This window comes from Streptomyces sp. A2-16 (assembly GCF_018128905.1).
Taxonomy (GTDB): Bacteria; Actinomycetota; Actinomycetes; order Streptomycetales; family Streptomycetaceae; genus Streptomyces.
In genome coordinates this window covers 8,317,575-8,374,613 of the sequence record NZ_CP063808.1, presented here as the reverse complement: position 1 = coordinate 8,374,613, position 57,039 = coordinate 8,317,575, and the positions used below count along the sequence as shown (strand labels likewise).

Sequence of the window (57,039 nt, the reverse complement as noted above, 5' to 3'; positions counted from 1 at the left end):
TGCGTGAAGCCGTGCTGGAGAAGGGCGCGTTGATCGACCGGGACGCGGTGTGGGAGCTGAAGCGGGAGGCGCTCGAACTCGTCCGCGAGGTCCCCCTCGGACCCGGCCGTCGCGCCGCCTACGCCGACTATCTCGCCGAGGGCGGCCAGGCGCTGGAGGACCACGCGACCTGGTGCGCGCTGGCCGAGGTGCACGGCTCCGACTGGCGCGGCTGGCCGGCCGGCCTGCGCGACCCGCGATCCGCCGAAACGGCCCGCGCCCGCCGCGAGCTGATGGACCGCGTCGACTTCCACTGCCGTCTCGCCTGGCTCACCGAGAGCCAGCTCGGTGCCGCCCAGCGGGCCGCGCGGGAGGCGGGGATGCCGGTGGGCGTCGTCCACGACCTCGCGGTGGGCGTGCACCCCGAGGGCGCGGACGCGTGGGCCCAGCAGGCGTACTTCGCGGCCGGGATGTCCGTGGGAGCGCCTCCGGACGCCTTCAACGCCCGCGGCCAGGACTGGGGCCTGCCGCCGTGGCGCCCGGACCGGCTGGCGGAGTCCGGCTACGCGCCGTACCGGCAGCTGCTGCGCGCCCTCTTCCGGTACGCCGGCGCGCTGCGCATCGACCACGTCATGGGCCTGTTCCGGCTGTGGTGGGTCCCGCAGGGGCATCCGCCGACGGAGGGCACCTACGTCCGCTACGACGCGGAGGCGATGCTCGCCGTGCTCGTCCTGGAGGCCTCGCGGGCCGGGGCGGTGGTGATCGGCGAGGACCTCGGCACCGTCGAACCCGGTGTGCGGGAGGCGCTGCGCGAGCGCGGTGTGCTCGGCACCTCGGTGCTGTGGTTCGAGCGGGACTGGGAGGGCGACGGGCGTCCGCTCGCGCCGGAGCGGTGGCGGGCGGACTGCCTGGCGACCGCGACCACGCACGACCTGCCGCCGACCGCTTCCCGGCTCACCGGCGAACACGTCGAACTGAGGGACAGCCTGGGCCTGTTGACCCGGCCGCTGTCCGAGGAGCGGGCGGAGGCCGCCGCGGACACGGGGGAGTGGCTGGAGCTCCTGGCCCGCCTGGGTCTGCTGCACGGCACGGCAGGCGGCGACCCGTCCTCGCAGGAGGCGCAGATCCAGGCCGTCCACCGGTTCCTGCTGCACACTCCGGCGCGGATGGTGGGCGTCTGGCTGCCGGACGCGGTGGGCGACCGCCGGCCGCAGAACCTGCCGGGGACGTGGGACCAGTACCCGAACTGGCGGCTGCCGATCGCGGACGGGGAGGGGCGGGCGGTGACCCTGGAGGACCTGGCTGCGTCGGCCCGGCTGCACGCGCTGGTGGAGGTGCTGCGGGCGCCGTAGGGGGTGGTGCCCGCAGGATCCCGCGTGTGCGCGCGGGTGCCGTACGGGCGGGTGCCCCGACACCCGGGCGCCTCATACGGCACCCCGGACGCGCGGCCCGAACCACGGTTGGATACTTTGACTCCGTGGACAAGAAGAACGCCCTGCGCGCCGGCGCCCTGGTGGCCGGTACGACGCTGATGATGCTGCTCATGTCGTCCCCCGCCTCCGCGCTGACCCGTGACGACGGCGACGACCCCGGCACGGGCCTGAGCGTCATCGAGACGCTGGGCCTCTTCGTCGTGGCCCCGCTCGTGCTGTTCGGGGTCATCGCCGGCCTGGTGATGGTCCTGGACAAGTCCAAGGAAGAGCACCGGGTGACCAGCCGCAACATCAAGACCAAGCCCGCCGAGGCCGAGGCCAAGGCCGGCTCGAAGGCCTGACCCCACCTTTCCGGGGCGCCGACCCCGCCCTCCGTACGCGCACCGGCCGTACGGGGGCGAGGCCGGCGCCCTCGTGCGTTCTCAGGGGCCCCGCCGCGCGTCCTCAGGGGCTCGGTGCGGTGAGATACCGCTGCACCGTGGGCGCCAGCCACGCCACGATCTCCTCGCGCGTCAGCGCCACGGTCGGCGCGAACCGCAGCACGTAACGGGTCAGCGCGAGCCCCAGCAACTGCGTGGCGGTCAGCGCGGCCCGCGCGGGGGCCTGTTCCGGGTCCGGACACACCCGTAGGGCGACCGGCATCACCTGCTCCCGGAAGATGTCCTGCATCCGCTCCGCCCCCGCCTGATTGGTCGCGCCGACCCGCAGCAGGGCGGTGAGCACCTCGTTCTCCTCCCACAGGTCGAGGAAGCGCGTCACGAGCGCCCGGCCGATGTCCTCCCGGGGCAGCGCGGCGGCCTCGAACAGTCCCAGTTCGACCGAGACGGCCGCCGCGAAGAGGCCCTCCTTGTTGCCGTAGTAGCGCATCACCATGGACGGATCGATGCGCGCGTCCTTGGCGATGGCGCGGATGGTGGCCCGCTCGTAGCCGTCGGCGGCGAAACGCTCGCGGGCGGCGGTGAGGATCGCGGTACGGGTGACGTCGGAGCGGCGGCGGGGGTTCTCGTCCATGCCTGCAAGCGTATGCCAACGCTTGTAGGCCAACAACTGTTGACTCGCCTCCTGGCCGCCGCTACCTTCGTCAACAAGCGTTGGCAAACAAGTGTTGGCCACAGGAGGTCCTCATGAACGGCACCCCCGTGATCGTCGTCGGCTCAGGCCCCACCGGCCTCCTTCTGGCCGGTGACCTGGCCACCGCGGGCGTCCCCGTGACGGTCGTGGAGAAGCGCCCGCACGGGATCAGCAACCTCTCCCGCGCCTTCGTCCTGCACGCCCGCACCCTCGAACAGCTCGACTCCCGCGGTCTCGCCGACGGACTGGAGGCGCTCGGGCAGCGCCTCGACAAACTGCGCCTGTTCGGCAGCCTGACCATCGACCTCGCGGACCTCCCCTCCCGGTTCAACCACCTCCTCGTCCTCCCGCAGTACGAGGTCGAGAAAGCACTGGAGCGACGGGCGGTGGAGGCGGGCGTCGCCTTCCGGTACGAGACCGAGGTGACGGGCCTCTCCCAGGACGAGGACGGCGTGACGGTCGAGGTCAGGGACCCCGACGGAGGCACTCGGTCCCTGCGGGCCGCGTACGTCGTGGGTGCCGACGGCATGCGCAGCGCCGTGCGCGACGCGATCGGCCTGCCCTTCCCCGGCCGCTCGGTCATCCGCTCCGTGGTGCTGGCGGACGTCCGCCTGGCCGAGCAGCCCGAGACCCTGCTCACCGTCAACACCGTGGGTGACGCCTTCGCCTTCATCGCGCCCTTCGGCGACGGCTACCACCGTGTGATCGCCTGGAACCGCGCCCACGACGTCCCCGACAGCGCGCCCCTCGACCTCGACGAGATCAGGGAGGTCACCCGGCTCGCGCTAGGCCGCGACTTCGGGATGCACGACGCCCGCTGGATGTCCCGCTTCCACAGCGACGAACGCCAGGCCCCCGCCTACCGGGTGGGCCGCGTCTTCCTGGCCGGCGACGCCGCCCATGTCCACACCCCGGCGGGCGGCCAGGGCATGAACACCGGCCTCCAGGACGCGGCGAACCTGAGCTGGAAGCTGGCCCAGGTGGTGGGCGGCCACGCGGCGCCGGGACTCCTCGACACCTACGAGGCCGAACGCCACCCGGTCGGCAGGGCGGTCCTGCGCAGCAGCGGGGGCATCGTCCGCCTCGCGATGGCCGAGCGCCCCTGGGAACTGGCCCTGCGCGCGGCCCTGACGGCGGTCCTCGGCCGAGTCGCCCCGGCCCGCCGCAGGATGCTCGGCCGGCTCACCGGAATCGGCTACCGGTACCCCGTCCCCCGCGGCGCCCACCCCTTGACCGGCACCCGCGTCCCGGACGTGGCCCTCGCCGGCGGCGGTCGCCTTCACGAGTCCCTGCGCGGCGGCAGGTTCGTCCTGATCACCCCCGAGCCCCACGACGACCACGCCACCCGCAAGGACCGCCTCGCCGTGGAGCGCTGGGCGAGCGAACGGCGTACGACCGTGCTGGTGCGGCCCGACGGCTATGCGGCGTGGGCGGCGGAGGGAGCGACCGGGCGGGAGATCGAGGCGGCGCTCGCGAGGCATGTCGGGTGAAGCCCGGGGACGGCTCTCGGTAAGGGGCCGCGGAAGGCCCGGTTCACGGGTTCACTCCGGTGAGTTCTGGGTCCCCTCGAGCAACTCCCTGAGCAGGGAGGCCAGTTGGTCGGCCTTCTCCTCGTCGAGGGCGGAGAGGGCCTCCGTCTGGGCTGCCAGGCCCGCTTCCACTGCCTCGTCGATCAGGGCCAACCCCTTCTCCGTCAGGGTCACTTGGAGGCCCCGGCGGTCGTGGGGGTCAGGGGAGCGGCGGAGGAGGGCGGCGCGTTCCAGTCTGTCCAGGCGGCCCGTCATGCCGCCCGTCGTGAGCATCAGCGTCGAGGAGAGCCGACGGGGGGAGAGGGTGTACGGCTCGCCGGCCCGCCGCAGAGTGGCGAGGACGTCGAACTCGCCGCGGGAGATGCCGTAGGGGGCGTACGCCTTCTCCGTGCGGTCGCCCATGATGCGGGCCAGGCGGTAGATCCGCCCGAAGACCTCCATGGGCCCGGTGTCGAGGTCGGGTCGCGCGGCCGCCCACTGGTCGATGATCGCGTCGACGGCGTCCTTGCGCTGTGCACTCATGGGTCGAGTATCCGTGGGTGCAGGGTTGCCCGCAAGAAAGTGGCTTGCGGGAAAGTAGCTTAGGAGTAAGCTACTTTCTGTCGAGCTAATCATGAAGGGCCCGCCATGAACCGCCCCGCCGTCATCCTCCTCACCGCCCTCGCCCCCGTCTCCTGGGGCACCACCTACGCCGTCACCACCGAGTTCCTCCCGCCCGACCGGCCCCTGTTCACCGGAATGATGCGGGCGCTGCCCGCCGGGCTGGTGCTGCTGGCCCTGGCCCGGGTGCTGCCGCGCGGGGTCTGGTGGGGGAAGGCGACGGTGCTCGGGGCGCTGAACATCGGGGCGTTCTTCCCCTTGCTGTTCCTGTCGGCGTACCGGCTGCCGGGCGGGATGGCCGCCGTGGTCGGATCGGTGGGGCCGCTGATCGTCGTCGGGCTGTCGGCGGTGCTGCTGGGGCAGCGGCCCACCGCGCGGAGCGTGCTCACCGGTGTGGTGGCCGCGTTCGGTGTCAGCCTGGTCGTGCTCAAGGCGGCCGGGGCCCTCGACGCCGTCGGCGTGGCGGCGGCGTTCACCTCCGCCGCCTCGATGTCCGCCGGGACCGTGCTGACCAAGCGCTGGGGCCGCCCCGAGGGTGTTGGCCCGCTCGCCCTCACCGCCTGGCAGCTCACCGCCGGCGGCCTGCTCATCGCGCCGCTCGCCCTCCTCGTCGAGGGCGCCCCGCCCGCCCTGGACGGCCGCGCGGTCGGCGGTTACCTCTACCTCGCGCTGGCGAACACGGCGGTGGCGTACTGGCTCTGGTTCCGCGGCATCGGCCGCCTCACCGCCACCCAGGTCACCTTCCTCGGCCCCCTGTCCCCGCTGACCGCCGCGGTCGTCGGCTGGGCGGCGCTCGACCAGACCCTGACCCCGGTCCAGCTGGCCGGCATGGCGCTCGCCTTCGGGGCGACGGTGGCGGGGCAGTCGGGGGTGCGGCCGCCCGTCCGGCAGTCCTTCGGTTCCTCCGGGCGGGGCCACCGGAAGAGCCCGACGGACCTGGCCCTGCCCTCGCCGCGCCGGTAGGAGGGCGCGCCGAGGCCGCGAGGCGTTGTAGCGTCACTGCGGCAGCGCGTTACGAAACTCCCGGAGGCGCACATGGTCGCAGGCGGATGCCCGGTGTGCGGGAAGGCGCTCGCCGCGCGGGCCGGGCGTACCGGTCGTGGTTCCGTGTACTGCTCTGCCGCCTGCCGGCAGAAGGCGTACCGGGAACGGCGGCAACCGCAGGGGCTGACCGTGCAGGGGCTCATCGACGACATCGGGCGCAAGGCGGGGCGGCTGGCGCCCAGGCCGGCGGCGGCGCTCTACGCGACCGTCACCGAACTGTCGGAGTCGGTCGCGCGGTTGAGGCGGGTGGCGCGCACGGCACGCGACACCGCCCAGGACACCGGGGATTCCGTCACGGCCACCCCCGTGACAGCCGGAGCCGTAACGGCCACCCCCGTTACGCAACTCACCGAGACCGACTTCGCCACCCTCACCGAGCAGTACCGCCGTGAGATCCAGGTGCACTGCTACCGCATGACGGGGTCGTACGACGAGGCCGAGGACCTCGTTCAGGAGACCTTCCTGCGGGCCTGGCGGGCGCGGGACGGTTTCCAGGGGCGGGCGAGCGCGCGGACCTGGCTGTACCGGATCGCCACCAACGCCTGTCTCGATCTTCTACGGCGGACCGCGCGCCGCCCGCAGCGCTACGAACCGGTGCCGGGGATGAACCACGGCGACGGGGAACCGCCCGTCCGCGTCACCTGGTTGCAGCCCTACCCCGACGACGAGATGCCCCTGACCGAGGAGCACGAGCAGCCCGAGTCCGCCGCCGTCTCCCGGGAGACCCTGGAACTCGTCCTCCTCGCCGCGATCCAGCACCTGCCCCCGCGCCAACGGGCCGCACTGGTCCTGCGCGACGCCCTCGGGCTGACCGCCGCCGAGACCGCCGAGGCCCTGGAGACCAGCGTGGCCTCCGTCAACAGCGCACTTCAGCGGGCCCGGCCCACCCTGCGCGAGCACCTGCCCCGGGAGCGTGCCGACTGGCGGCCCACCGTGCCCACGGACGGTCAACAGGCCGTGCTCGACCGGTACATGGCCGCCGTCGGACGCCTCGACTTCGACGCGATGGGCGCGCTGCTCACCGAGGACATCACCCTCACCATGCCGCCGAACCCGTTCTGGTTCGTGGGCCGGGACGCGGTAGTCGACTTCGTGCGGGTCAGCCTCGATCCCGCCTCCCCGATGTTCTTCGGGCACTGGCGCAGCCTGCCCACCCGTGCCAACGGCCAGCTAGCCACGGCGCACTACGTCCGCAGGCCCGGCACCGGCGTCCACCGCGCCCAGGTCCTGGACGTCCTGCGCTTCGGGGACGACGGCCACGGCGACCGCATCGCGGAGATCACCTCCTTCGAGCCGCACCTCTTCCCCGCGTTCGGGCTGCCCCTGCGCCTGTGACCCCCGACCGATGAGCATCCGCGGGGTCGTACGTCTGCATGGAGGTCACGTACGCACCTCTTCCAAGGAGCTCAGCATGCTGCTCACCGACAAGACCGCGATCGTCTACGGCGCCGGCGGATCCATCGGCGGGGCCGTCGCCCGCGCCTTCGCCGAGCAGGGCGCGAGGGTCCACCTCGTCGGCCGCACCCGCAAGACCCTGGAGGCGGTGGCCGCCGACATCGACAACGCCGAGGTCGCCGTCGTGGACGCGCTGGACGAGGCGGCCGTGGAGGCGCACGCCGAGCGGGTCGGGGACATCGACATCTCCGTCAACCTGGTCACGCGCGGCGATGTGCAGGGCGCGCCCCTGACCGACATGGCGGTCGACGACTTCATGAGGCCGGTCGTCGACGGTCTGCGCGCGAACCTCATCACCGCCCGCGCCGCCGGACGCCGGATGGCCGCACGCGGCTCGGGTGTGATCATCGCCCTCAACAGCGGTTCCGCGCACGGCAGTCCGATGATGGGCGGCACCGGCCCCGCGGACGGGGCGATCGACACGCTGGTGCGCAACCTGGCGATCGAGCTGGGGCCGCGCGGGGTGCGTGCGGTGGGGCTGTGGGTGGCGGGGGTGCCGGAGACGTTCACGGTCGAGAAGCTCTCCGCGGTCAACCCCGCCATCGACGAGAGCGCCGTCCGGGGCATCGTCGACCAGCTCGCCGGGATGCGCCTGACCCGCCGCAACCCGACCCTCGCGGAGGTCGCCGCCACCGCGGTGTTCCTCGCCGGCGACCACGCGGGCGGCATCACCGGGACGTTCGTCAACGCGACGGGCGGGATGGTGTCCGTCTGAGCCGGCGCCCCCGCCACCAGGTGCGCAGCCACAGGGCGTGCAGTGCGCCGAGCACGACGACCACGGCGATCCCGTCGAGCCGGTCCCAGGCCGAGTCCCCGGTGACCGACTCGGCCGCCGCGCGGGCGAGGAGCACGGCGTCCGCGGGCAGGGTGACGGCGGCGAAGAACGCGAGACACAGCGTGGTGCCGACGACCAGCACCACGCTGTACACGCGGACCGCCCGCCGTTCGTGCGCGGGCAGGTGGCGACTGGGGTCCGGCTCGCCCGTACGGCGGCCCCGGCGCCGCAGCAGCCGCCGGGCCCGGTACCTCGTGTACGCCACCCCGTCCCCGAACAGGTCGCGGCAGCGCGTGAGGTCCTGGAGGACGAAGTACAGGTCCGTGCGCATGAAGACCAGGAACTGGAAGGGGAGGGGAAGCAGGGCGAGCAGGGTCACGGCGGCCAGGACGCGGCGGGGCGTGCCGGTCGTGGCACCCGCGGCGAGGGCGGCGAGGGACGCGGCCGTCAGGTTGGTCGCGATACCGGCGAGGTAGGCGGTCAACCGGTGGCGACGCGGGGCGAGTTCGATGCCGCTGATGTCCGTCTGCATCACCAGGAACTGCAGCCGCGTGCCGAGCCGTATCCGCCCCGCCACCCCGGTCGCGCGGGCGGTCAGCAGATGGGCGCACTCGTGGAGCAGCAGCAGGCTCCAGCCGACACCCGCGCCGAGGGCGACGACCGCGCTGCCGTGCGGACTCCACAGCAGGGTCCGGTGGTCGAGCGGCACGGGCGGGCGGCTGAGCAGCGTGACCGCGATGAGCAGGGCGAGGGCCACGGGAACGGCGGGGCTGAGCAGCAGGCGCACATGGCGGGGCCGTATCCACGCCAGCGTCGGTGTCGGCGGGGGTTCCTGGTCGATCTCCCGGCCGTCGACCTCGGCCACGAACCCGAGTCCGAGCAGCGCTTCCACGAAGTCCGCCACGTCGATGTCGTCGCCGGTCCGGGCCCGGAGCCGTTCGCCGACCTCGGCCGGGGTCAGGCCCTGGCCGAGCAGATCGAGGGCCTGCTTGCCCACCTCGGGCAGGGCGACGAAGCGGCCGGTCGCCCTGCGGCCCACGATCCACTCGTCGCCGTCGGGGCGGGAGTCCAGCGGGTGCAGGCGTACCCGGTTCACCCGCGCTCCCCGCACGCCGGGCAGTCCGGCCGACGGGGCGTGCGCTGGTGGACGGGGTCGCCGGGGAGCATGAGGTTCACGCCGAAGCGGAACCCCGGCTCCATCGCGGGGGCCCCGGTCAGCAGGGCGAGGGCGGCATGCGCGAGCAGTGCTCCCGAGAGCCCGGCGGTGACGGCACTCGCCGGGTTCCACGGCATCCGCGGCGAGGCGACCTCCGGGTCCTGTCCCGGCCCGAGCCGCAGATCCCGCCGGGCCATCTCCCCGTCCCGCAGACACTCCCAGCAGGCCCCCCGCCCGGGCACGTACACACCGGCGGTCACGAGCGGCCCCCTGTATCCCGCGTCCACCCACGGCAGACCGGCCGCCAGACAGACCCGATTGACCCACCGCCGGATCGCCTCGGGCCGATCGGCGGCGAGGACGAGGAGGTCGTAGGGGGAGGAAGGGGACGGCGGGGGAGCGGGCGCGTGCGGGGACGAGGAGGCCGCGCGCCCGGGGCCGCCGAGGGATCCCACCGGTCCGCGCCGGTCCGAAGGGGCGCTGCCGACAGGCGCCGAGCCCGTCCGCCCGCCCGGGCCCTTCGTCCGCCCCGCGGGGTCCTCAACCCGTCCCGCCGCGCACGGTGTGCGCACCGGCTCCCCTGCGCCGGCCACCGGCTCCCCTGCGCCGGCCACCGGCTTCCCTGCGCCGGCCACCAGCTCCGTCAGATCCTCCGGCCCCCGCACCTCCCGCCGCTCCCCGGTCACCCTCACGTCCGAGTTCAGTGACCGCAGGGTCGTCACCGCCGTGTCCGCCTTCGGGTGGCCGAGGTCGGGTTCGCGGTACAGGGGCTGGCGGTTGAGGTTGGAGAGCTCGACCACGTCCGGGTCCACGCAGTGCAGGTGGCCCACTCCGGAGGCGACCAGGGCCTGGGCCGCGTGGCCGCCCGTGCCGCCGACGCCGATCAGCAGGACGCGGGCCTCGCGCAGGCGGAGCTGGGCGTCCCAGGGGCTGGTGCGCGGGGCGAGGTCCATCCAGCGCAGCAGGGGGACGCCGCGGCTGTAGCGGTCCTCCTCGCGGGGCGGCAAGGGGGCGGTCGCCGCAGCGTCGTCCACGAAACCGGCGGCCAGCAGGTCCGCCATCGCCTCGCGGGCGTCCTCGCCGGTCAGGTCCGGGTGCGTGCGCAGCACCTCCTCGACCACCTGGGACGGCCCCCGCGTCCCGTCCATCGCCTCGACCAGCGTCCACACCCAGCCCTGCGGATCCGCGATCTCCGCTCCGATGCCGTGGATCACGCTGCCGACGCGGACGTTGCCGTCGACCGTGCGGTAGGCGCGGTGCTCGGGCTTGATCCGGGGCCGCCCGAACGCCTCGACCGTCACCGCAGCCGCCTCCGTCATCAGGCCCCCCTGCCCGTCACACGCACACCTCCTTGACACTCTGACCCCCTCGGCACAGCCTTGACAAGAGCGGTCAGCGATCGCTTCGAAAAGGTCAAATCCCGTACTGAAACGAGGAGTTGAGATGCCGACGAAGATCGTGATCCGCCCCTTGGACAAGAAGGAGACCACGGGGGACAGCGGTGGCAACGGCGGCAGCTGAGAGGAGCTCACATGACCGTCAAGATCGTGATTCGCCCGCTGGACAAGAAGGAGACCACTGGGGACAGTAATTCCCAGGGTGCTTGATCGGACCACCAGCGTTCGGAGGACCGGCGTGCGGACTTCGCTCTATCCGGCAGTCGACGAACTGGAGCGAAGGGCCCGCACGCTGGCCCGCGCCGCCCCCGGTCTGCTGCGGCTGAGCCGGGTCGGGGAGAGCCGGGCGGGGCGCCCGCTGTGGCTGCTGTCCGCCGGACACGGCGACCGCCACGTCCTCTCCGTCGCCGGCGCCCACGCCAACGAACCGGTGGGCGGGGCCTCGGCGCTGCGGCTCGCCGCACTCTTCGCCCGCCGGCCCGGCGTCCTCGAACCCCTCGGCTGCACCTGGCACTTCCTGCTCTGCCTCGACCCCGACGGAGCACACCTCGCGCACGGCTGGCAGCCGGAGGAGCCGGAGCCGTCCCTGACCGAATGTCACCGGTACTTCTACCGGCCCGCGTTCGCCCGTCAGCCGGAGTCCCTGCCCGTGCCCCCGGGGAAGCCGCTGCCCGAGTCCACCGCGCTCGTCCGGCTCCTCGACGAACTGCGCCCGGCCGCCCAGTTCACCCTGCACGGCATCGAGTTCGGCGGTGCCTTCGTGATGATGACGCGGGAGGTGCCCGGCGCCGCCGAGGCCTTCCGCCGCACGGCGGCGCAGCTGCGCGTCCCCGTCGACCGGCACCCCGTCGACGGCCCCGACTGGCGCCTCGACGCGCCCGGCGTCCTGGTGCTGCCCGACGGCCACGGCGAGGGGGAACGAGACCCGAGCGGGTTCGTCGCCGAGAGCACCTGGTTCCATCCGCGCCGCCACGGAACCCTGACCACCCTGATCGAGACGCCCGCCTGGGCCGTGCCCTCGGTGAGCGACGCCCGACCCGTCACCGACCCGGACCGCGAGGCCGCGCGGCTCGGCGAGGTGCTGCTGGGACGGATCGAGGAGCTCGCCACGGTCCTCGGGACACGGCTCGACGACGGGGCCGTACCGGCGGAGCTCGCACCGCTGCGGGATGCCGCGCGGGAGCTCCTCGACGTGTCGCCGTCGATCGTGGAGTGCTGGGCCGCGGAGGAACCCGGCGGGTTCCACGGGCACTTCGCGACCCGGGGCATCTCCGCCCGCCGCATCCCGCTCAGGGTGGCGGCCATGGCGAGCCGCGCACTGGCCCGCACCGAGCCCCGGACCGTCGAGATCCTCGACGACCTGGTGCGCGAGTGGAGCCAGGAGCTGGAGAAGACGTACGACCTGCGCTGGGTCCCGGTGGCCACGCAGACCGCGCTGCACGTCCGGACGATGCTCGACACCGCCCGGCTGGTGTGCGCGGGAGGCGGATGACCGAAGCCACCCGCCTCCCGCCCGGTCCGTGCGACCGCGTCCGCCCTACTCCCCGGCCGCCGCGTCCGCCGCCTGGGCCTTCAGCGCCCGCTCCACGCCCGCGCGGGACTCGGAGACGAGCCGACGCAGGGCGGCGTTCGGCTCGGCCGCGGCCAGCCAGGCGTCCGTCCTGTCCAGGGTCTCCTGGGAGACCTGGAGCGAGGGGTAGAGACCGACCGCGATCTGCTGGGCGATCTCGTGCGAGCGGGACTCCCAGATGTCCTTGACCACCTCGAAGTACCGGTCCGTGTACGGCGCGAGCAGCTCACGCTGGTCGGTCTGGACGAAGCCGCCGATCACGGCCTCCTGGACGGCGTTGGGCAGCTTGTCGGACTCGACGACCTGCGCCCAGGCCTCCGCCTTCGCCTCCTCGGTGGGCCGCGAGGCACGGGCGGTCGCCGCGTGCCGTTCACCCGCCGCCGTCCTGTCCCGCTCGTACTCGGCGGCGATCTCCGACTCGTCGTAGCGGCCCACGGCGGCCAGCCGCTGCACGAACGCCCAGCGCAGCTCCGTGTCGACGGCCAGTCCCTCGACGGCCTGGGACCCGTCGAGCAGCCCCTCCAGGAGGTCCAGCTGCTCCGGCGTCCGGGCGGTCGCCGCGAACGCCCGCGCCCACGCCAGCTGGTGGTCGCTGCCCGCCGCGGCGGAGCGCAGATGGGCCAGCGTGGCGTCGGTCCAGCGGGTCAGCAGGGTCTCGCGCGCGGTGGGGGCGGCGTACAGCTCGATCGCCAGTTTCACCTGCCGGTGCAGCGACTGCACGACACCGATGTCGGACTCCTTGCCGATGCCCGACAGCACCAGGGACAGGTAGTCGCGGGTGGCCAGTTCGGCGTCACGCGTCATGTCCCACGCCGACGCCCAGCACAGCGCGCGCGGCAGCGACGACTCGAAGTCGCCGAGGTGCTCGGTGACGAAGGCCAGCGACTGCTCGTCGAGGCGGACCTTGGCGTAGGAGAGGTCGTCGTCGTTGAGGAGCACGACCGCCGGACGGCGCTTGCCGACCAGCTGCGGCACGGCCGTCAGCTCGCCGTCGACGTCCAGTTCGACGCGCTCGTCGCGGACCAGCTTGCCGCTCTCGTCGTCGAGTTCGTACAGGCCGACCGCGATGCGGTGCGGCCGCAGGGTCGGCTCGCCCTTGGCGCCGGCGGGCAGCGCGGGCGCCTCCTGGCGGATGGCGAAGGAGGTGATCACGCCCTCCGCGTCCGTCTCGATCTCCGGGCGCAGGACGTTGATGCCGGCCGTCTGCAGCCACTTCTGGGACCAGGTGCCGAGGTCGCGGCCGGAGGTCTCCTCCAGCGCGCCCAGCAGGTCGGACAGGCGGGTGTTGCCGAACGCGTGGCGCTTGAAGTACGCCTGCACACCACCGAAGAACTCGTCCATGCCGACGTAGGCGACGAGCTGCTTGAGCACGGAGGCGCCCTTGGCGTACGTGATGCCGTCGAAGTTGACCAGCACGTCGTCCAGGTCGCGGATCTCGGCCATGATCGGGTGCGTGGACGGCAGCTGGTCCTGCCGGTACGCCCACGTCTTCATGGAGTTGGCGAACGTGGTCCAGGAGTGCGGCCACCGGCTGTCCGGGGCGTAGGCCTGGCAGGCGATGGAGGTGTAGGTGGCGAACGACTCGTTCAGCCACAGGTCGTTCCACCACTCCATGGTCACGAGGTCGCCGAACCACATGTGGGCCAGCTCGTGCAGGATGGTCTCGGCACGCATCTCGTACGCGGCGTCGGTCACCTTGGACCGGAACACGTACTGGTCCCGGATGGTCACCGCGCCCGCGTTCTCCATGGCGCCCGCGTTGAACTCCGGCACGAACAGCTGGTCGTACTTCTTGAACGGGTACGCGTAGTCGAACTTCTCCTGGAACCACTCGAAGCCCTGCCGGGTCACCTCGAAGATGGCGTCCGAGTCGAGGTGCTCGGCCAGCGAGGGACGGCAGTAGATGCCGAGCGGCACGGACTGGCCGTCCTTCTCGTACACGCTGTGCACGGAGTGGTACGGGCCGACGATCAGCGCGGTGATGTACGACGAGATGCGTGGGGTCGGCTCGAAGACCCAGACGTCGTCCTTCGGCTCCGGTGTCGGGGAGTTGGAGATGACCGTCCAGCCGGTCGGCGCCTTCACGGTGAACTGGAAGGTGGCCTTCAGGTCCGGCTGCTCGAAGGAGGCGAAGACGCGGCGGGCGTCCGGCACCTCGAACTGCGTGTACAGATACGCCTGCTGGTCGACCGGGTCGACGAAGCGGTGCAGGCCCTCACCGGTGTTGGTGTATGCGGCGTCCGCGACGACCCGCAGGATGTTGCGGCCCTCCAGCAGACCCGGCAGGGCGATACGGGAGTCCTCGAAGACCTCCGCCGGGTCGAGCGGGTCCCCGTTGAGAGTGACCTCGTGGACGGTGGGGGCCACGAGGTCGATGAAGGACTCGGCGCCGTTCTCGGCCACGTCGAAGCGCACCGTGGTCACGGACCGGTAGGTACCGCCCTCCTGCGCGCCGGAGAGGTCGAGATCGATCTCGTAGGACTCGACGCTGAGCAGCTTCGCCCGCTGCTGTGCCTCTTCGCGAGTCAGGTTTGTGCCAGGCACGCGGTCATCTCCTCGTCATGTGTCAGTTCGGCGGTTCGGTCATCCTTCCACGAACTGTCTCCGACGGTTCGAGGGAATACCCTGCGGTTTCGTTGGGGCTGGGAGGGTCACGTCCGATTTCCGCCGGTCCATCCGGCCGGGCCGCGCCAGCCTGGACCCCATGACGACCTACACCGCACTGCCCGTCGAACCCCTGGTCCTCAAGGAACTCCGCGTCGCCGACGACGCGGGCCGCGCACCGTCCCCGTTCACGGACGAGGAGGGCGGGGCGCCCCTGAGGTGCTGTCTGCGCCGCAGCGGGGCCGGTGAGCGGATCGCGCTCGTCTCCTACGCCCCCCTGCGCCGCTGGGCGGCCGAGACGGGCGCGCGCCCGGGGGCGTACGACGAACAGGGCCCCGTCTTCGTCCACGCCGAGGAGTGCGCGGGGCCGTCCGGGGACGGCCACCCCTTCACGGGCGCCCACCGGACCGTGCGCCGCTACTCGGCCGACGGGCACATCCTGGGCGGACAACTGGTCGACGCCGTCGACGACGAGGTCCTGCGCAACGCGTTCGACGACCCGTCCGTGGCGCTCGTCCACGTCCGGGCCGTCGAGTACGGCTGTTTCCTCTACGAGGTGCGCAGGCCATAGGACCGGCCGGATCAGGCGAGCGCCAGGCGGGCCGGCGTGCCTGGCCGGCGTCGGCTGGGCGGTGGTCGGCCGTCGCCGCCCTGATCCGCCGCGTGCCCCGGGGCTCCGGCCGGCTGGATCAGGCGGTCACCGCGCGGACCGGCGGGCCTTCCCGGCGCCGGGCCTCGCCGGTGCTGCGCCGTTGCCGACGTGCGGCCGGTCTCAGTCCTTGAGCTCCGCCGCCACCAGCTCCGCGATCTGGACCGCGTTCAGCGCGGCGCCCTTGCGGAGGTTGTCGTTGGAGATGAACAGGGCGAGGCCGTTGTCGACCGTCTCGTCGCGGCGGATGCGGCCGACGAAGGAGGCGTCCTGGCCCGCGGCCTGGAGGGGGGTCGGGATGTCCGAGAGGGTCACGCCGGGGGCGCCCGCCAGGATCTCCGTCGCGCGCTCCGGGGAGATCGGGCGGGCGAAGCGGGCGTTGACCTGGAGGGAGTGGCCGGAGAAGACCGGGACGCGCACACAGGTGCCGGAGACCTTCAGCTCGGGGAGCTCCAGGATCTTGCGGGACTCGTTGCGGAGCTTCTGCTCCTCGTCGGTCTCGTTCAGGCCGTCCTCGACGAGGTTGCCCGCGAACGGCAGGACGTTGAAGGCGATGGGGCGCTTGTAGACCTGCGGCTCGGGGAAGTCGACCGCGCCGCCGTCGTGGGTGAGCTTGTCCGCGTCGGCGGCGACCTTCTGCACCTGGCCGTGCAGTTCCGCCACGCCCGCGAGGCCGGAGCCGGACACCGCCTGGTAGGTGGTGGCGATCAGCGTCTCGAGGCCCGCCTCGGTGTCCAGCACCTTCAGGACCGGCATCGCGGCCATGGTGGTGCAGTTCGGGTTGGCGATGATGCCCTTGGGGCGGTCCGCGATGGCGTGCGGGTTGACCTCGGAGACGACCAGCGGGACCTCGGGGTCCTTGCGCCAGGCGGAGGAGTTGTCGATCACGACCGCGCCCTGCGAGGCGACCTTCTCGGCCAGCGCCTTGGACGTGGCCCCGCCCGCGGAGAACAGCACGATGTCCAGGCCGGTGTAGTCCGCCGTCGCCGCGTCCTCCACCGTCACACCGTCGAGGACCGAGCCCGCCGAACGCGCCGAGGCGAACAGGCGCAGCTCCGTGACCGGGAAGTTGCGCTCCTTGAGGATCCCGCGCATGACCGTGCCGACCTGACCGGTGGCTCCGACGATTCCGACCCTCACGGTGACTCCCTCTGCGTGTCCTGGATGTGTCTGCGGCTTTTCCATCATGCGGCCGACCCGGGTCAGCCTGTCCAATTCTTTGTGCTCCATGCCCGAGGACTGGGACGCCCGCAGTCCGTCACCCCTTGCGGAACTCGCGTCGCACCCCGGCTGAGCTGGAGAAATTCGCTCCCGTACGGCCCCGGGCCGCAAGCCGTGCGGCGCCGCCCGCCCGGTGTGACGTACACCTCGGAAAATTTCCCTGGGTCCCGCCGAACGTTTCCCGCCCCACCGGCGTCGTAGGAGAAACGCGGCGAGGGGAGGGGTGTCCGTGCTGCGCAGAATCGCCCGCCGAACCCAGGGGGACGACCCCCTGGACACGGCGCAGGAACGCCGGGTGCGGGCCGTGCTCGCCCTGGGCGGGGTGCCGCAGGCGGACCTGCCGGACGGGGTGCAGCAGGTCCGCCTGCGGTTGCTGGAGCGGGCGGCCAAGGGGTACGAGGCGCCACGGGACGTGTCCGCGTGGGCCGCGGTCGTGGCCTCCAACCTCGCCATGGACTGGCACCGGGCCAAGAAGCGCCAGGAGCGGCTGGGGGAGCGGCTGGCCTCGCTGCGCCAGCACGAGCACCCCTCGGGGGAGGACACCAGCGTGCTCTCCCTCGCCGTCGCCCAGGGCCTGGACGAGCTGCCCGACCAGCAGCGCCAGGTCCTCGTGCTGCGGTTCTTCGCCGATCTGCCGGTGCGCTCGATCGCTCAGGAGCTGGGCGTCCCCGAGGGCACGGTCAAGAGCCGCCTGCACACGGCGGTCCGGGCCCTGCGCGCCCGCCTGCACGAGGACGAGGTGGTGTGACATGAGCGCCGAGAACGAGACGTACGACGGCGACGCGCTCATGGCCGCGATCACCGGCGAGGAACTCGGCGACGAGGCCCGCGCGGACTCTGCCTTCCTGGCCGAATACCGGGCGGCCGAGGCAGACATCGCGCTGCTGAGGGAGCAGCTCGGGATCCTGGGCGAGACGCTCGCCGCGCCGCCGCCCGCCCCGAAACCCGTTCCCGCGCGACTGCGACCGCCCTCCCCGGCCCGCCGCCGCGTCCGCGCCCTGGCCTTCGGCACCCTCGCCGTGGCCGCCGCCGCGAGTGTGGTCACCGGGCTCGGCTGGCTCCTCGGTCACAGTGGCGCGAGTGACCTGTCCTCGGGCGGGAGCGCCGACTCGGCCTCCAAGGCGGAGGCGGGGGTCCGCTTCGGCGGGCCGGCCTACCTGGCCTGCGCCACCACGGTCGCCGAGGGCGAGGTCACCGCCGTCAAGGAGCTGCCCGCCTCCGGACAGATCCAGGTCACCGTGCGGGTGAGCCACTACTACAAGCCGACGCGCGGGGAGAAGGACCTCACCTATGTGGTCGACGAGTACGACCAGCCCGAACCCCTCCTCCAGGGCGCCGCGGTGCTGTTCGGCGTGAGCCAGGGCTCGCCGAACCCCGACCAGTGGGTCGTCGGGGAGGAGGCGATCGCCCGGGAACGGGCCTGGATCACCGCCTCGCTGCCCGAGTCGCGCACGCTGCCCTGCTGAGCCGCGGCACGGGAAAGGGCGGGCGCCCTCACGGACGCCCGCCCCTTTGATCGCCGTACGGAGAAGTGTTACGGCGTGACCTTCTCGATCTTCACGTTGCCGCTGCCGGCGACGGTGCCGCGCGCGTTGACGAGGCTGACCTGGCCGAAGAACTCACGGCCCTCCGGGGCGGGCGCCAGGGCGGTGACGCTGCCGGAGACGGTCGTCGAGGCACCGGTGGCGAGCTTGACCGGGGTGTCGGCGACGGTGACGGTGCCCAGGGCGCTGGAGAAGAACACGTCCTGGTAGTCGTACGCCGTGGAGCCGGCCGGGACCGCGTAGCCGGCGACCTCGATGGTGTAGGTACCGGCGGCGGGCGAGGCGACCGAGACGGCCTCCTCGCTGTCACCGTCGGCGGACTGGCCGACCACGGCGCCCGAGGCGTCGTAGACCGTCAGGTCCAGGTCGGCGGAGACGTCGGAGACGTTGCCGATGGCGACGTCGAGCGACTTCGCGCCGGCCGGCACCTCGACCGTGGTGGTCTGGGTGGCGCCCTCGGCGATGGTCGGGCGGGCCGTCTTGGACGAGCCGAGCGGGCCGCCGGCCAGCTTGCCGTCGATCGCGGCGAGGGTGTTGGTCACCTTCCAGGAGGCGGTGGCCGGGGTGCCGACCTTGGCCTCGGGGACGGTCACGGTCTCCGGGTCGAAGACCGCGCCGTAGACGGCGACGTCGATCTTGTACGGGTTGTCGAGCAGCGGCGAGGTGCGGCGCGACTCGACCTCGATCTCCCAGACACCGGCCTGCGGGTCGGCGTAGGAACGGGCGTCGGGCTTGCAGCCGTTGCCGTCGAGGTAGTTGTTGTAGCAGTACGGGGTGCCGGTGTTGTCGACCGGGACGCCGTAGGGGTGGATGGCGATGAAGCGGGTCTGGCTCTTGTCCTTGAGCCCGCCGATCGCGACCTCCAGCGACTTGGCGCCCGCGGGCACGGTCACGAAGTACGACTGGGTGCTGTTGCGCTGCACGGTGTTCGACGCGGTGTAGGTGTACTTCACCGGCGCCGAGACCACGACCGTGGTGAGGATCTGCTGGTCGAGGCCCTCGGTCTTCGGGTCGTCGACGACCAGGATCGCGCTCTTGAGACCCGCGGACTTCGGCTGCGCCTGGACCTTGACGGTCACCGGCTGGTTCAGCGGGAGGCTGATGTCGTCCTTGCCGAGGATCCGGAAGGTGCCACCGGCGTTGTTGTGGAAGTGCAGCTCGTGGCGGAGCGCCTTGGCCGAGCCGGACGTACGGGTGATGGTGACGTCGTACGTCTTCTTCTGACCGGCCTTCAGGCCGCCCTCGCGGTCGTAGAGACCGGTGCCGTAGCCCGGGGTCTTCAGCAGCTGGTCGATCGCGGTGTCGACCGGGGCCTTCACGGTGTAGTCGTGGGCGGTGGCGCCGTCCTTGATGGCGTCCCAGGCGTCCACGATGTCGATGAGGCCCGCGCCCTCCTCGTACGCCTGCACACCCTTGATGTGCTCGGCGGTCGAGGTCAGGGCGGTGCGCAGGGTGGCCGGCGTCAGCGCGATGTGCTTCTGCTTGGCGGCCGAGATGAGCAGCGCGGAGGCGCCCGCGGCCTGCGGGGAGGCCATCGAGGTGCCCTGGAGCATCGAGTAGCCGGCCGGCAGCGTGTAGCCCGACTCGGCGACCGGGGAGCCCGGCAGCCAGGTCTGGGTGGTGTTGATGGCCGCACCGGGGGCGGACAGGGTCGGCGTGAAGCCGCCGTCCTCACGCGGGCCGCGCGAGGAGAACGGCATCATCGCGTACGACTTGCTCACCTGCGAGCCGTAGTTGGCGGCCCAGGTCGCCTTGGAGATGGTCGCGCCCACCGAGATGACCTTGTCGGCCAGGCCCGGGTCGCCGATGGTGTTCGCGCCGGGGCCGGAGTTGCCCGCGGAGATCACCAGCTGGACGCCGTAGGTGTCGATGAGGCGCGTGTAGAGCTCGGCGCGCGCGTTGTTGCCGTCGTTGAGCGCCGGCAGGCCGCCGATCGACATGTTGACGATGTCGACGCCGCGGTTGACGACGAGGTCGATCATGCCCTCGGTCAGCGCCACGTTGGTGCAGCCGCCGGTCCAGGTGCAGGCGCGGGAGGAGACGAGCTTCGCACCCGGGGCCGCGCCGTTCATCCGGCCGCCGAACAGGCCCTTGGCGGCGGTGATGCCGGCCACGTGGGTGCCGTGCTCGGACTCGATGACACCGATGTTGACGTAGTCGGCCTTGTTGCCCGCGGCGTCGAAGACGACGTCCTTGCGGATCTCGACGACGAACGGCTGGCGCTCGACGACGTCGGTCGACGGGTTGTCGGTGCCGAAGTACCCGACCTGGTAGCCGTCCTTGTACGGCTTCATCGGGGTGTCGTCGGCGAAGTTCTGGTTGTTGTTCAGGTCGACCCGGACGGTCCCGGCGGCCTTGTCGTACAGCACGCCCCAGGTGTCGGTGGTGTCCCCGTCGCGGTTCGCGTCGCCCTTGGCGTCGCCGCCCGCGGTCGCGGCCTCACGGAACAGGTTGACCTGGTACGACCCGGCGGGCGCCGTCCAGGTGCGGCCGTCGAAGGTGAAGCTCGGGCCGGAGACCGCGGTGGTCATGCGCCGCCAGGTGGCGTCGCCGTCGGAGACCGGGTCGGTCGCGGTCACCCAGTCGACGATCTTGCGCTCACCGGTGGTGGTCTTCTGCAGCGCCGGGTGGCCGAGGTCCACGCCGGAGTCCAGGATGCCGATCGTGACACCGCGGCCGTCCGCCTTCGGGTGGTCCTCCACGAAGTCGACGGCGCCCGTCTCGAAGGACGGGTTGTACGGGTTCTCGGCGGGGGTCTTCGCGCTCGGCGCCGGGTAGGTCTTCGCGGCCTTGTGCGCGGCGCCCTTGGCGGTGTCGGCGCTCGGCGTCGGGTCGTCCAGCGGGATGTCCTGCTTGACGTCGATGCCGTGCACGGAGGAGAGCTTCGCGGCGGCGGCGATGGCCGAGTCCGCCTTCGCGGTGGGGACGGTGGCCCGGACGTAACCGAGCTTGTCGTAGGTGAGGCCCACCAGGCCGCCCTTGACCGCGTCCAGCTCCTCGGCGACCTGCTCGGTCTTCCCGGGGGCGGTGGCGACCATCAGCGTGATGTTCTTGGCGCCGTCGGCCTTGGCCTCGGCGAGCGCGTCGGCGTCGTCCGAACCGAGCTTCTGGTCGGCGGACTTCAGGCCCGGGTCCGATGCCGCGGGTGTGGTGCCCGCGTCGGCGGAGAAGGCCATGGGGATCGGCCCCGCCGCGGACAGTGCGGCGACCAGTCCGGCGGCCGCGGCTATGCGCGCCACACGTCTCGCGCCCGATATCGGGGCGCTCTGGGGGGTGAGGGTCATCGGCATCCCTTGTGAGTAAAGGAACGAGCAGGCGTGTGACCGGGACCGATCGGTCCTGGCCACGGTGATCCGGAATACGACCCCGGATGAGCGCCCAGCTTTACGCATGGGAAGGATGTTTAGGGAGAGTTGACCGAATCGATATGGGTGTATGGGGAAAACCCGCGATGCCCTTTGGGACATCGGTGAAGGTGTGTGAGGAAGCGGTCAATTCACCCCATGAGCCCTTGGGAAAGGCTTTTCACGCGTCCTTGGAGCGCGCGTAATGGCGGGACGCCTTCGCGCGGTTGCCGCAGGTCGCCATCGAGCACCAGCGCCGGGTGCCGTTCCTCGACGTGTCGAGGAAGTGCAGCACGCACGACTCGTGGGCGCACGACCGGATCCGGTCCGGCGCGGTCCTGAGCAGCTCCAGGTAGTCGCGCGCGGCGAGCCAGGCCGGGCCCCAGGCGGGGTCGCTCAACTCGGGGTGCTCGACGGCCCCTTGGGGGGTGAGCGCGATCCGGACCCGCCCGTGCTGCAGCACCGCGTCGACCAGCGGCGCCCCCTCCTCCAGCGACCCGTCCACCGCTGCTTGCAGCGCCTGCCTGGCCTGCCGGACGTGCCGCAGCATCCGGTCGTCGGGGACGTGATCGCCGCCGAGTCCGGCCGAGGCGAGCCACACGGCGAGCCCGTCGACGTCGGTGAGGAGGTCCTGGAGGGTTCCCTCGCTCATCCACCGCGTGTTGAGCAGGTCGAGCGCGAGCGGCTCGCCGGTGAGCGGGCGGGGATCGCGGGCGGCGGACATGTGGGACTCCCTTCCGTGCTAACCGGTCAAGCGTACGTGAGTGGTTGCACGCCCCGCTTCTAACCCTTAAAGTCACTCACAGAGGTTAAGTATGCGGATCATCCGAGCTGAAGGGGACAGCCATGACCTTGCGCACCGGCCACATCGGCCTGAACGTCACCGACCTCGACCGTTCGCTCGCCTTCTACCGGGACGTCCTCGGCTTCACGCCACTCGCGGAGGGCAAGGAGGAGGGCCGCCGCTACGCCTTCCTCGGCGACGGCGAGACCCTCGTCCTCACCCTCTGGCAGCAGGCGGAACAGCCGTACGGATCCGACCGCGCGGGCCTGCACCACCTCGCCCTGGAGGCGGACTCGATCGAGAGGGTCAGGGAGTACGAGCAGGCGCTGCGGGCCTACGGAGCCGACTTCGCCCACGACGGCGTGGTCGCCCACCGCGAGGGCGCGGGCTCGGGCGGCATCTTCTTCCACGACCCCGACGGCACCCGCCTGGAGATCTTCGTACCGAGCGGCGCCGAGGAGGCACCGGCTCCCTCCGGTACGGCCCCGACCTGCGGGTTCTTCTAGTCATGGGGGTCTATCACGCGGGCTCGCGGGCCGTGCAGGACCAGGTGGGGGTGCGCGTCCAGGCGGATCACGTGGGCCGCTCGATCGGCCGGGGCATCCGGGAGGTCGCCGCGGCCTTCCTGGAGCTCCAGCCGCTGCTGGTCGCCGGTGCCGCGGACCCCGCCACGGGCCGGGTCTGGGCGTCCCCGCTCACGGGGGCGCCGGGCTTCGCGCGGGCGACGGGACCGCACCGCGTCACCGTCGCGGGCGGATGGCTGCCGGCCGACCCCCTCGCCACGGCGTTCGCCACGCCCGGCACACCCGTCGGCACGATCGCCCTCGACCCCAGGACCCGCCGCCGCATGCGCCTCAACGGCCGACTCGAGCCCACCGCACGCGGGTTCGCGATCGAGGCCGACCAGGTCTTCTCGAACTGCCCCAAGTACCTCCAGAAGAGGGAGTCGTACGAGATCGTGCCCGACCGGCGCGCAGGGGAGGCCCGCCACGGCACCGAACTCACCTCCGCACAGGCCGGGTTCGTCTCCGCGGCCGACACCTTCTTCCTGGCCTCCGTGCACGAGGGCGGAGCCGATGTCAGCCACCGGGGCGGCAACCCCGGTTTCGTGCGCGTCGATTCACCGGGCGAGCTCAGCTGGCGCGACTACCCGGGCAACTCCATGTTCCTGACCCTCGGCAACCTCGCGGCGGACCCCCGGGCCGGGCTGCTCCTCCTCGACTGGACGACGGGCACGGCACTCCAGCTGACCGGCGAGGCGCACACCGACTTCGGCCCGGAGCGCAGGGTCCGCTTCACCGTACGGGCGGCGGTCGAGACCCCCTCGGCGCTCCCGCTGCGCTGGTCCGCGCCCGAATACTCACCGGCCAATCCGGACCCGGCCGACTAACTTGCCTGTATGCGCAAGAAGTTGAGGGTGGCGGCCTACGCCATATGCGTCCGCGACGGACAACTCCTGCTCGCCCGCTGGATCAACGAGGGCCGGCCGGAGTGGACGCTGCCGGGCGGCGGCATGGAGCACGGCGAGGATCTGCACGACACCGTGCTGCGGGAGGTGGAGGAGGAGACGGGGTACCGCGTCGAGGTCACCGGCCTGCTCGGGGTGCGGTCGGTGCGCTTCCCGTCCCGGCGCCGCTTCGGCCGCACCGTCGACCAGCACCACGTGGGGCTCATGTACGAGGCCCGGGTCACCGGCGGGGAACTGCGCCACGAGGTCGGCGGGTCCACGGACATGGCCCAGTGGCACGACCTGGACGCGGTACCCGCCCTGAAGCGGGTGCACATGGTCGACTACGGACTGCGGCTGTGGCGGGAGCGGCCGGTGGCCGGGCGGCCCGCGGAATAGGTGTCGTACCCCGCAAGATGAACACGGAGTGACCGACTCCGGGCGGTTCGACGAGCGGTCCCGAACGCGCAGGGTGGGCCAAGATCCACGTACGGTGATCGGCGTTGCGCGTTGCCGTCTCGTTCACGCGCAGGTCATTCCCGGTGCCAAGCATCCAGAGCGAGCGGGAAATTCGCGACAGCGACTCCCGCGACCACTGCCGACGCAGTTCGCACTCGGGGAGATCGCGCCATGTCGCGCATACGCTCTGTCGCCAGCAGCACGCTGGGGGTCCACCGCCGTACCGTCCTCGCCGCCGCGGGCGCGGCCGCCGCCTCCGTGGGCGTCGGCTACGCCCTGCGGCCCATCGACAGCCAGGCCGCGACGACCACCGGTGCCGCCGGGGCACCGGTGGCCCAGACCGTGCACCGGGCCGCCGCCCCGGTCGAGGCTCCCCTCGCCCCGTACACCCGCGGCACCACCGTCGCCTCCGTCGCCGCCCCGCGCACCGGCTCCGGCTACCGGCGCCTGGGCAACGGCCCCGGATGGAGCCGCAAGGTGCGCTCCGACCTCGCCGCCCCGAAGGCCGGGCGGGCCGGCCGGCGTACCCCGCTGGCCGCGTTCGTGCAGCTCACCGACCTGCACCTGATGGACAGCCAGCACCCGATGCGCCTGGAGTACCTGCGCTCCACCGACGTGCACGCCTGGCGGCCCCAGGAGGCCCTGACGGTGCCGGGCGCGATCTCGCTCGTCGAGCGGATCAACGCGCTGCGGGGCGCCCCCGCCACCGGCGCCCCGCTCCAGTTCGCCATGACGACCGGCGACAACACGGACAACAACTCGCGCACCGAGCTCGACTGGTTCCTCACCGTCATGAGCGGCGGCCGGATCACCCCCAACTCCGGGGACCCGCGCCACTACGAGGGCGTGCAGAACAGCGGGCTCAAGCAGTACTGGCAGCCCGACTCCACCACCCGCGACCACGACAAGCAGCTCGGCTTCCCGCACCTGCGGGGCTACCTCGCCGCCGCCATCCGGGAGTTGAACAGCCCCGGCCTCAACATCCCCTGGTACTCCACGGTCGGCAACCACGACAGCCTGCCGCTCGGCTGCTACGGCCACGGCGACTCCTGGCTCGCCGAGTACGCCGTCGGCGGCAAGAAGCTCATGTCGCTGCCCGCCTCCGAGTCCAAGAAGCTCCAGGACATGATCAGGAAGGCCAACGACCCCCAGGGGCACGCCTTCCGCGACCTGCTCAAGGCGCACGCCCGCAGCATGCGCTCGGTCACCCCCGACGAGCGGCGCGCCCCCTACACCGCCCGCGACTACCTCACGGCCCACCTCGACCCCGCGCACCGCGGCGTGGGCCCGGTGGGCCACGGCTACTCCACCGCCAACCTCGACGCGGGCACCCAGTACTACAGCTTCCGCATCGCCGACGACGTGGTGGGCATCAGCCTCGACACCACCGACCCGGGCGGCCACTACCAGGGATCCATCGGCACCAAGCAGCTGCGCTGGCTGGACCGGACGCTGCGGGAGAACAAGGACTCCTACGTCGTCGTCTTCAGCCACCACACCAGCGACTCGATGGACAACACCCGCCCCGACCCGGCCCACCCGGGCGAGCGCCGGCACAACGGCCAGGAGGTCGTCGCCCTCCTCGGCAGCCACAGCAACGTCCTGGCCTGGGTCAACGGCCACATCCACCGCAATGTGATCAAGGCCCACGCGGCCCCCGACGGCCGTTCCTTCTGGGAGATCTCCACCGCCTCCCACATCGACTTCCCGCACCTCGCGCGGGTCATCGAGCTGGTCGACAACAAGGACGGCACGGTGTCGATCTTCACCACCCTGATCGAGTCCGCGGCCCCCCACCGCACCGACTTCACCGACCTCTCCCAGACCGGCCTCGCCGCCCTCTACCGCGAGCTCGCCTACAACGCCCCGGGTTCGAGCAACAAGCTGGGCGGCGCCTCGGGGGACCGGAACACGGAGCTGGTTCTCAAGAAGGGCTGAAACCGGCCCAACCGGCCGCACCGGCCTCAACCCTCCCCGCCCGTCCCGGGTCTCTCCCGCCGATCACGCTCACCGAGCGTGCCTGGACAGGGGGAAGACATGACCGTACGTACGACTGTGGTGGTCGGGGCGACGGCGGTGGCGCTCACGACCGCCCTCGCCGCCCCGGCGATGGCGGCCGGGGCCGACACCGACACCCACGGGGCCACCAGGAAGGCCGTCCGCGCCGCGGTGAAGGCCGGCGTGCCGGGCGTGACGCTCACCGCGAAGGACGGCCGGAGCACCTGGTCGACCACCGCCGGGGTCGGCGACCTCAGGACGCACGCACCGCGTTCGGTGGACGACCGCTACCGGGTCGGCTCCATCACCAAGACCTTCGTCTCCACCGTGCTGCTCCAACTGGAGGCGGAGGGACGGCTGTCGCTCGACGACACGGTGGAGAAGTGGCTGCCCGGAGTGGTCCGCGGCAACGGCCACGACGGCAGCCGGATCACCCTCCGGCAGCTTCTCAACCACACCAGCGGGATCTTCAACTACACCGCCGACGAGCCGTTCGCGCGCACGTACTTCCTCAAGGACGGCTTCTTCAAGCATCGTTACGACACCCAGAGCCCCGAGCAGCTCGTCGCGATCGCCATGGCCCACGAGCCGGACTTCGCCCCGGGCGCGTCCTGGAACTACTCCAACACCAACTACGTCCTGGCCGGCATGGTGATCCAGAAGGCCACCGGACGGCCGTACGGCGAGGAGATCCGGCACCGGATCATCGACCCCCTGCACCTGACCGCCACCTCGGTCCCCGGCACGCGTGTCACCGTCCCGCGGCCCAGCAGCCGGGCCTACTCCAAGCTGGCCGAGACGGCGACGGGACCGACGTACGACGTCACGAGGCTGAATCCCTCGCTGGCCTCCTCGGCGGGCGAGATGATCTCCGACTCGGCCGACCTCGACCGCTTCTACTCGGCCCTGATGCAGGGCAGGCTGCTGCCGCCGAAGCAGTTGAAGGAGATGAAGACCACGGTGACCGTCGAGGGCATCCCGAACGCCGGCTACGGCCTCGCCCTCATCGACCGGAAGCTCAGCTGCGGGGTCCATGTCTGGGGCCACGACGGCGGCATCCACGGCTCCAACTCCGTGGCCGTGACCACGGCCGACGGCCGCCACTCCCTGGCCTTCAACTTCAACGGCGACTGGTCGGGGGACACCGACGCGGTGGTGGAGGCGGAGTTCTGCGGCGAGTAGTCGCGCCGACCCGGATACGAAGCACGCAGTTCATCCGGACGTAATGTCCGTACCGCCTCATATCGGCTAACCCGCACTTCACGGGGATGGCTCGATTGTGTGCAAGGCGGGTGGTCGTGTGCGTACGGGACACGAGCTGCGAGTGCTGTCGGTCTACGAGGGTTTCTTCTCCGGTGGGGCCCGGATCGTGCACAGCGACATCGTGCTGGGTCTCACCGAGGGGGGCCAGCACCATCAGGTGCTGAGCCTGTACGGCGAGGTCCACCGGGAGGCGACCCGGCAGCGGATGACGGACGACACCTGCTACCGGGCGCTGACCGCGGCCGGGGTCGCCGTCACCTCCCTCGGCCGCACCTTCCGGAGCACCGGCGTTTCGGCCGGGTTCACCGGACCGGAGCTGGCCGAAACAGCCCGGGCGACGGCGGGCGCGGACGTGGTGCTCTCCCTGAAGGAACAGCCGCTGGGGCTGCTCAACCAGGCGGGGCTGCCCCGCCGCCCGGTCGTGGTCTGCCTGCACCGCTCCGACCCGGAGAACCAGGGCACCGCCCTCGACGAGCTGAAGGCGGCCATCGCCGACGGCACGGTCGTGGCCTGCGTGTGCTGCGCCGAGTCGACGAGGGACGCGTACCGGGCCGCCGGGATCCCCTCCGAGCTCCTCCATGTGATCCCCAATGGCGTCGATCTCTTCCGCTTCCGCCCGGACGCGGCCCGCCGCCTCGCGCTCCGCACGGAACTCGGCATCGACCAGGCGGCCCCCGTGGTCGTCTTCGCCGCCCGCTACGACGCCATGAAGAACGTCCCCCTGCTGCTCGCCGCCGCCCGCGCCTGGCTGGACCGGGTCCCGGACGGGCAGGTGCTGATGTGCGGGGCGGGCATGACGACGGCCAACCCCGGGCTCACCGCGGACATCGCGACCGCGTTCCAGGGGGTCCCGGCCCTCGCGGACCGGGGCCTGCGGCTGCTGGGCGTCCGGCGCGACATGGAGACGCTGTACGCCGCCTCGGACGTCGTCGCCCTCACCTCCGCCTGGGGCGAGGCCGCCCCGCTGTGCCTGATCGAGGGCATGATGTGCGGCGCGGTGCCGGTGGCGACCGACGTCGGTGACAGCGCGGCGATCGTGGCGGGCCACGGCCTGATCACGGACCCGGACCCGGAGACGATCGCGGCGGCCTGGTCCCGGGCGGTGGCCGCCCGCACCGACCTCGCCCCGGCCCTCGCGGCGAGCCGCGAACGCTTCAGCCGTACGAGGATGATCGCGTCGTACGCGGCCCTGCTGGACCGTGCCGCCGCGGGCGCCGCCCGCCCCGCGCTGCCCGACCCGCTCCGGCGGCCGCACGCGCAATGAGGAGGGGCCCCGGCACCCCGGTGCCGTGGCCCCTCCTCTCCCCTCCTGGTCCCGCCCCGGTCCGTCACTACCGGGGCAGCACCACGACATAGGCCGCGGGATCACGGTCGCCCGCGGCCATGAGCGCGGTACGGATCACCGTCGCCTGCTGTTCCATCGCGTCCCGGAGCTTGCGGGGGGTGATGTGGACGACCGTGATGCCGAGGCGCTCCAGGTGCTCGCGCTTGCGCGCGTACTCCGACCACAGGGCGTCCTCGTCCTGGCGGTGGCCCTGGCGCGGGGCCCGGGTGTCCAGCTCCACCGCGACCGCCTGCTCGGGCCAGTACGCGTCCAGGCCGCCCAGGTGGGGCCCGCCCGGGAGCCTGAGGTCGACGTTCCAGACCGGGTCGGGCAGGCCGTGCTCCTCGACCATGCGGTACAGGCGGTCCTCGGCGATGGCACGGCCCTCGGCGAGCAGGGAGTCCACCGCGTCCACCACGTGCGGGCGGCTCAGCAGTTTGGCGTTGTTCAGCTCCCGTACGACCGAGGCGGGTTCGCAGTGGCCGCCGCGCACCGCCTCGGTCAGGAGCCGGCGTACCGCGCCCGCGTCCGTGAGTTCGGTGACCGCGTCGGCGAGGGCGCGCGGGACGGGGGCGACCGGGAGGCCGGTGACCTGTTCGGCGTCCGGGAGCGCCGGTGTGCGGATGATCCGCGCGGATCCCGTGGAGCGCAGCCGGCGCATCCTCGGGACCAGGACGTCGATCCGGTCCAGGGAGAGCAGCGGCGGGGTCGAGCTGAAGCCGTGCAGCGTCAGCGCCGCTAGCCCCGTGATCATCGCCTCGGCGTACACCGGGCGGTGCGGCTCCTCCGCGCCCGGCTGCGAGGGGACCCCGGTGCCCTGTTCCCGTGCCGCGTACATCAGCACCGCGTGCAGCCGCTCCTCGCTGGTCGGCGGGCCCGGGTGGAGCAGGAAGACACCGGGGAGGATCTGCTGCCAGGGGCCGCCGGGCCGGCACTGCTCGTTCGCTTCGGCGACCGAGACACCGGCCGTGCGCAGCCGGCCGGCGGTCATGACCCGGCGGTGCACCTCGGAGAGGTGGCGCAGAGGGCGGGGGGAGAGCGGGGGGACCGGGGTGTTGTGGTTCATGCAGCGGAGATTCCCGCCTCCGGACCGCCCGCTAACCGCTGTTACACGTCCGTCGACAAATGCGGACAAGGCAGCACTAAAGGACGGGTGTTCGGATGCCGAGTAGGCGGCGAAAACCCCTGGTCCCTTCGGGCGGGACCAGGGGTTACGGTTGTTATTGCCCGTATTTCGTAACGGCTACCGGGAGCCCAAGCTCAGGCCAAAGGTCATGCGGTGTTGACGGCGTTGACGGCCCCCGCATCGCACGCCTGACCCCGCAGCGCCCGCGCCAGATCGTCCCGACCCTCCAGCACCAGCCTGCGCAGAGCCGGCGCCGCCTCCTCGTGCGCCGCGAGCCACGCGTCGGCCGCGTCCAGCGTGGCCGGCGAGTCCTGGAGCGAGGGGAACAGCCCGGAGACGATGTTCATGGCGATCTGGATCGACCGGTCCTGCCAGATCCGCTCGATCACCGCGAAGTACTTCTCCGTGTACGGCGCGAGCAGCTCCCGCTGCGAGGGCCGGTCGAACCCCGAGATCGTGGCCTCGGCCAGGGCGTTGGACAGCGCGTCGGACTCCACGACCTGCGCCCACGCCTGCGCCTTCACGGCCGCGGAGGGACGCGCGGCGAGGCAGCGGACGTGATGCCGCTTGCCGGACGCGGTGTCGTCCCGGGCGAGCTCGGCGGCCAGCACCTTCTCGTCGGCGATCCCGTGCACGGCGAGCGGCTCCAGGAACGCCCAGCGCAGCTCCTGGTCGACCTCCAGCCCGGCGATGTCCGCCGCGCCCTCCAGCAGACCCCGCAGCAGCTCGAAGGAGCCCGGCCCCCCGGCCGTCCGCGCGAAGAACCGCGCCCACGCCAGCTGCTGTTCGCTGCCCGGCTCGGCGGCGAGCAGCTCCCGCTCGGCCCCCTCGGCGAGCAGCGCGCCGGCCCGCTCCCGCCCCTCGGGCGCCACGTAGTGCACGAGCGCCGACTCGGCCCAGGCGTGCAGCATCTGCAGGACGCCGATGTCGGACTCCCGGCCCGCGAAACGCAGCACGATGTCCACGAACTCGCTAGCCGGCAGCAGCGCGTCCCGCGTCATGTTCCACAGCGCCGACCAGCACAGGGCCCGGGCGAGCGGATCGGTGAGGTCGCCGAGCGCCGACTTCAGCGTCTCCAGGGAGCCCGCGTCGAAGCGGGTCTTGCAGTACGTCAGGTCGTCGTCGTTGACCAGCACGAGCTCCGGGGCCTCGGCACCGGCCAGCTCCGTCACGACCGTGCGCGGGCCGTCGACGTCCACCTCGGCGCGCGCGTACCGCTCCAGAGCCCCTTCGGGAGTACGGCGGTACAGACCGACCGCCACCCGGTGCGGCCGCAGCTCCGGGTGCGACTCGGCGGCCTCCTGCACGACCGCCAGTTCGTCGACGCGGCCCTCGGCGCTCAGCAGCACCTGCGGGGTCAGCGAGTTGACCCCGGCCGTCTGCAGCCAGGACCGCGCCCACGCGCCCATGTCCCGCCCGCTGGTCTCCTCCAGGACGGACAGCAGGTCGCCGAGGCGGGTGTTGCCGTACGCGTGCCGCTTGAAGTAGCGCCGCGCGCCCTCCAGGAACGCGTCCTGGCCGACGTACGCGACGAGCTGCTTCAGCACGGAGGCACCCTTGGCGTAGGTGATGCCGTCGAAGTTGAGCTTGGCGTCCTGCAGGTCGCGGATGTCGGCGGTGATCGGGTGGGTGGAGGGCAGCTGGTCGGCGCGGTAGGCCCAGGCCTTGCGGCGGTTGGCGAAGGTGATCCAGGAGTCCTTGAATCGGGTCGCGCCGACGTTGGCGAAGGTGCCCATGAAGTCCGCGAAGGACTCCTTCAGCCACAGGTCGTCCCACCACACCATGGTGACCAGGTCGCCGAACCACATGTGGGCCATCTCGTGCAGGATGACGTTGGCGCGGCCCTCGTAGGAGGCCCGCGTCACCTTGCCGCGGAAGATGTACTCCTCGCGGAAGGTCACCAGCCCCGGGTTCTCCATCGCGCCCAGGTTGTACTCGGGCACGAACGCCTGGTCGTACTTCCCGAAGGGGTACGGGTAGTCGAAGTGCTCGTGGAAGAAGTCCAGGCCCTGCTTGGTGACCAGGAACACGTCGTCGGAGTCGAAGTGGGGGGCGAGCCCCTTGCGGCACAGGGCGCCGAGGGGGATCTCCAGGGTCGAACCGTCCTCCAGCACCCGGGAGTAGGAGTCCGTCACGTAGTGGTACGGGCCCGCCACGACACAGGTGATGTACGTCGAGATCGGCTTCGTCTCCGCGAACCGCCACACGCCGTCGCTCTCCGAGCCGACCCCGTTGCTCCAGACCACCCAGCCCTGCGGCGCCCGCACCTCGAAGCGGAAGGGCGCCTTGAGGTCCGGCTGCTCGAAGTTCGCGAAGACGCGGCGGGAGTCGGCCGGCTCGTACTGCGTGTAGAGGTAGACCTCGCCGTCCTCGGGGTCGACGAAGCGGTGCATGCCCTCGCCGGTGCGGGAGTAGGCGCACTGGGCGTCGACGATCAGTTCGTTGTCGGCGGCCAGGTCCTCCAGGGCGATCCGGGAGCCGTCGAAGACCGCGCCCGGGTCCAGGTCCCGGCCGTTCAGCGACACCGCCGTGACGCTCGGCGCGATCAGGTCCGCGAAGCTCGTGGCCCCCGGCTCGTTGCAGCGGAAGCGGATCGTGGTCACGGAACGGAAGGTGCGCGGGCCGTCCCCCGACTCGTCGCCGACCGCCGAGCGCAAGTCGAGGGACACCTCGTACCCGTCGACGGACAGCAGGGCGGCCCGCTCCCGGGCCTCGTCGCGGGACAGATTCTCACCGGGCACGGGCGATGCTCCCTCGGATGGTGTTCAGCATGCGGACAGGCCCGATCCTGCCATGTGCCCCTGACATCGGTCAGCCGGGAATGGGGGGTGTGACGAGCGGTGTTGCCGGTTGAAACGAACACCTTTCTAGGAGACCCATGTCCGAGACCGCGAGCACCTCCGGCAAGACCCCCGTCGACTTCTGGTTCGACCCGCTGTGCCCCTGGGCCTGGATGACCTCCCGCTGGGTCCTGGAGGTCGAGAAGGTCCGGGACATCGAGGTGCACTGGCACATCATGAGCCTGGCCGTGCTGAACGAGCCCAAGCTGGACGAGCTGCCCGAGGAGTACCGCGAGCTGCTGGCGACCAAGGCCTGGCAGCCGATCCGCGTGGTCACCGCGGCCTGGCAGAAGCACGGCTCCGACATCCTCGGCCCGCTGTACACCGCGCTCGGCACCCGTATCCACAACGAGGGCCAGGGCCCGACGCGGGAGGCCGTCGAAGGCGCTCTGGCGGACGTCGGCCTGCCCGCCGACCTGATCGAGTACTTCGACCAGAAGGACTTCGAGTTCGACGCGGAGCTGCGCGCCTCCCACAAGGAGGGCATCGACAAGGTCGGCCAGGACGTCGGCACCCCGGTCATCGCGGTCCCCGGCCCCGACGGCGAGCAGATCGCCTTCTTCGGCCCGGTCGTCACCCCGGCCCCCAAGGGCGAGGAGGCGGCCCGCCTCTGGGACGGCACCGTGGCGGTCGCCTCGGTCCCGGGCTTCTACGAGATCAAGCGCACGCGCACCAAGGGTCCGGACTTCAGCAACCTGTAGTCACTTCTTCGGCTCGGGGAAGGAACCCCCGTCGTTCTGATCCCCGAGCCGCTGGTAGCGAAGACAGCCCTCACGGGCACAGCGGTAGTACGAGCCCAGGCGGGTGTGCCTGGGCTTGTGCTCCCGGACGTACGCCTGCTCGGCGTCGGTGAGCGCCCGGAACTCCTGAAGGCTCCCACCGCAGTTCGCACACCTCATGAACACCGTGAACCGCAACCCCCTCAGGGGGCGACCGGCCACGACGATGTCGCGGCTAACGGCCGGCCCGCCCCCGTGCCTCATCCAACCGCACCAGATGCTCCTGGAACCCTTTGGAGTAGTACGCGGAACGCTCCGGATCCGGCTCGACGACCGCCGTCGGTTCGGTCCAGACCCCGGCGTCGAGCGAGACTCCGTAGCGCTCGGCCGCGGCCAGCACGGCCCCCCGAGCGCCCACCTCCCCCTCCACGACCCTGAGCGGCCGCCCGAGCACATCCGCCAGCAGCCGCATCCACGCGGAACTGCGGGTCCCCCCGCCGCACACCGCGAGCGACCCCGTCAGTCCCGCCGCCTCCAGACAGTGCCGGGCCGCGTACCCGATCCCCTCACAGGCCGCCCGGATCAGATCGGCCCTGGTCGTCTCCAGCGAGACCCCGCTCAACTCGGCCCGCAGATGAGGCTCGACAAAGGGAGCCCGCTCCCCGGAGGGCGCGAAGTACGGCAGCACCCGCACCCCGTGCGCCCCCGGCGGAGTCGCCGCCAGCAGCTCGTCCACCTCGGCGTGCGTCACGCCCGTCGTCGACAGCACCCAGTCCAGCGCGGCCGTCCCGACCATCGCCGGCATCGCCCGCAGCCGGTGCCCGGGCCGGTCGGTCGAGATGTACAGCCCGGCCGGCTCACCGCTCAGATCCAGCTCGGTCGTGGCGACCAGCGCGGCGAGGCACGTGCCCACGATCAGCAGCCCGTCTCCCGGCGAGACGACCCCCGCCCCCAGCGCGCAGGCCGGCAGGTCGTACGGCCCGTTCGAGAGCCGCGTCCCGGACGGCAGCCCGGCACCGCGCGTCTCGCCCGTGGCGATGGGATCAGCGACCGGGGCGAGCAGCCGCCGGCGACGGGTGAGGCCCAGCAGCTCCACCACCCGGTTGTCGTAGGTCCGGGTCCGCGGGTCGAGGAAGGGCATCGACGCGTCCGACACGTCCGTCGTTGCGCGCACGGCCCCGGTGAGCCGCTGGAAGACCATGTCCTTGCAGTACACGGCGGCCGCGGCGGCCTCCAGGGACTTCGGGTCGTACCGGTCCAGCCAGGCCAGCAGCGGCCCCGGCGAGCCCGGGAACATCGCACCGCCGGTCCGCCGGAACACCGTCTCGAAGGTGCCGTCCGCGAGCCACTGGTCGAGCAGTTCGTGCGCCCGCCCGTCCATCCAGGACACGGCGGACCGCACCGGCCGTCCCTCCTTGTCGACCAGCCACACCCCGTCGCCCTGCCCGGTCAGCCCGGCCAGCTCCACCGGCTCGGGCACCCGCCCGGTCAGCGTGGCGAGGACGTCGACGACGGCGTCGTAGACCTCCTCCATGTCCTGCTCGACGAATCCGCCGCGCAGGGAGAGCTCCACCGGGCGCGATTCGACGGCCAGTTGGCGACCCTCACCGTCGAAGGCGGCGGCCTTGACGACGGACGTGCCCACATCGATACCGACGTACATGCAGATTCCCTCCTGTGACCGTCACGTCAGGCAGTGCGCCAACCGCTCCCCCCGCACCCAGCGGCCCACCTCCTCCGCCGCGATCCTCGCCGCCTTCTCCGCCACCGCGCGGCTCGCCCCGCCGAGGTGCGGGGTCAGGACGACCCGGTCGGCCAGGGCGCGCAGCCGGGAGTCCGCGGGCAGGGGTTCGTGCTCGTAGGTGTCCAGGGCGGCCGCCGACAGCCGGCCGCTCTCCAGCGCGTCGCACAGTGCGGACTCGTCCACCAGCGGGCCGCGCGCCACGTTCACCACGGCCGCACCCTGAGGCAGCAGCGCCAGCTCGCGGGCGCCGATCAGCCCGCGCGTCTCGGCAGTGAGACGAGCGTGCAGGGTGATCACCCGGGAGCGGGCGAGGAGCCGGTCCAGCGAGGACACGCGCAGGCCGTGGATCTCGCCGCGCACATACGGGTCGTAGACCATGACCTGCGCCCCGAAGGCGCACAGCACGCGCGCGACCCGGCTGCCGACGGCGCCGTAGCCGACGAGACCGACGGGCAGGTCCTCCAGCTCCAGACCGCTGTGCTCGTACGTGTAGTAGGCGGCGCCGCCCTCCCAACTGCCCTGTCCGGCAAGGAGATCGTGGGCCTGCGGGATGCGGCGCACGGCGGCGAGCAGCATGCCGACGGTGAACTCGGCGGTGGCGGCGGCGTTGCGACCGGGCGCGAAGCACACCCGGACGTCCCGGGCCTTGGCCGCGTCGAGGTTCACGTTGACCGGGCCGCCCCGGCAGACCACGACCAGCTTCAGCCGGTCGGCCGCGTTCAGCACCCGCTCGGTGACGGGGCCCATCTGGGTGACGAGGACCTCCGCGCCGTCCAGCGCCTCGATCAGTTCGTCCTCGGCGTCGCTCGCCTCCGTCACCTCCGAGACGGGCCCGAAGGGTTCCAGGGGCCAGCCGAGCTTCAACTCCCGCGTGCGCACGGCGATGCCGCCCAGCTCGGCCTCGACGGCCCCGGCGATCAGCCCCGGCAGTACGAAGTGGTCGCCGGCCGCCACGACACGGACGGGCTCGGTCCTGTGGGTCATCGTCGACCTCCGGATCGTCGCTTCACTGTCACGATGTTGAGCCGCGTGTCCGGGGTACGCATAGACCCCGTGCGGGTGGGAGGTGCCGGCAGGGCGGAGATGGCAGGGATGACGGACGAGAACGAGACGGCGTGGCTGGGGATCGACCTCGGCACCCAGAGCGTGCGCGCCCTGGCGGTCACGGCCGACGGAACCGTGCTGGGGCGGGGCTCCGCCCCGCTCGGCGGCCGGCGCGAGGGCGTGCGGCACGAGCAGGATCCGGGGGAGTGGTGGGAGGCCGTCCGCACGGCCTCCCGTGCCGCACTCACCACCCTGACGGGCGTACGCGTCGGCGGCCTCGCGGTGTGCGGGACGTCCGGGACGGTCCTGCTGACGGACCCGGAGGGCCGGCCGACGAGCCCGGCGCTCATGTACGACGACGCCCGCGCGGCGACCGAGGCGGCCGGGCTGCGGGAGGCGGGCCTCGCGGTGCAGGACACCTGGGCGCTGCCGAAGGCGCTGTGGCTGGTCGGAGTGCACGGCGGGGGCAGGGTCACCCATCAGCCCGACACCGTCACCGCCCGGCTGGTCGGCGGGCCGGTGCCCACCGACTCCAGCCACGCGCTCAAGACGGGCTACGACCTCGAGCGCGACGCCTGGCCGGACATCGCCCTGGACCTCCCCGAGGTGGTCCGGCCCGGCACCCGGCTCGGCGAGGTCTGTCCGGAAGCCGCCGAGACCACCGGCATCCCCGCCGGGACGCCGGTCGTCGCCGGCATGACCGACGGCTGTGCGGCCCAGATCGCGGCGGGCGCCCTGCGGCACGGGTCCTGGAACTCGGTGCTCGGCACCACCCTCGTGCTGAAGGGAGCCGCCCCCGACCCGGTCCGTGATCCCACCGGCGTGGTCTACAACCACCGTGCGCCGGACGGCACCTGGCTGCCCGGCGGGGCGTCGAGCGTGGGCGCGGGCGCGCTCCCGGCGGACGCGGACCCCGCGGCCATGGACGAACGGGCGGCCGCGTTCGAGCCGTCCGGCACGCTCGCCTACCCGCTGGTCTCGCGGGGGGAGCGGTTCCCCTTCCGGGCCCCGGACGCCACCGCCCTCCTTCTCGGCACCCCCGCCGACGACGCCGACCGCTGGGCCGGGATCCTGCAGGGCGTCGCCTTCGCGGAACGCCTGTGCCTCGACTACCTCCACCACCTGGGCGCCCCCCTCGACGGCCCCCTCACCTTCACCGGCGGTGCCGCCCGCAGCCCGTACTGGAACCAGCTGCGCGCCGACGTCCTCGGCCGTCCGGCACACATCCCCGAGCAGCCCGAACCGGCGCTGGGCATGGCCGCGTTGGCGGCCCACGGCGTCACCGGGGAACCCCTGACGGACATCGCCGAGCGCATGGTCCGCATCCGCGCGACACTCGACCCGAACCCCGCCCGCACCACCCTCTTCGCCGAGCCGTACGCCCGCCTCCTGGACGCCCTGCGACAGCGCGGCTGGCTCCCGGCGGAGGTGGCGGCCCACGCCCGCGCCCGGCTGGACCGGGACACCGCGCACTCGTGACGACGACGGCCGCGACCGCCGAGAACCTGGAGACCGCACCCACATGAGCACGACCCTGCTGCTGGCCCGGCACGGACAGACCATCTGGCACGCCGAGAACCGTTACGCGGGCGTGAGCGACATCGGGCTCACCGACGAGGGCCGGGCCCAGGCGGAGGCGCTCGGGCGGTGGGCCGCCGCGCACCGCCCCGACGCGGTCTGGACGTCACCCCTGTCGCGGGCGATCGCCACCGCCGACCCCGCCTGCCGTGCCCTCGGCGTCACCCCGCACCGCGAACCCGGCCTCAGGGAGTGCGACTTCGGGGTGCTGGAGGGCCGCACCCTCGCGGAGTTCGCCGCCGAGGTGCCCGATGCGGCCGAGGCGTTCCGGGCGGACCCGGTGAGCTATCCCTTCCCGGACGCGGAGGACCCGGCGGCGGCCGCCGCCCGCGGCACGCAGGCCCTGCGCCGCATCGCCGCCGCCCACCCCGGCGAACGTGTCCTGGTCGTCGCCCACAACACCCTGCTGCGGCTGGTGCTGTGCACACTGCTGTCGATCCCGCTCGGGGAGTACCGCAGAGTGTTCCCGCGGTTGCGCAACGCAGCGATCACCGAACTCCGCCTCGACGAGCACGGATCCGCCGCACTTCTCTCCCTCAATGTGCCGTGCGAGCAGGACCGGTCGTAGCACGATAGGACCATGACGGAGATCGACACCTCGGTGCCGCATTCGGCCCGGATCTGGAACTACTGGCTCGGCGGCAAGGACAACTACCCCGTCGACGAAGCGGCCGGCGACGCCTACACGGCCGTCTTCCCCGGCATCGTCACCATCGCCCGCAGCAGCCGCGCCTTCCTCGGCCGCAGCATCCGGTACCTGGTCGAGGAGGCGGGCGTCCGCCAGTTCCTGGACGTCGGCACCGGGCTGCCCACGGTCGACAACACCCACGAGGTCGCCCAGCGCATCGCCCCCGAGTCGAAGATCGTCTACGTCGACAACGACCCGCTGGTCCTCGCCCACGCCCGGGCCCTGCTCACCTCCACCCCGGAGGGCGAGACGGCGTACGAGGACCTGACGCTCTACGAGCCGGAGAAGATCCTCGAGGCGGCCTCCCGGACCCTCGACCTCACCCGCCCCACGGGTCTGATCCTCAGCGGCCTCCTCGGCCATGTCGCCGACTACGACCTGGCCCGCGACCTGGTCGCCCGTCTGCTGGCGGGCCTGCCCTCCGGCAGCTACCTGTGCGTCAACGACGGCTCGCGCGGCACCGACCCGGACTACGAGCAGGCCCAGGACGCCTACAACGAGACCGGTGCGGTGCCCTACTTCCTGCGCCCGGTCGACCGGATCGAGGCGTTCTTCGAGGGACTGGAGCTGGTGGAACCGGGCGTGGTCTCGGTCCCGCTGTGGCGCCCGGACGGCGACGCGGCCCCGGCCCCGATCGGCCAGCACGGCGGTGTGGGCCGAAAGCCCTGAGCGACCGGCCACAGGGAAGCCCCCGCGAGTCACGTCCTCGCGGGGGCTTCCCGTCCTTCCGCCCGCCCGCATGAAGGTTGAGAAGACGATCACGAGGCGGGACGCTTGGGCGATGGCCGCTCAGGGCGCCAACAGCAGCACGTCCGCACGGGACCTGGCAGCCTCGTAGCGCCGGGCCACGTCCTGCCAGTCGACGACGGCCCACATCGCGTCGATGAAGTCGACCTTCTGGTTCCGGTACTGCAGATAGAAGGCGTGCTCCCAGGCGTCGAAGACCAGGATCGGGGTCGAGCCCTGGCCGACGTTGCCCTGATGGTCGTAGACCTGCTCGACGATCAGCCGCCCGCTGAGCGGCTCGTGGGCGAGCACGCCCCAGCCGGAGCCCTGGGTGGTCGCGGCGGCCTTGGTCAGCTGCGCCTTGAACCCGGCGAACGACCCGAAGGACTCGGCGATAGCGTCCGCGAGTTCCCCGACCCCGTCGGCCTCCAGCGGCTCCCCGCCGCCGTCGCCGGACATGTTCCGCCAGTAGATGGAGTGCAGGATGTGCCCGGAGAGGTGGAAGGCCAGGTTCTTCTCCAGCCCGTTCACCGCCCCCCACGACTCCTTGTCGCGCGCCTCCGCCAGCTGCTCCAGGGTGTCGTTGGCACCCTTCACATAGGCCGCGTGGTGCTTGTCGTGGTGCAGCTCGATGATCTCGGGGCTGATCACGGGGGCGAGTGCGGAGTAGTCGTACGGCAGGTCGGGCAACGTGTAGACGGGCATGCGGGGGTCCCCTCCGAACCTCTTATTGCAAAGAGCTTGCAACTGCACGCTAGCAACAAAAAGACCCCCGTGGGTGAACCGGGGGTCTTTTCGCAAGGTGCCGGAGGGGACTTCCGGGCGCCGGGGTCAGGCCCCGGCGCGCCTCCTCTGTCGCGCGTACCCCACTCCCGCCAGGACCAGGGTCATGCCGCTCGTCCAGTACAGCTGCACGCGCGTGTCCGGTTCACGGGCCATCAGGACGAGGATCGCGGTCATGCCCGCGAGCGCGACCCAGGTCAGATACGGGAAGGCCCACATGCGGACGGCGAGCCGGTCGGGGGCCTCGCGTTCCAGGGCGCGGCGCAGGCGCAACTGCGAGAGGGCGACGAAGGCCCAGACGACGAGGACGACCGCGCCGATCATGTTGAGGAGCCAGGAGAAGACGTCGTCGGGGCGCCAGAGGCTGAGGACCACGCACCCGAAGCCGAAGACGCTGGAGGCGAGGACCGCGACACGGGGGACACCGCCAAAGACGCGGCCCAGCGCGCGGGGGCCCAGGCCGCGCCCGACCAGGGAGTAGGCGATGCGTGAGGCGCCGTAGACATTGGCGTTCATCGCGGACAGCAGGGCGACCAGCACGATCACGTTCATGAGCCCGCCCGCCCCCGGGATGCCCACTGCGTCCAGGGCGGCGACGTACGGCCCCTTCTCCACGACCGTCCTCGCGTCCCAGGGGACCAGGGTGACGATGACCGCCATCGAGCCGACGTAGAACAGCGCGATGCGCCACATCGCGGTGCGGACCGCGCCCGCCACCCCGCGTACCGGGTCCTCGGACTCGGCGGCCGCGATGGTGACCGTCTCCAGGCCGCCGTACGCGAAGACGGAGGCGAGCAGGCCGACGACCAGGCCCTCGCCGCCGCCCGGGAAGAAGCCGCCCCGGCCGGTGAGGTTCGCGGTGCCGGGGGAGTCCGTGCCGGGCAGGACGCCGGCGATCGCCAGCACTCCGAGGACCAGGAACAGAGCGATCGCGCCCACCTTCAGGGCGGCGAACCAGAACTCGAACTCGCCGAAGTTCTTCACCGCGGCCAGGTTCGTGGCGCAGAAGACCAGCATGAACAGGGCCACCCAGGCCCATTCGGGGGTGCCGGGGAGCCAGCCGGTCACGATCTTGGCGGCGCCGATGCCCTCCAGGCCCACGGCCGTGCACAGCAGGATCCAGAAGGACCAGCCGACGGTGAAGCCCGCCCACGGGCCGAACGCCCGCTCGGCGTGCGCGGAGAAGGAGCCGGAGGAGGGGTACGCGGCCGACATCTCGCCGAGCATCCGCATCACCAGCATCACGAGGAGGCCGGAGAGCGTGTAGGCGAGGACGATCGACGGGCCGGCGGCGGCGATCCCCGCGCCGGAACCGACGAACAGTCCGGCGCCGATCACCCCGCCGAGGGCGATCATCGACAGATGGCGCTGCTTGAGGCCGTGGGTCAGGGAGGCGTCGGACTCTTGTGGAGTCGTGACGGCGGTGCTGGGCATGGGCGTGGTTCGTCCAGTGCGTGAGACGGGCAAAAACGCCCACAGTGTGGGCGGTCTCCCCAGCTCACAGGGGAGACCGCCCACGATGCGGACGCCGCCGGCACCCGCGGTGACTACGCCGCTACGGCCGTGTAGTGCGAGGCGTCGCCCTCGATCGAGTAGCTCTCCTTGCCCTCGATGCCCACCGGCACGTCCCCGGCGACGGTCACCCGGTGCAGCCGGCGCGGCAGACCGTCGTAGTTGTCCACGGCGTAGTGCTGGGTGATGCGGTTGTCGAAGAGCACGAGCTGGTTCTCCGACCAGCGGTGCCGCAGCAGGTTCTCCGGGCGGGTCACGTACGCCTGGAGCAGATCCAGGACCTTGCGGGACTCGCCCACCGAAAGCCCCACGATCCGCTGCGCGAACCCGCCGATGAACAGCCCGCGTTCACCGGTCAGCGGGTGGACCCGGACCACCGGGTGGGCCGTGCGGTACTTGATCGAGGTGAACTGGGCGCGCCGGGCGGCCTGTTCCTCGTCCAGCGACTCCTCCGGTACGGCGTAGTCGTAGTCGTTGGTGTGCTCGGCCCACAGCCCGTCGGCCAGCCGGCGCAGCGGCTCGGGCAGGTTCCGGTACGCGGCCGCCGAGTTGGAGATCAGCGTCTCGCCGCCGTACGGCGGGATCGTCAGGCTGCGCAGAGTGCTGGCCTGGGGCGGGTTGAGGACGAACGTGACGTCGGTGTGCCAGTTGTTGGCGGCGCGTCCGCCCTCGCTGTCCACGGGCAGGACGTTGGGGGAGCCGTCCACGGCGGGCACGGTCGGATGGGCGGTGGTGAGCTCGCCGAAGTGCCGGGCGAAGGCCTGCTGGCCCTCGTCGTCGAGGTTCACCTCGTCGAAGACCAGCGCCTTGTGGACGTTGAGGGCCTCGCGCAGCGCGGTGGCCGTCTCCTCGTCCAGGGGCTTGGAGAGGTCGACGCCGGAGACGTGGGCGCCGATGTTCGCGGTGACCTTGTGGATCTCGATACCGGACATGGGGTGGGGTCCTTCCTAGACGTGGACGGGCTGGGCGTACTGGTTGGCGGGGCGCGGGAGGCCGTAGCGCTCCCGCAGGGTCCGGCGGGGCCCGTACTCCGCGCGGAGCAGGCCGCGGGCGCGCAGGAGCGGGACGACGTGGTCGACGAAGGCGTCCAGACCGGACGGCAGGACCGGGGGCATGATGTTGAAGCCGTCGGCGGCTCCCTGCGTGAACCAGGTCTCGATGGCGTCGGCGACCTGTTCGGGCGTGCCGGCGAAGGTGAGATGGCCGCGCCCGCCGCCGAGCCGCCCGATCAGCCGGCGCACGGTCAGGCGCTCGCGCCGGGCCAGCTCCACGACGAGCGTGTAGCGGCTCTTGGCGCCCTCGACGGCGGACTCGGGCGGCAGGTCGGAGGGCAGCTGCCGGTCCAGCTCCAGCGTTCCCGCCGGCAGTTGCAGCAGCCGCTCCAGATTGGCCACACCGTGCCGGTGCACGATGTGGTCCTCCAGCTCGCGCTCCTTCGCGAGCGCCTCGGTCTCCGTGGCGCCGATGACGGGGACGATGCCGGGGAGCACCTTGATGTGCTCCGGGTCCCGGCCGGCCGCGGCGGTGCGCGCCTTGAGGTCGGCGTAGAAGGCCCGCGCGTCCTCGATGGTCTGCTGGGCGGTGAACACCGCCTCCGCGTACCGGGACGCGAACTCCTTGCCGTCCTCGCTGGAGCCCGCCTGCACGAGCAGCGGGTATCCCTGGGGAGTGCGCGGCACGTTGAGCGCGCCCTCGACGCTGAAGTACTTCCCCCGGTGCCGGGGCGGGTGGATCTTCGTGTCGTCGCCCCAGACGCCGGCCGCCTTGTCGCCGACGATCGCGTCGTCCTCCCAGCTGTCCCAGAGCTTGAGGGCCACGTCGAGGAACTCGGCGGCCCGGGCGTACCGGTCCGCGTGCGCGGGCTCGTGCTCCAGACCGAAGTTGCGGGCCGCCTCCCGGCCCGCGGTGGTGACGATGTTCCAGCCCGCCCGGCCGCCGCTGACGATGTCCAGCGAGGCGAACTTCCGGGCCAGGTTGTAGGGGGAGTTGTAGGAGGTGGAGGCGGTCGCGATCAGCCCGATGTGCTCGGTGGCCACGGCCAGCGCGGTCAGCAGCGTGAGCGGCTCCAGCGCGCCCGCGGGCCGCTGGGCGAGGTCGCTCCACAACTGCGGTCCGTCGGCGAGGAAGAGCGAGTCGAAGGTGCCGCGCTCGGCGATCCTGGCGAGACGGACGTAGTGGTCGAGCGAGACATGCGCGAACGGGTCGCTCTCGGGGAGCCGCCAGGAGGCCTCGTGGTGGCCGGTGTTCATCAGGAACGCGTTGAGATGGAGCTGTCTTGCGGTCATGCGTGGTCCTCCGTGACGCCGAGTGCGGCCAGCAGTCGTTCGCGGTACTCGCCCAGCAGGGGATCCCGGTAGGAGCGCGGGTGCGGGCGGTCGATGGTCAGGTCGAGGCCGATGCGGCCCTGTTCGAGCACGAGCACCCGGTCGGCGAGCACGATCGCCTCGTCCACGTCGTGGGTGACGAGCAGGACGGACGGCTGGTGGCGCTTCCACAGCTCCCTCAGCAGGGCGTGCATCCTGATGCGTGTCAGGGCGTCGAGGGCCCCGAACGGCTCGTCGGCCAGCAGGAGTTCGGGCTCGCGGACCAGTGAGCGGGCCAGTGCCGCGCGCTGGGCCTCGCCGCCGGAGAGCTCGCTCGGCCAGGCCCGTTCGCGGCCCTTCAGGCCCACCTCGGCGAGCGCCTCGCGGCCCCGTTCCTCGCCGTCCGTGCCCAGCAGGACGTTGTCCAGGACCCGCCGCCAGGGCAGCAGCCGGGAGTCCTGGAAGACCACGGACACCCTTTCGGGGGCGGTGAGCCGGCCGCTTCCGGCGACCTCGTGGTCCAGGCCCGCCACCGCCCGCAGCAGCGTGCTCTTGCCGGAGCCGCTGTGCCCGAGCAGGGCGACGAACTGTCCGGCCGGGATGTCGAGGTCGACGCCGTCGAGGACGGTACGCCCGTCGAACGACCTGGTCAGGCCGCGGAGTTGCACCGCGGGCCGGGTCAGCTGCTCAGAGTGCGTCGCCATGACAGCACCCTCCGTTCGACGAGACGGACCGCGCTGTCGGAGACCAGGCCGAAGACGCCGTAGACGACGAGACCGACGAGGATCACATCGCTCTGGCCGTAGTTCTGGGCCTGGAACATCATGTAGCCGAGTCCGCTGGTGGCGTTGATCTGCTCCAGGACGACCAGACCCAGCCAGGAGCCGGTGACGCCGAGCCGGAGTCCCACGAAGAATCCGGGCAGCGCGCCGGGGATGACGATCTGCCGTACGAACGCCCACCTCGACAGGCCCTGGACCTCGGCGAGTTCGACGAAGCGGTGGTCGATGCCGGACAGCGCGGCATGGGTGTTCAGATAGATCGGGATGTAGACGACGATCGCGATGATGGCGACCTTGAAGGTCTCGCCGATGCCCAGCCAGAGGATGAACAGCGGGATCAGACCGAGGGTCGGGATCGCCCGGTTGAGGTTGACCGTGCCGTCGATCAGCGCCTCGCCGGCCCGGCTGAGGCCGGAGGCCAGGGCCAGCAGGACACCGGCGGCCAGGCCGATCGCGAACCCGGACGCGGCCCGCCGCAGCGAGGTCAGGACGTCGGTGGGCAGGGTCCCGTCGGTCCACAGCCGCACACCGGTCCGCACCACCGTCCACGGCGCCGGGACCGCGGCCGGGTCGAGCCGTCCCGCGGCGGAGGCGGCGGCCCAGAGCGCGAGGAGGAGGACCGGCCCGCCGAGCCGGGCGGCGGGCAGCCGCCTGCCGGGGGAGAGCCGGCGTCGCCTGCGAACCTGGGGCGTGTCCTCGGCCGGGGCGACCGTGACGGCGGCTTCGGTCGTGGTCACGGCGCTCACCTCCGGTACTCCGCGGCCACGGACTTCGCCGCGATGCCCTCGAAGCGGCGGTCGAAGAGATCGCTCACGTCGAACTTCTTCACGAAGCCGCCCTCCGCCAGCAGGTCCGCGGTCTCCTGCTCCCACTTGATCGCCTCGGCCCAGCTCGGCGGGAACAGCGGCTTGTTGGCGAGCGCGGTGACCGCCTTCGCCTGGGGGAGCGTCAGGTTCTGCGTCTTCACGTAGAACTCCTCGTTCCAGATGTCGGGGTGCTCGTACGTCCACACCTGTCCCTTGGCCCAGTACGGGACGTAGGCGGCGACCGCGCCGGCCTTCGCGGGGTCGCTCAGCACCGAGACGGGCGCCCACAGCAGGTTGAGCAGGTCGACCACGTCGGTGGTGATGGCACGGGCGCCCTTGGCCCCGTACTGCTGGAGGTAGGCGGGCGCCTGGCTGTTGGCGAGCGGGGCCACGTCCACCTGGCCGGACTGGAGCGCGGTGAAGAACTGGTTGCTGGTCAGCGGGACCAGCTTCACCTCGTCGTAGGAGAGCCCGGCCTGCTTCAGCGCCCGCAGCAGGACCACGCCCTGGGCCTGTCCCTGCGAGAAGGCGAGTTTCCTGCCCTTGAAGTCCTCGACTGTGCGGATGTCGCTGCCCGGCTTGGTGGCGAAAAGGTAGTTCGGCTTGCGGGTGATGTTGATCGCGACGATCTTCGCGTCGTATCCCTGGTAATGCGCCTGGATCGGCGGAATACCCGCGTTGTTGCCGATGTCGAGGGAGCCCGCGCGAAAGGCGTTGATGACATCGGGACCCGCGCCGATATTGGCCCATCCGGCCACTTTGAACGGTAGCTCGCCCAACTTTGCGAGCTTGAACTGGAGTTGCTGAGTGCCCAGGTACGAGGCGATCTTCAGACTCGTGCCGGCCGGGACCTTGGCGGCGAGCGGGGCGGACAGGGCCTCCTCGCTGTCCGCGGCGGCACTGCTGGAGGCGCAGCCGCTGAGCCCGGCGACGCCGGCCGCGGCACCGAGGAGGGAGGAGAGGAACAGGCGCCGGTCGACGCCGGACGTACGGGAAAAAGACATGGGGAAACTCCTGGAATCAGCGCACGGGAAAACTCTGGGAGAAGAGAGTTCATGCGAGAGTTCATGCGAGAGAAATGAGCGCGTCACACGGGGCAACGTGTCAGCAACAAAGGGCGCGACAGTACAGGCGAGGGCTCATGAACAGGATGTTCGCGGTCATGGGGAAGCCCTGTCAACATTCGGAGTTTCTGAATTAAATAGCCTCAGGTGACGCGGCCAGCGGATCCCGGTAGAGCACGTCCAGCGCCACCGAACCGCCGGCCACGGCCAGCACGGAATCCGGGAAACTCGTCGGCATCACAGAGGCCGCGCGCGCGTCGCCCACCCCCTCGCGCAGAGCGGCGAGGCAGTCCTCCCGGTGCATGACACCGACCTCGGTCACCACGACCGTCTCGGGGTTCAGCACGTCGAGCAGCAGCCGGGTGGCCCGTCCGATGGCCGCCGCCCGCTCCACGAGCAGACCCGCGGCCTCCGGATCACCGGCGGCCGCCGCCGCGACCACATGCATCGGGTTCGTGCCGTCGGTGACCCCCGCCCGCCGCGCCCGCGCGCACAACGTCCGCTCGCTGAGCTCGACCTGGAGGCATCCGGTCCGTCCGCACGGGCAGGGCTCGGTGCCGCCCGGCACCGGCAGATGGGCGATCGCGCCCGCCTGGGAGCGCGGCCCGTGGAGCACCTCGTCGTGGGTGGCGAACGCCGCGTCCACCACATTGCCGACGAACAGGTGCAGCACGCTCCGGCCGCCGCGCGCCCGCCCGAACAGCCGCTCCGCGTTGACCAACGCCCGCGCGTGACCGTCCACATGGACCGGCAGACCGGTGGCGGCGCCGAGCACCTCCCGCACCGGCACCTCGCGCCAGCCCAGCAGGGGGTGCTCCACGACGGTCCCGGAGTCGCGGTCCACCCAGCCGCCGGCCGCGAAGCCGACGCCCAGGGCCCGCAGCCGCGGGGAGCGGTCCAGCAGCGCGGCGAGCCCGTCGGCGGCCCGGGCCAGCACCGCGGACGGGTCTGCGCCGTCGGTGCCGTCGTGCCGCAGCTCTCTGCGGTCCACCACCCGCCCGCGCAGATTGAGCAGCGCCACCGTCGTGTAAGGGACGGCCACATGGACCCCGCCCACGACGAACCGTGAGTCGTCCAGGTCGAGGGGCACATGGGGGCGGCCCACACCCTGGGGCCGCCGGGGCTCGTCCGACTCGCGGATCAGACCGAGTTCGCTGAAGCGGGCGCAGTAGTCGGTGACGGAGGCCGGGGAGAGTCCGGTCAGCCGGGAGATGGTGCTGCGGGCCACCGGTCCGTGCTCCAGCACGGAGCGCAGGACCACGCTGGCGCTGGTCCGGCGCCGGGAGGTGGTGGGAGTGGGGACGACAGAGGGTGCCGCGGTGCGGGGCATGGAGGACCGTCCTCGGGAACGGGGGCCGACACGTCTCGGAGAGCGAGGCGCGCCGGAGCCCGCCTCACACCGGACGGCGACAGACGGCCGTGCCCACACGTCGCAGGTCGACGTGGCGACGCGACGAGAAGTTCCGGGACTGGGCGACCATGTCCGAAGAGTAGGTCAGGAAGGGTGAATCCGACCAGACCACTAGGATTCATTTGGTGATTCCCCACAGTGGTGCGGCTCCGTGCCCCTGTAGCCACGGCCACCTCACCTCAGTGACCGGCGTCACGCCGTACCAGGTGTAACCGGCATCCTTTGTCGGGAGCCGACCAAGCCGCCGCTCCCCCCTTTGTCGGGCGCTGACGGTGATCGGCCGGAGCGCGCTGGGATAGCGTCACGATGTCCCTCGCCGTTCACACCCTCGCGGAGTCCCCATGAGCACCGCCGTCGCCCCCCTTCGCACCGGCCAGGTCCTCGCCGACCTGATCCCCGCCTCCCGCGTCCGGGACGTCGCGCTCGTGGTGGGCGGCGCCGCGCTCACCGGTCTCGCGGCGCAGATCGCCGTGCCGGTGCCAGGCTCCCCGGTGCCGGTGACCGGCCAGACCTTCGCCGCCCTCCTCGTCGGCACGACCCTCGGCGCCCGCCGCGGTGTCGCCTCCCTCGCCCTGTACGCGCTGGCCGGCCTCGCCGGACTCCCGTGGTTCGCCCAGGGCACCTCCGGGTTCTCCGTCTCCTTCGGCTACATCCTCGGCATGATCCTGGCCTCCGCCGCCGTCGGCGCCCTGGCCCGCCGCGGCGCCGACCGCTCCGTGCTGCGCATGGCCGGCACCATGCTGGTCGGCGAGGCGATCATCTACGCGATCGGTGTGCCGTACCTCGCCTACGCGGCCGACATGTCGCTGTCCGCCGCGATCGCGGCCGGCCTCACCCCGTTCCTCCTCGGCGACGCCCTCAAGGCCGCCCTGGCGATGGGTGTCCTGCCCACCGCCTGGAAGCTCGTCAAGCGCTAACCCCTCCCGCGCAGGAGGCTCGCCGGGTCGTACCGCGACTCCAACCCGGCGAGCCTCTCGCGCGTTTCGGCGTCGTACAGGCCTTCGGTCCGGTCCCCGGCCCCGAAGGCGAAGTTGACGGCACGGCCGAGAGCGGCCGGCGCGAGCAGCCGGAAGGCCGGGTCCAGCAGCGCACGCGCCCGGTCCCGCCCGCCGCCGGTCAACAGCCGTACCAGGAAACGCCCTTCGCGGTACGGCACCGAGTTCGGCGCGGGCCGCGCCAGCGCCCCGCCCAGCTGATTGATCTGTACGACGACCATGGCACCGGTGGCGGGCCCGGTCCGCGCGAGCAGCTCACCGACCCGCTCCACGTCCAGTTCACCGAGCACCGCGCTGTCCCCGTAGTAGCTGTGCGGGAAGTCGGGATCGCTGTGGATGGTGCGGCTCTCGGCGTACGGCATCACGCGCAGCGAGTCCGCGAGCACCGGGCCCGTCTCCCGCAGAGGCGCGACGAGCCGCTCACCGTCGGCGCCGGTGTACGCGACCCGTACGGAGACGACGTACCGCCCGCGCAGGTGCGGCGGCAGCGCCGGGGCGTCCGGATACGGTACGGCCGCGAAGGACGAGGTCAGTGCGGACGGCACGGTCCGGGTCCACTCCTTGTAGGCGCGCAGCACGGCCGTGGGATCGACCTCGCGGCCGTCGAAGGCCAGCGATCCGCCGTACAGCGTCCGCACGGGGACAAGTCCGATCTCCAGCTCGGTGACGACCCCGAGGCGGTGTCCGCCGCCGAGGAGGCCCCAGTAGAGCTCGGACCCCTCGGTGACACGGCGGTGCCGGCCGTCCGCGGTGACGACGTCGAGGGAGCGGACGTGATCGGCCGCGTAGCCGAACTCCCTTGCCAGGATGCCGAGTCCGCCGCCCAGCGTGTATGACACGGCACCCACGCCCGGTGCGGAGCCGTTGAGCGGCGCGAGCCCGTACGGCTCGGCCGCCGCGACCACCTGGCCCCAGCGGACCCCCGCCTGGATCCGGGCGGTGCGGGCTCCGGGATCGATGCTCACCCGGTCCATGCGCCGGGTGCTGATGAGCGCGCCGCCCTCCACCGCGCCGGGCAGTCCGTGTCCGGTGGCCAGCACGGAGACCGGCAGCCCGGCCTCGGCCGCGTGACGCACGGCGGTGACCACGTCCTCGGTGGAGCGGACCGGGAACACGAGGTCCGGCCGCAGGGCGAACCCGGTCTGGAAACTGGTGACTTCGTCGTCGGTCGTGGTGTTCATGGCGGACATGCTGGAGGCATAACCTGACAACTTCCGTCAGGTTATGCCTCCATCGGTTTCCCGCTCCTGTCAGGCGGTGCGCTGCGGCCGCCGCTGCGACCACCACAGCCCGGCCGCGCCCGCCGCCATCAGCGAGGCGCCCGCCGCCCCGAGCGGCAGCAGGTCGCGCCCGACACCGGTCTTGGGCAGCTCGCCCGCCGTGTCGCCGCCGGGCGCCACCGGCTTGTTGTCGGTGCCCAGCAGCAGCGGGGTGGCCGGGGCGTTCGGCGACGGGTTCGTCGTGCCGAACGGAACCGGGCCCTGCTGCCAGAACGTCTTCTTTCCGTCGCCGGTCTGCACCGGAAGACAGATCTTGCCGGTCTTCTTGAGATCGAACGTCGCGTCGACGGCGTACGATTTCGACTTCCCCGCTGCGAGATTGTCGATGGGGCAGGCGAAACCGCTGTTCGAGCCCTCCGGCAGATCCTTTTCTTCAATCGGAGAGCAGCCTTGAACGTTTTTGACCGTCATGCCGTCGAATCCGACGACCAAAAGCCTGATCTTTCCGCTGTCCTTGCTCCCGTCGTTCTTCACGGTGGCCGTGAGGTCGGTCTTCTGCGAGCTGTTGTCGACGGAGATCTTCTCGGGCAGCGTGGTCGTCAGCTCCACGCCGGCCGGTGCCTCGTCAACCGCCTTTCCCCCCTTGCTGCTTGCGGGTCCCTCGTCCGCGCTCGCGGTGAAGGAACAGATCATCACTGTCGAGAAAGCGGCCGTGACCAGCGATCCCGCGATGGTCGTCATACGACGAGAACTCATGTTCGCCCCCCTTGGCTGCGCCTGAATTCGCAGTACTTGAAGAGGTACCACAAGATTTCTCCGCACTATGCTGGTACGGCGCGAAGTGTGACCATTGTGTTCCACTCGGGACATCGTTGAGGGGGTGCAGCGGATTGCCGGGGAATATGGGAGACACGGGAAATGCGAGGCGCGGCGGAGTTCCAGGGCTCCTGGTGACAGGGCGCTATCGCCTGGTCGAGAGCATCGGCCAGGGGGGAATGGGGCGGGTGTGGCGGGCCGCCGACGAGATGCTCGACCGGCAGGTCGCGGTCAAGGAGATGCGGATCGACGGCCTCGACGCCGAGGACGCCCGCACCCGCCGCGAACGGACCCTGCGCGAGGCCAGGGCCACGGCCCGGATCGACCACCCGAACGTCGTCCGGGTCTACGACGTCGTGGACGAGGGCGAACGCCTGTGGATCGTCATGGAGTTGGTCAAGGGGCGTTCCCTGGAGCGGATGACGGTGGAGGACGGCCCGCTGGCCCCCCGCGAGACGGCGCTGCTCGGCCTGGGGCTGGTGCGGGCCCTGCGCCAGGTCCACGCCCGGGGCGTCCTGCACCGGGACATCAAACCCGGGAACGTCCTGGTGGAGTCCGGCGACCGCACCGCCCGCCGGATCGTGCTGACGGACTTCGGCATCGCCGCGATGCAGGACGCCAAGGCGCTCACCATGGTCGGCATGCTCGTCGGCTCCCCCGACTACATGGCGCCCGAGCGGGTCTCCGGCCGCCCCCAGGGGCCACCGTCGGACATCTGGTCCCTCGGCGCGACCCTCTGCGCGGCCCTGGGCGGCCGCTCACCCTTCTCCCGCGACACCACCCTGGCCACGCTGCACGCCGTCCTCTACGAGGAGCCGGAACTCCCCGCGTCGGCGGGCCCCCTGGCCGACGTCCTGGCTGCCCTGCTGGAGAAGGACCCCTCGATACGCCCGTCCCTGGACGAGGTCGAGTCGGCCCTGCACACGGTCGCGTTCCCGACTCCCACACCGACGTTGAGGATGGGGGCAGGAGAGGACCTCGGGGAGGGCGGGGACCCCGGGACGGTACGGGGGCCGGCGGCTGTTCCTGGGACCGCGGGGGCTTCAGGAACACCGGAGGGTTCGGTTGCTTCGGCGGTGCCGAGTGCGGGGGGAGTGCCGGAGGGGCCGGACGATCCGGAGGTTGCGGGCGCAGCCGGAGTGCCGGGGGCCACGGGAGGGTCGGACTCTTCGGGAGCCCCCGGCGACGGGCCGGGCGCCTCGCCTAGTGCCTCCCTGGACGCGTCGGTGCGGCCGGACGCGGAAAATCCTGCGGACACGGCGGGCGCAGCCGACACGCCGGGTACGCCACCGCAACCGCCCGGCGGCTCACCGGAACCGGATGGCTCCGAGACCCCACCGGACGGGGCCGGGAAGACGCCGTCGCCGTGGGTGTCGGGGGAATCGCCCACGCCTGCCTATCTGGGGACCCGGCTCGTGCGGGCGGTGCGCGATCCTCGGCTGCCGCAACCGGAGGCGGCGCCCGAGGCGGCCGTGGAAGGTCCGGACGTCGTGGAGCCGTCGGACGCGGTGCCGGGGGAGCACGGCTCCCCGGGCGCGCCGCCGGAACCGTCGGATGCCGTGCCGGCCGGGCATGGCGCCTCGGACACGGCCCGGTCGGACGACGGTGTCGCCGCCGGGCCGTCGGAGGTCGCCCTGCTCGGGCGCGGCTCCTCGGACGGGGTGCGTGCCGCGGAGCCGGACACCGGTCCGGACCGGCCACGGGCCGTCGCCGAGGACGTGACCGCGCAGCCCGAACCCGCCACCCCCGCCGAGCCGTTCGCCCGGCCCGAACCCCTGGAGCCCTCGGTCGGCCATGCCGCGAGCGCCTCCACCGAGGCGGTCTCGGAGGAGCGTTCGGAGGCCCGGTCCGAGGAGCCGTCGGGGAACTCGGCGGGAGCCGCGCTCCGCGCAGGTGCCACCACGACCAGTACGCCCCTCGCGAGCGCTCCCACCCAGGACTCCCTCGCGGCCGGTGCCCCCACGGAGCACTTCCCGATGCCGGACGCCCCGACCAGGGACACCCCCACGCGCGCGGCCTCCGCCCGCACCCGCGTCGGTCCGGTGCCGACGACCCGTCGCCCGGGCCCCGGAGTCTCCCTGGTCCGCGGCAACCAGGCCGTGCCCGAGCGCCACTCCGACGCCGGGTCGGGTGAGGGCACCACCGGCGCCTCCACCACGGGCACCACTGGCCCCTCCGACACCGGCACCCCCGACTCCGATCCCGCCCTCGTCCTCGGCCCTCACCCCCACCGCATGCCGCCGGGCGAACTCCCCGGCCCGGCCCGCCCGGCCGCCCCCCACCGAGGCCGGCGCCGGACCGCTCTGGTCGCCGTCGGAAGCGTGGTCGCCGCAGGTGCCGTGGTGGTCGCGATCATCCTGGCCACGACCTCCGGCTCGCCCGGCGACGACAAGGCGGGCGGCTCCTCGTCGGCCTCCGCCTCCGTCTCCTCCTCGGCACCCGGCGCGTCCACCCCGGGCGGCACCCCGTCCGCCACCGTCGAGGGCACCTCCCGCCCCCGTTCGCTCCCGCCCGGCGCACACGAGGAGGCCGGTGGATTCGCGTGGGCGACCCCCACCGGCTGGCGGCGGGACGTGAAGACCGGGGCCGAGGTCCACTACACCTCGCCCGACGGAAAGCAGGAGCTCGCGGCCAAGTCCTCGCTCGCCCGCGGCGACTTGATGGAGACCTGGCGGACCTCCGAGCAGAACGCCCACCAGGGCCAGGACTACGAGAAGATCCGCCTGGAGGAGACGACGTTCCGCGATCACCCCGCGGTCGTCTGGGAGTACACCTTCACTCTGGACGGTGTCCCCTGGCACGCCGAGCTGCTCGGGTTCAACGTGGGCGACAAGTCGTACCAGATCAACACCTGGTACCAGCCGGACATCGAGGCGCAGGCCCTCAGGACGTACGAGAAGGTGAAGGAGAGCTTCACCGTCCTGTGAGCACGCAGGGGATACGCACATGAGAAGGGCCCCGCGGCACACGCCACGGGGCCCCGCTCATCCGTCCGTTCAGCCGACGGAGACCTTGTCCGTCACCTCACCGGCCGACGCCGACGCCGTACGCCCGCGTCCGACCTTCTCCTTCACCACGGCGATGACCAGCACCACCGCCGCGACGAGCAGCGACAACAGCACGGTCTCGCGTCCGTCGTGCTCCGTGTCGGTCAGCATGTAGCCGAGGACGAACACGATCAACGCGGCCGTCGCCCAGGTCAGATAGGGGTACAGCCACATCTTCACGACCAGCTTCTCCGGCGCCTCGGCCTGGATGATCTTCCGCATCCGCAGCTGCGAGAAGCAGATGACCAGCCAGACGAACAGGGCCACCGCACCGGAGGAGTTGACCAGGAAGAGGAAGATCTTGTCGGGGGAGAGGTAGTTGAAGAACACGGCGACGAAGCCGAACACCACCGACGCGAGGATCGCGGCCATCGGCACACCCCGGCCGTTGACCCGAGCGAACGCCTTCGGGGCGTCCCCCCGCTCACCGAGCGAGAAGGCCATCCGGGAGGCCGTGTAGAGGCCGGAGTTGAGACAGGACAGCACCGAGGTCAGCACGATGAAGTTCATGATCTGACCGGCGTGCGCGATCCCGAGTGAGTCGAGCGCGGCGACGTAGGAGCCGTCGTCCTGGATGGACTTGGAGTCCCACGGCAGCAGGGCGACCACGACGAAGATCGAGCCGAGGTAGAAGACCGCGATCCGCCAGATGATGCTGTTGGTCGACTTGGTCACGGCCCGCTGCGGGTCCTCCGACTCACCGGCCGCGAGGGTGGCGATCTCGCTGCCCATGAAGGAGAAGACGACGAGCAGCACACCGGTGAGGATGGCGCCGGGCCCGTTGGGCAGGAAGCCGCCGTGGTCGGTGAGGTTGGAGAGCCCCGCCTGGTCGGCGTCGACCCCGGGCAGCACGCCGAACACGGCGAGCAGGCCGATGACGATGAACGCCCCGATGGCGACGACCTTGATCCCGGCGAACCAGAACTCGAACTCGCCGTAGGAGCCGACCGAGACCAGGTTCGTGGCGGTCAGCACCACCATCACGATCAGCGCCCAGCCCCACTGCGGTACGGCGGGGATCCACCCTTCGAGGATCTTGGCACCGGCGGTCGCCTCGACGGCGAGCACGACGACCCAGAAGAACCAGTACAGCCAGCCGATGGAGAAGCCGGCCCAGCGCCCGAGGGCCCGGTCGGCGTGCGCGGAGAAGGAGCCGGAGTTCGGATTCGCGGCGGACATCTCACCGAGCATCCGCATCACGAGGACGACCAGTGTGCCGACGAGCGCGTACGACAGCAGGATGCCGGGTCCGGCGGTGGCGATACCGGAGCTGGAGCCCACGAAGAGGCCCGCTCCGATGACGCCGCCGATGGCGATCATCGAGAGGTGACGGTTCTTGAGTCCGGCCTGGAGACCAGTCATACGGGGAATTCCTTCGTGCCGGGTGTGGGGGCTCCCGTACGAGCGGTGTACGGGTCGGTCCAGTGAATCGGAGGCAAAGGAATTCCTGAACCTTTGAATCCAGATTGTTACTTGAGGTTTGCTTGAGGTTCCATTGTCGGGTTCATATTTTTCCTGCCTGACACCCGGGGCTGCTGCCCGGAAACAGCCGTGTCACACTCATCCCATGCGCGTGTATCTCGGCTCCGACCATGCGGGCTTCGAACTCAAGAACCACCTCGTCGACTGGCTCAAGGCGGCCGGTCACGACCCGGTCGACTGCGGCCCCCACATCTACGACGCCCAGGACGACTACCCGCCGTTCTGCCTCCGCGCCGCCGAGCGCACCGCCGCCGACCCCGAGTCCCTCGGCATCGTGATCGGCGGCTCCGGCAACGGCGAGCAGATCGCGGCGAACAAGGTCAAGGGCGTCCGGGCCGCCCTCGCCTGGAGCGAGGAGACCGCGTCGCTGGGCCGCCAGCACAACAACGCGAACGTGGTCGCGGTGGGCGCCCGCATGCACACCACGGAGGAGGCGACGAAGTTCGTCGAGACCTTCCTCGCCACGCCGTTCTCGGGCGACGAGCGCCACCAGCGCCGCATCGACATGCTGTCGGCCTACGAGACGACGGGCGACCTGCCGGCGATCCCGGCCCACCACCCCCAGCAGTAGTCTCCGGCGGGTGCGCGGCCGGGTGCGGGTGCGTGGGGGGCTGGTCGCGCAGTTCCCCGCGCCCCTGGGCGGCCGACCTGGACGCGACTTCCAGGCCCGCCCCCACCCGCGGACGAGTCAAGGAGCGCCGCCGTGCCAGAGGGGCACACCATCCACCGCCTGGCACAGGACTACGCCGAAGCCTTCACCGGCACGAAACCCCGCGTCACCAGCCCCCAGGGCAAGTTCTCCGACGCCGCCGAACTGCTCACCGGCTCCGAACTCACCCGCACCGAGGCCCACGGCAAACACCTCTTCCTCGGCTTCCGCGCCACCGACTGGGTCCACATCCACCTCGGCCTCTTCGGCAAGGTCGCCTTCGGCGCCGCTCCCGCGCCCCCGCCCACGGACACGGTCCGTCTCCGCCTCGCGAACACCACGGCGTACGTCGACCTCCGCGGCCCCACGACCTGCGCCCTGATCACCCCCGCCGAGAAGCGGTCGATACACGACCGCCTCGGCCCGGACCCCCTGCGCCCGGCCGCCGACCCGCAGGCCGCGTACCGGCGGATCTCCCGCAGCCGTACGACGATCGCCGCCCTGCTGATGGACCAGAAGGTCATCGCGGGCGTCGGCAACGTCTACCGCGCTGAGGTCCTCTTCCGGCACCGCGTCGACCCGTACCGCGCGGGCAGGGACATCACGCCCGCCGAGTGGGACGCGATGTGGGCCGACCTCGTCGAGCTCATGCGCGAGGGCGTGCGCAACAACCGCATCGACACCGTCCGCCCGGAGCACACCCCGGAGGCGATGGGCCGCCCGCCCCGGGTCGACGACCACGGCGGCGAGGTCTACGTGTACCGCAGGGCCAACCTGCCCTGCCATCTCTGTGGCGGCGAGATCCGCACCGCCGATCTCGCCGCCCGCAACCTCTTCTGGTGCCCCACCTGCCAGAAACCCTGACGGCGGGACCCCGGGGACCCTAGAAGCCGTGCGGCAGCCAGGGCGCCACCGCCGACCCGAACCCCACCGCGGCCTCGGCCAGCGCCCCCTGCCGCACCTCCCGCACCAGCCCGGCCCCCGCCAGCGAGGCGAGGCTCACACCACCGAGATAGGCCGCCCCCAACTCCCGTACGGACAGGGCGAGATCGGGCGAG

Annotated in this window: 49 protein-coding genes (2 of these 49 running past the window's edge); 24 read left to right on the top strand and 25 right to left on the bottom strand. The window is 72.0% G+C overall.

Annotation, left to right across the window (positions count from 1 at the left end; all coding sequences use genetic code 11):
- Window positions 1–1,331, top strand: the 3' portion of a protein-coding gene (malQ, locus tag IOD14_RS37565; protein ID WP_212672638.1) for a 4-alpha-glucanotransferase. It extends 721 nt beyond the left edge of the window; the window shows 1,331 of its 2,052 coding nt (coding positions 722–2,052); its start codon lies off the left edge, out of view; its stop codon occupies window positions 1,329–1,331.
- Between the two features lie 125 nt (window positions 1,332–1,456).
- Window positions 1,457–1,753 (top strand): hypothetical protein, encoded by a 297-nt coding sequence (locus IOD14_RS37560; protein WP_123989279.1) that lies wholly within the window; start codon window positions 1,457–1,459, stop codon window positions 1,751–1,753.
- A 103-nt stretch (window positions 1,754–1,856) separates the two neighbouring features.
- Here the strand turns inward: IOD14_RS37560 and IOD14_RS37555 are convergent, their stop codons facing one another.
- A complete protein-coding gene (locus IOD14_RS37555) occupies window positions 1,857–2,423 on the bottom strand; it encodes a TetR family transcriptional regulator (RefSeq protein ID WP_212672637.1) in 567 nt (188 codons plus the stop codon).
- Between the two features lie 113 nt (window positions 2,424–2,536).
- Here IOD14_RS37555 and IOD14_RS37550 point away from each other — a divergent pair, with 113 nt between their 5' ends.
- A complete protein-coding gene (locus IOD14_RS37550) occupies window positions 2,537–3,973 on the top strand; it encodes an FAD-dependent monooxygenase (protein ID WP_212672636.1) in 1,437 nt (478 codons plus the stop codon).
- Window positions 3,974–4,024: 51 nt separating this feature from the next.
- On the opposite strand, the gene IOD14_RS37545 is transcribed toward IOD14_RS37550, so the two are convergent.
- Window positions 4,025–4,534 (bottom strand): MarR family transcriptional regulator, encoded by a 510-nt coding sequence (locus IOD14_RS37545; protein WP_212672635.1) that lies wholly within the window; start codon window positions 4,532–4,534, stop codon window positions 4,025–4,027.
- A gap of 105 nt (window positions 4,535–4,639) precedes the next feature.
- Between IOD14_RS37545 and IOD14_RS37540 the strand changes: the two genes are divergently transcribed.
- From IOD14_RS37540 to IOD14_RS37530, 3 genes are all read left to right on the top strand, one after another.
- On the top strand, window positions 4,640–5,575 hold the full coding sequence (locus IOD14_RS37540) for an EamA family transporter (RefSeq protein WP_212672634.1): 936 nt from the start codon (window positions 4,640–4,642) through the stop codon (window positions 5,573–5,575).
- A 72-nt stretch (window positions 5,576–5,647) separates the two neighbouring features.
- Complete coding sequence (locus tag IOD14_RS37535; protein ID WP_212672633.1) at window positions 5,648–6,991, top strand: sigma-70 family RNA polymerase sigma factor; 1,344 nt, start codon at window positions 5,648–5,650, stop codon at window positions 6,989–6,991.
- Window positions 6,992–7,067: 76 nt separating this feature from the next.
- Window positions 7,068–7,826: an SDR family oxidoreductase gene (locus tag IOD14_RS37530; RefSeq protein ID WP_123989273.1), complete on the top strand. Its 759-nt coding sequence runs from the start codon at window positions 7,068–7,070 to the stop codon at window positions 7,824–7,826.
- On the opposite strand, the gene IOD14_RS37525 is transcribed toward IOD14_RS37530, so the two are convergent.
- Window positions 7,795–8,982, bottom strand: a complete 1,188-nt coding sequence (locus IOD14_RS37525; protein ID WP_212672632.1) for a hypothetical protein — start codon at window positions 8,980–8,982, stop codon at window positions 7,795–7,797. The two genes, IOD14_RS37530 and IOD14_RS37525, sit on opposite strands and share 32 nt — an antisense overlap.
- Complete coding sequence (locus IOD14_RS37520) at window positions 8,979–10,361, bottom strand: ThiF family adenylyltransferase (protein ID WP_212672631.1); 1,383 nt, start codon at window positions 10,359–10,361, stop codon at window positions 8,979–8,981. The genes IOD14_RS37525 and IOD14_RS37520 overlap by 4 nt, the downstream gene beginning before the upstream one ends.
- A gap of 316 nt (window positions 10,362–10,677) precedes the next feature.
- On the opposite strand from IOD14_RS37520, the gene IOD14_RS37515 reads away from it, so the two are divergent.
- Window positions 10,678–11,931, top strand: a complete 1,254-nt coding sequence (locus IOD14_RS37515) for a M14 family zinc carboxypeptidase (RefSeq protein ID WP_123989270.1) — start codon at window positions 10,678–10,680, stop codon at window positions 11,929–11,931.
- Window positions 11,932–11,976: 45 nt separating this feature from the next.
- Here the strand turns inward: IOD14_RS37515 and pepN (IOD14_RS37510) are convergent, their stop codons facing one another.
- The gene (gene pepN, locus IOD14_RS37510) at window positions 11,977–14,553 is read right to left on the bottom strand and encodes an aminopeptidase N (protein ID WP_123989269.1); all 2,577 of its coding nucleotides are present in this window, start codon (window positions 14,551–14,553) and stop codon (window positions 11,977–11,979) included.
- Between the two features lie 160 nt (window positions 14,554–14,713).
- Between pepN (IOD14_RS37510) and IOD14_RS37505 the strand changes: the two genes are divergently transcribed.
- Window positions 14,714–15,184, top strand: a complete 471-nt coding sequence (locus tag IOD14_RS37505; RefSeq protein WP_123989268.1) for a DUF1203 domain-containing protein — start codon at window positions 14,714–14,716, stop codon at window positions 15,182–15,184.
- Window positions 15,185–15,385: 201 nt separating this feature from the next.
- On the opposite strand, the gene IOD14_RS37500 is transcribed toward IOD14_RS37505, so the two are convergent.
- Entirely contained in the window at window positions 15,386–16,402 is a 1,017-nt protein-coding gene (locus tag IOD14_RS37500; protein ID WP_123989267.1) for an aspartate-semialdehyde dehydrogenase, read from the bottom strand.
- Window positions 16,403–16,706: 304 nt separating this feature from the next.
- Here IOD14_RS37500 and IOD14_RS37495 point away from each other — a divergent pair, with 304 nt between their 5' ends.
- Together IOD14_RS37495 and IOD14_RS37490 are read left to right on the top strand one after the other, a co-directional pair.
- Window positions 16,707–17,231, top strand: a complete 525-nt coding sequence (locus IOD14_RS37495) for a sigma-70 family RNA polymerase sigma factor (protein WP_123989266.1) — start codon at window positions 16,707–16,709, stop codon at window positions 17,229–17,231.
- Between the two features lies 1 nt (window position 17,232).
- Window positions 17,233–17,949 (top strand): hypothetical protein, encoded by a 717-nt coding sequence (locus IOD14_RS37490; RefSeq protein ID WP_123989265.1) that lies wholly within the window; start codon window positions 17,233–17,235, stop codon window positions 17,947–17,949.
- 68 nt (window positions 17,950–18,017) lie between these two features.
- On the opposite strand, the gene IOD14_RS37485 is transcribed toward IOD14_RS37490, so the two are convergent.
- Window positions 18,018–21,311 (bottom strand): S8 family serine peptidase, encoded by a 3,294-nt coding sequence (locus IOD14_RS37485; protein ID WP_123989264.1) that lies wholly within the window; start codon window positions 21,309–21,311, stop codon window positions 18,018–18,020.
- 241 nt (window positions 21,312–21,552) lie between these two features.
- The gene (locus IOD14_RS37480) at window positions 21,553–22,095 is read right to left on the bottom strand and encodes a CGNR zinc finger domain-containing protein (RefSeq protein ID WP_123989263.1); all 543 of its coding nucleotides are present in this window, start codon (window positions 22,093–22,095) and stop codon (window positions 21,553–21,555) included.
- A 122-nt stretch (window positions 22,096–22,217) separates the two neighbouring features.
- On the opposite strand from IOD14_RS37480, the gene IOD14_RS37475 reads away from it, so the two are divergent.
- The 6 genes from IOD14_RS37475 (at window position 22,218) to IOD14_RS37450 (ending at window position 28,586) form a co-directional block, all read left to right on the top strand.
- Entirely contained in the window at window positions 22,218–22,661 is a 444-nt protein-coding gene (locus IOD14_RS37475) for a VOC family protein (protein ID WP_123989262.1), read from the top strand.
- Between the two features lie 2 nt (window positions 22,662–22,663).
- Window positions 22,664–23,545 (top strand): pyridoxamine 5'-phosphate oxidase family protein, encoded by an 882-nt coding sequence (locus IOD14_RS37470; RefSeq protein ID WP_123989261.1) that lies wholly within the window; start codon window positions 22,664–22,666, stop codon window positions 23,543–23,545.
- A 9-nt stretch (window positions 23,546–23,554) separates the two neighbouring features.
- The gene (locus IOD14_RS37465; RefSeq protein ID WP_123989260.1) at window positions 23,555–24,001 is read left to right on the top strand and encodes an NUDIX hydrolase; all 447 of its coding nucleotides are present in this window, start codon (window positions 23,555–23,557) and stop codon (window positions 23,999–24,001) included.
- A 231-nt stretch (window positions 24,002–24,232) separates the two neighbouring features.
- A complete protein-coding gene (locus tag IOD14_RS37460; protein WP_123989259.1) occupies window positions 24,233–25,999 on the top strand; it encodes a TIGR03767 family metallophosphoesterase in 1,767 nt (588 codons plus the stop codon).
- 99 nt (window positions 26,000–26,098) lie between these two features.
- On the top strand, window positions 26,099–27,241 hold the full coding sequence (locus IOD14_RS37455; protein ID WP_123989258.1) for a serine hydrolase domain-containing protein: 1,143 nt from the start codon (window positions 26,099–26,101) through the stop codon (window positions 27,239–27,241).
- Between the two features lie 142 nt (window positions 27,242–27,383).
- The gene (locus IOD14_RS37450) at window positions 27,384–28,586 is read left to right on the top strand and encodes a glycosyltransferase (protein WP_212673485.1); all 1,203 of its coding nucleotides are present in this window, start codon (window positions 27,384–27,386) and stop codon (window positions 28,584–28,586) included.
- Between the two features lie 67 nt (window positions 28,587–28,653).
- Here IOD14_RS37450 and IOD14_RS37445 read toward each other — a convergent pair whose 3' ends face one another.
- Window positions 28,654–29,712 (bottom strand): hypothetical protein, encoded by a 1,059-nt coding sequence (locus IOD14_RS37445; protein WP_212672630.1) that lies wholly within the window; start codon window positions 29,710–29,712, stop codon window positions 28,654–28,656.
- Between the two features lie 206 nt (window positions 29,713–29,918).
- Window positions 29,919–32,513, bottom strand: coding sequence for an aminopeptidase N (pepN, locus tag IOD14_RS37440; protein WP_212672629.1), 2,595 nt, complete (start codon window positions 32,511–32,513; stop codon window positions 29,919–29,921).
- A 137-nt stretch (window positions 32,514–32,650) separates the two neighbouring features.
- On the opposite strand from pepN (IOD14_RS37440), the gene IOD14_RS37435 reads away from it, so the two are divergent.
- Window positions 32,651–33,313, top strand: a complete 663-nt coding sequence (locus IOD14_RS37435; protein WP_212672628.1) for a DsbA family protein — start codon at window positions 32,651–32,653, stop codon at window positions 33,311–33,313.
- Here IOD14_RS37435 and IOD14_RS37430 read toward each other — a convergent pair whose 3' ends face one another.
- The 3 genes from IOD14_RS37430 to IOD14_RS37420 are packed head-to-tail and all read right to left on the bottom strand — an operon-like array spanning window position 33,314 to window position 36,059.
- Window positions 33,314–33,511, bottom strand: coding sequence for a hypothetical protein (locus tag IOD14_RS37430; RefSeq protein ID WP_249126169.1), 198 nt, complete (start codon window positions 33,509–33,511; stop codon window positions 33,314–33,316). It lies immediately after the preceding gene.
- Window positions 33,512–33,566: 55 nt separating this feature from the next.
- The gene (locus IOD14_RS37425; RefSeq protein WP_212672627.1) at window positions 33,567–34,994 is read right to left on the bottom strand and encodes an FGGY-family carbohydrate kinase; all 1,428 of its coding nucleotides are present in this window, start codon (window positions 34,992–34,994) and stop codon (window positions 33,567–33,569) included.
- A gap of 21 nt (window positions 34,995–35,015) precedes the next feature.
- Window positions 35,016–36,059, bottom strand: coding sequence for a 2-hydroxyacid dehydrogenase (locus IOD14_RS37420; RefSeq protein WP_212672626.1), 1,044 nt, complete (start codon window positions 36,057–36,059; stop codon window positions 35,016–35,018).
- A gap of 108 nt (window positions 36,060–36,167) precedes the next feature.
- Here IOD14_RS37420 and IOD14_RS37415 point away from each other — a divergent pair, with 108 nt between their 5' ends.
- The 3 genes from IOD14_RS37415 to IOD14_RS37405 are packed head-to-tail and all read left to right on the top strand — an operon-like array spanning window position 36,168 to window position 39,054.
- Window positions 36,168–37,598, top strand: a complete 1,431-nt coding sequence (locus tag IOD14_RS37415; protein WP_212672625.1) for an FGGY-family carbohydrate kinase — start codon at window positions 36,168–36,170, stop codon at window positions 37,596–37,598.
- 43 nt (window positions 37,599–37,641) lie between these two features.
- Window positions 37,642–38,265: a histidine phosphatase family protein gene (locus IOD14_RS37410; protein WP_123989250.1), complete on the top strand. Its 624-nt coding sequence runs from the start codon at window positions 37,642–37,644 to the stop codon at window positions 38,263–38,265.
- A gap of 12 nt (window positions 38,266–38,277) precedes the next feature.
- Complete coding sequence (locus IOD14_RS37405; RefSeq protein ID WP_123989249.1) at window positions 38,278–39,054, top strand: SAM-dependent methyltransferase; 777 nt, start codon at window positions 38,278–38,280, stop codon at window positions 39,052–39,054.
- A gap of 120 nt (window positions 39,055–39,174) precedes the next feature.
- On the opposite strand, the gene IOD14_RS37400 is transcribed toward IOD14_RS37405, so the two are convergent.
- The 8 genes from IOD14_RS37400 to IOD14_RS37365 all read right to left on the bottom strand — a co-directional run bounded on the left by IOD14_RS37400 (window position 39,175) and on the right by IOD14_RS37365 (window position 47,691).
- Window positions 39,175–39,816 (bottom strand): superoxide dismutase, encoded by a 642-nt coding sequence (locus IOD14_RS37400; RefSeq protein ID WP_123989248.1) that lies wholly within the window; start codon window positions 39,814–39,816, stop codon window positions 39,175–39,177.
- A gap of 126 nt (window positions 39,817–39,942) precedes the next feature.
- Complete coding sequence (locus tag IOD14_RS37395; RefSeq protein WP_212672624.1) at window positions 39,943–41,328, bottom strand: amino acid permease; 1,386 nt, start codon at window positions 41,326–41,328, stop codon at window positions 39,943–39,945.
- A 113-nt stretch (window positions 41,329–41,441) separates the two neighbouring features.
- Window positions 41,442–42,338 carry a TauD/TfdA family dioxygenase gene (locus tag IOD14_RS37390; protein WP_123989246.1) on the bottom strand — a complete coding sequence of 299 codons (897 nt, stop codon included), beginning with the start codon at window positions 42,336–42,338 and terminating at the stop codon, window positions 41,442–41,444.
- A gap of 15 nt (window positions 42,339–42,353) precedes the next feature.
- Entirely contained in the window at window positions 42,354–43,691 is a 1,338-nt protein-coding gene (locus IOD14_RS37385) for an LLM class flavin-dependent oxidoreductase (RefSeq protein ID WP_212672623.1), read from the bottom strand.
- The gene (locus IOD14_RS37380; RefSeq protein ID WP_123989244.1) at window positions 43,688–44,413 is read right to left on the bottom strand and encodes an ABC transporter ATP-binding protein; all 726 of its coding nucleotides are present in this window, start codon (window positions 44,411–44,413) and stop codon (window positions 43,688–43,690) included. The genes IOD14_RS37385 and IOD14_RS37380 overlap by 4 nt, the downstream gene beginning before the upstream one ends.
- On the bottom strand, window positions 44,389–45,237 hold the full coding sequence (locus tag IOD14_RS37375; RefSeq protein WP_123989243.1) for an ABC transporter permease: 849 nt from the start codon (window positions 45,235–45,237) through the stop codon (window positions 44,389–44,391). The genes IOD14_RS37380 and IOD14_RS37375 overlap by 25 nt, the downstream gene beginning before the upstream one ends.
- Window positions 45,234–46,301: an ABC transporter substrate-binding protein gene (locus tag IOD14_RS37370; protein ID WP_212672622.1), complete on the bottom strand. Its 1,068-nt coding sequence runs from the start codon at window positions 46,299–46,301 to the stop codon at window positions 45,234–45,236. Before IOD14_RS37370 ends, IOD14_RS37375 begins: the two co-directional genes overlap by 4 nt.
- 193 nt (window positions 46,302–46,494) lie before the next feature.
- The gene (locus IOD14_RS37365; protein ID WP_212672621.1) at window positions 46,495–47,691 is read right to left on the bottom strand and encodes an ROK family protein; all 1,197 of its coding nucleotides are present in this window, start codon (window positions 47,689–47,691) and stop codon (window positions 46,495–46,497) included.
- Window positions 47,692–48,113: 422 nt separating this feature from the next.
- On the opposite strand from IOD14_RS37365, the gene IOD14_RS37360 reads away from it, so the two are divergent.
- Complete coding sequence (locus tag IOD14_RS37360; protein ID WP_123989240.1) at window positions 48,114–48,689, top strand: biotin transporter BioY; 576 nt, start codon at window positions 48,114–48,116, stop codon at window positions 48,687–48,689.
- Here IOD14_RS37360 and IOD14_RS37355 read toward each other — a convergent pair.
- The gene (locus IOD14_RS37355; RefSeq protein ID WP_249126168.1) at window positions 48,686–49,948 is read right to left on the bottom strand and encodes an FAD-dependent oxidoreductase; all 1,263 of its coding nucleotides are present in this window, start codon (window positions 49,946–49,948) and stop codon (window positions 48,686–48,688) included. The two genes, IOD14_RS37360 and IOD14_RS37355, sit on opposite strands and share 4 nt — an antisense overlap.
- A 69-nt stretch (window positions 49,949–50,017) precedes the next feature.
- Entirely contained in the window at window positions 50,018–50,743 is a 726-nt protein-coding gene (locus IOD14_RS37350) for an LPXTG cell wall anchor domain-containing protein (RefSeq protein ID WP_123992646.1), read from the bottom strand.
- 239 nt (window positions 50,744–50,982) lie between these two features.
- On the opposite strand from IOD14_RS37350, the gene IOD14_RS44630 reads away from it, so the two are divergent.
- Window positions 50,983–53,730 carry a serine/threonine-protein kinase gene (locus IOD14_RS44630; RefSeq protein ID WP_249126332.1) on the top strand — a complete coding sequence of 916 codons (2,748 nt, stop codon included), beginning with the start codon at window positions 50,983–50,985 and terminating at the stop codon, window positions 53,728–53,730.
- A gap of 69 nt (window positions 53,731–53,799) precedes the next feature.
- On the opposite strand, the gene IOD14_RS37340 is transcribed toward IOD14_RS44630, so the two are convergent.
- Entirely contained in the window at window positions 53,800–55,212 is a 1,413-nt protein-coding gene (locus tag IOD14_RS37340; protein WP_174269137.1) for an amino acid permease, read from the bottom strand.
- Window positions 55,213–55,417: 205 nt separating this feature from the next.
- Between IOD14_RS37340 and IOD14_RS37335 the strand changes: the two genes are divergently transcribed.
- Together IOD14_RS37335 and IOD14_RS37330 are read left to right on the top strand one after the other, a co-directional pair.
- Window positions 55,418–55,903 (top strand): ribose-5-phosphate isomerase, encoded by a 486-nt coding sequence (locus tag IOD14_RS37335; RefSeq protein ID WP_123989237.1) that lies wholly within the window; start codon window positions 55,418–55,420, stop codon window positions 55,901–55,903.
- A gap of 132 nt (window positions 55,904–56,035) precedes the next feature.
- The gene (locus tag IOD14_RS37330) at window positions 56,036–56,845 is read left to right on the top strand and encodes an Fpg/Nei family DNA glycosylase (protein ID WP_212672619.1); all 810 of its coding nucleotides are present in this window, start codon (window positions 56,036–56,038) and stop codon (window positions 56,843–56,845) included.
- A 19-nt stretch (window positions 56,846–56,864) separates the two neighbouring features.
- Here IOD14_RS37330 and IOD14_RS37325 read toward each other — a convergent pair whose 3' ends face one another.
- Window positions 56,865–57,039, bottom strand: the 3' end of a protein-coding gene (locus IOD14_RS37325; protein WP_212672618.1) for a GNAT family N-acetyltransferase. The gene runs 1,055 nt beyond the window's last position; only the last 175 of its 1,230 coding nucleotides appear in the window; its start codon lies off the right edge, out of view; it ends in the stop codon at window positions 56,865–56,867.

Coding starts and splice junctions, on each gene's coding strand:
- IOD14_RS37555 (WP_212672637.1), bottom strand. CDS start 2,423: ATGGACGAGAACCCCCGCCGCCGCTCCGACGTCACCCGTACCGCGATC.
- IOD14_RS37550 (WP_212672636.1), top strand. CDS start 2,537: ATGAACGGCACCCCCGTGATCGTCGTCGGCTCAGGCCCCACCGGCCTC.
- IOD14_RS37545 (WP_212672635.1), bottom strand. CDS start 4,534: ATGAGTGCACAGCGCAAGGACGCCGTCGACGCGATCATCGACCAGTGG.
- IOD14_RS37540 (WP_212672634.1), top strand. CDS start 4,640: ATGAACCGCCCCGCCGTCATCCTCCTCACCGCCCTCGCCCCCGTCTCC.
- IOD14_RS37535 (WP_212672633.1), top strand. CDS start 5,648: ATGGTCGCAGGCGGATGCCCGGTGTGCGGGAAGGCGCTCGCCGCGCGG.
- IOD14_RS37530 (WP_123989273.1), top strand. CDS start 7,068: ATGCTGCTCACCGACAAGACCGCGATCGTCTACGGCGCCGGCGGATCC.
- IOD14_RS37520 (WP_212672631.1), bottom strand. CDS start 10,361: ATGACGGAGGCGGCTGCGGTGACGGTCGAGGCGTTCGGGCGGCCCCGG.
- IOD14_RS37505 (WP_123989268.1), top strand. CDS start 14,714: ATGACGACCTACACCGCACTGCCCGTCGAACCCCTGGTCCTCAAGGAA.
- IOD14_RS37490 (WP_123989265.1), top strand. CDS start 17,233: ATGAGCGCCGAGAACGAGACGTACGACGGCGACGCGCTCATGGCCGCG.
- IOD14_RS37485 (WP_123989264.1), bottom strand. CDS start 21,311: ATGACCCTCACCCCCCAGAGCGCCCCGATATCGGGCGCGAGACGTGTG.
- IOD14_RS37480 (WP_123989263.1), bottom strand. CDS start 22,095: ATGTCCGCCGCCCGCGATCCCCGCCCGCTCACCGGCGAGCCGCTCGCG.
- IOD14_RS37475 (WP_123989262.1), top strand. CDS start 22,218: ATGACCTTGCGCACCGGCCACATCGGCCTGAACGTCACCGACCTCGAC.
- IOD14_RS37470 (WP_123989261.1), top strand. CDS start 22,664: ATGGGGGTCTATCACGCGGGCTCGCGGGCCGTGCAGGACCAGGTGGGG.
- IOD14_RS37465 (WP_123989260.1), top strand. CDS start 23,555: ATGCGCAAGAAGTTGAGGGTGGCGGCCTACGCCATATGCGTCCGCGAC.
- IOD14_RS37460 (WP_123989259.1), top strand. CDS start 24,233: ATGTCGCGCATACGCTCTGTCGCCAGCAGCACGCTGGGGGTCCACCGC.
- IOD14_RS37455 (WP_123989258.1), top strand. CDS start 26,099: ATGACCGTACGTACGACTGTGGTGGTCGGGGCGACGGCGGTGGCGCTC.
- IOD14_RS37445 (WP_212672630.1), bottom strand. CDS start 29,712: ATGAACCACAACACCCCGGTCCCCCCGCTCTCCCCCCGCCCTCTGCGC.
- IOD14_RS37435 (WP_212672628.1), top strand. CDS start 32,651: ATGTCCGAGACCGCGAGCACCTCCGGCAAGACCCCCGTCGACTTCTGG.
- IOD14_RS37430 (WP_249126169.1), bottom strand. CDS start 33,511: ATGAGGTGTGCGAACTGCGGTGGGAGCCTTCAGGAGTTCCGGGCGCTC.
- IOD14_RS37425 (WP_212672627.1), bottom strand. CDS start 34,994: ATGTACGTCGGTATCGATGTGGGCACGTCCGTCGTCAAGGCCGCCGCC.
- IOD14_RS37420 (WP_212672626.1), bottom strand. CDS start 36,059: ATGACCCACAGGACCGAGCCCGTCCGTGTCGTGGCGGCCGGCGACCAC.
- IOD14_RS37415 (WP_212672625.1), top strand. CDS start 36,168: ATGACGGACGAGAACGAGACGGCGTGGCTGGGGATCGACCTCGGCACC.
- IOD14_RS37410 (WP_123989250.1), top strand. CDS start 37,642: ATGAGCACGACCCTGCTGCTGGCCCGGCACGGACAGACCATCTGGCAC.
- IOD14_RS37405 (WP_123989249.1), top strand. CDS start 38,278: ATGACGGAGATCGACACCTCGGTGCCGCATTCGGCCCGGATCTGGAAC.
- IOD14_RS37400 (WP_123989248.1), bottom strand. CDS start 39,816: ATGCCCGTCTACACGTTGCCCGACCTGCCGTACGACTACTCCGCACTC.
- IOD14_RS37395 (WP_212672624.1), bottom strand. CDS start 41,328: ATGCCCAGCACCGCCGTCACGACTCCACAAGAGTCCGACGCCTCCCTG.
- IOD14_RS37390 (WP_123989246.1), bottom strand. CDS start 42,338: ATGTCCGGTATCGAGATCCACAAGGTCACCGCGAACATCGGCGCCCAC.
- IOD14_RS37385 (WP_212672623.1), bottom strand. CDS start 43,691: ATGACCGCAAGACAGCTCCATCTCAACGCGTTCCTGATGAACACCGGC.
- IOD14_RS37380 (WP_123989244.1), bottom strand. CDS start 44,413: ATGGCGACGCACTCTGAGCAGCTGACCCGGCCCGCGGTGCAACTCCGC.
- IOD14_RS37370 (WP_212672622.1), bottom strand. CDS start 46,301: ATGTCTTTTTCCCGTACGTCCGGCGTCGACCGGCGCCTGTTCCTCTCC.
- IOD14_RS37365 (WP_212672621.1), bottom strand. CDS start 47,691: ATGCCCCGCACCGCGGCACCCTCTGTCGTCCCCACTCCCACCACCTCC.
- IOD14_RS37360 (WP_123989240.1), top strand. CDS start 48,114: ATGAGCACCGCCGTCGCCCCCCTTCGCACCGGCCAGGTCCTCGCCGAC.
- IOD14_RS37355 (WP_249126168.1), bottom strand. CDS start 49,948: ATGAACACCACGACCGACGACGAAGTCACCAGTTTCCAGACCGGGTTC.
- IOD14_RS37350 (WP_123992646.1), bottom strand. CDS start 50,743: ATGAGTTCTCGTCGTATGACGACCATCGCGGGATCGCTGGTCACGGCC.
- IOD14_RS44630 (WP_249126332.1), top strand. CDS start 50,983: ATGGGGCGGGTGTGGCGGGCCGCCGACGAGATGCTCGACCGGCAGGTC.
- IOD14_RS37340 (WP_174269137.1), bottom strand. CDS start 55,212: ATGACTGGTCTCCAGGCCGGACTCAAGAACCGTCACCTCTCGATGATC.
- IOD14_RS37335 (WP_123989237.1), top strand. CDS start 55,418: ATGCGCGTGTATCTCGGCTCCGACCATGCGGGCTTCGAACTCAAGAAC.